At 41.3% G+C, this 57,671-nt stretch carries 50 protein-coding genes and 1 pseudogene (1 of these 51 only partly in view); 24 read left to right on the forward strand and 27 right to left on the reverse strand.

Annotated elements, in window-relative coordinates; translation table 11 throughout:
• From A8F95_RS17455 to A8F95_RS17465, 3 genes are all read left to right on the forward strand, one after another.
• Positions 1-1,338 carry the 3' portion of an ABC-F family ATP-binding cassette domain-containing protein gene (locus tag A8F95_RS17455; protein ID WP_065411697.1) on the forward strand. 219 nt of this gene lie to the left of the window's left edge, so only the last 1,338 of its 1,557 coding nucleotides appear in the window; its start codon lies beyond the left edge, outside the window; the stop codon is at positions 1,336-1,338.
• Positions 1,339-1,613: 275 nt separating this feature from the next.
• A complete protein-coding gene (locus A8F95_RS17460) occupies positions 1,614-2,279 on the forward strand; it encodes a Dph6-related ATP pyrophosphatase (protein WP_065411698.1) in 666 nt (221 codons plus the stop codon).
• Positions 2,280-2,308: 29 nt separating this feature from the next.
• Positions 2,309-4,246, forward strand: coding sequence for a SpoIIE family protein phosphatase (locus A8F95_RS17465; protein WP_065411699.1), 1,938 nt, complete (start codon positions 2,309-2,311; stop codon positions 4,244-4,246).
• A 156-nt stretch (positions 4,247-4,402) separates the two neighbouring features.
• Here A8F95_RS17465 and A8F95_RS17470 read toward each other — a convergent pair whose 3' ends face one another.
• Entirely contained in the window at positions 4,403-5,572 is a 1,170-nt protein-coding gene (locus tag A8F95_RS17470; RefSeq protein WP_065411700.1) for a DEAD/DEAH box helicase, read from the reverse strand.
• 163 nt (positions 5,573-5,735) lie between these two features.
• On the opposite strand from A8F95_RS17470, the gene A8F95_RS17475 reads away from it, so the two are divergent.
• Positions 5,736-7,730: an alkaline phosphatase family protein gene (locus tag A8F95_RS17475; RefSeq protein ID WP_176713740.1), complete on the forward strand. Its 1,995-nt coding sequence runs from the start codon at positions 5,736-5,738 to the stop codon at positions 7,728-7,730.
• A gap of 161 nt (positions 7,731-7,891) precedes the next feature.
• Here A8F95_RS17475 and A8F95_RS17480 read toward each other — a convergent pair whose 3' ends face one another.
• Positions 7,892-8,458: a general stress protein gene (locus tag A8F95_RS17480; RefSeq protein WP_245671419.1), complete on the reverse strand. Its 567-nt coding sequence runs from the start codon at positions 8,456-8,458 to the stop codon at positions 7,892-7,894.
• Positions 8,459-8,596: 138 nt separating this feature from the next.
• Between A8F95_RS17480 and A8F95_RS17485 the strand changes: the two genes are divergently transcribed.
• Positions 8,597-8,809 (forward strand): hypothetical protein, encoded by a 213-nt coding sequence (locus A8F95_RS17485; RefSeq protein WP_065411701.1) that lies wholly within the window; start codon positions 8,597-8,599, stop codon positions 8,807-8,809.
• Between the two features lie 81 nt (positions 8,810-8,890).
• A complete protein-coding gene (locus A8F95_RS17490) occupies positions 8,891-9,808 on the forward strand; it encodes a DMT family transporter (RefSeq protein ID WP_065411702.1) in 918 nt (305 codons plus the stop codon).
• A 25-nt stretch (positions 9,809-9,833) separates the two neighbouring features.
• Here A8F95_RS17490 and A8F95_RS17495 read toward each other — a convergent pair whose 3' ends face one another.
• Entirely contained in the window at positions 9,834-10,430 is a 597-nt protein-coding gene (locus tag A8F95_RS17495) for a DNA-3-methyladenine glycosylase (RefSeq protein WP_065411703.1), read from the reverse strand.
• Positions 10,431-10,708: 278 nt separating this feature from the next.
• Here A8F95_RS17495 and A8F95_RS17500 point away from each other — a divergent pair, with 278 nt between their 5' ends.
• Positions 10,709-11,071, forward strand: a complete 363-nt coding sequence (locus A8F95_RS17500; RefSeq protein WP_065411704.1) for a DUF948 domain-containing protein — start codon at positions 10,709-10,711, stop codon at positions 11,069-11,071.
• 199 nt (positions 11,072-11,270) lie between these two features.
• On the opposite strand, the gene A8F95_RS17505 is transcribed toward A8F95_RS17500, so the two are convergent.
• Positions 11,271-11,900: a homoserine/threonine efflux transporter gene (locus A8F95_RS17505; RefSeq protein ID WP_065411705.1), complete on the reverse strand. Its 630-nt coding sequence runs from the start codon at positions 11,898-11,900 to the stop codon at positions 11,271-11,273.
• Between the two features lie 141 nt (positions 11,901-12,041).
• On the opposite strand from A8F95_RS17505, the gene A8F95_RS17510 reads away from it, so the two are divergent.
• Positions 12,042-12,869 (forward strand): TrmB family transcriptional regulator, encoded by an 828-nt coding sequence (locus A8F95_RS17510; RefSeq protein ID WP_049660275.1) that lies wholly within the window; start codon positions 12,042-12,044, stop codon positions 12,867-12,869.
• Between the two features lie 524 nt (positions 12,870-13,393).
• On the opposite strand, the gene A8F95_RS17515 is transcribed toward A8F95_RS17510, so the two are convergent.
• Positions 13,394-13,771, reverse strand: coding sequence for a DUF2512 family protein (locus tag A8F95_RS17515; protein WP_049660274.1), 378 nt, complete (start codon positions 13,769-13,771; stop codon positions 13,394-13,396).
• 179 nt (positions 13,772-13,950) lie between these two features.
• The gene (recQ, locus tag A8F95_RS17520) at positions 13,951-16,089 is read right to left on the reverse strand and encodes a DNA helicase RecQ (protein ID WP_065411706.1); all 2,139 of its coding nucleotides are present in this window, start codon (positions 16,087-16,089) and stop codon (positions 13,951-13,953) included.
• A 137-nt stretch (positions 16,090-16,226) separates the two neighbouring features.
• On the opposite strand from recQ, the gene A8F95_RS17525 reads away from it, so the two are divergent.
• Positions 16,227-17,876, forward strand: coding sequence for a glutamine--tRNA ligase/YqeY domain fusion protein (locus tag A8F95_RS17525; RefSeq protein WP_065411707.1), 1,650 nt, complete (start codon positions 16,227-16,229; stop codon positions 17,874-17,876).
• Positions 17,877-17,920: 44 nt separating this feature from the next.
• Here A8F95_RS17525 and uvsE read toward each other — a convergent pair whose 3' ends face one another.
• The 4 genes from uvsE to A8F95_RS17545 form a co-directional block, all read right to left on the reverse strand.
• Positions 17,921-18,805 carry a UV DNA damage repair endonuclease UvsE gene (gene uvsE / locus A8F95_RS17530; RefSeq protein WP_065411708.1) on the reverse strand — a complete coding sequence of 295 codons (885 nt, stop codon included), beginning with the start codon at positions 18,803-18,805 and terminating at the stop codon, positions 17,921-17,923.
• An 85-nt stretch (positions 18,806-18,890) separates the two neighbouring features.
• On the reverse strand, positions 18,891-19,637 hold the full coding sequence (gene tatC, locus A8F95_RS17535) for a twin-arginine translocase subunit TatC (protein ID WP_065411830.1): 747 nt from the start codon (positions 19,635-19,637) through the stop codon (positions 18,891-18,893).
• A gap of 87 nt (positions 19,638-19,724) precedes the next feature.
• Positions 19,725-19,919 carry a twin-arginine translocase TatA/TatE family subunit gene (locus tag A8F95_RS17540; RefSeq protein WP_049660265.1) on the reverse strand — a complete coding sequence of 65 codons (195 nt, stop codon included), beginning with the start codon at positions 19,917-19,919 and terminating at the stop codon, positions 19,725-19,727.
• Positions 19,920-19,930: 11 nt separating this feature from the next.
• On the reverse strand, positions 19,931-21,580 hold the full coding sequence (locus A8F95_RS17545) for a PhoX family protein (RefSeq protein ID WP_065411709.1): 1,650 nt from the start codon (positions 21,578-21,580) through the stop codon (positions 19,931-19,933).
• A 386-nt stretch (positions 21,581-21,966) separates the two neighbouring features.
• Here A8F95_RS17545 and A8F95_RS17550 point away from each other — a divergent pair, with 386 nt between their 5' ends.
• From A8F95_RS17550 to A8F95_RS17575, 7 genes are all read left to right on the forward strand, one after another.
• Complete coding sequence (locus A8F95_RS17550) at positions 21,967-22,935, forward strand: proline dehydrogenase family protein (RefSeq protein ID WP_065411831.1); 969 nt, start codon at positions 21,967-21,969, stop codon at positions 22,933-22,935.
• Positions 22,936-23,060: 125 nt separating this feature from the next.
• The gene (gene pruA / locus A8F95_RS17555) at positions 23,061-24,608 is read left to right on the forward strand and encodes an L-glutamate gamma-semialdehyde dehydrogenase (RefSeq protein WP_065411710.1); all 1,548 of its coding nucleotides are present in this window, start codon (positions 23,061-23,063) and stop codon (positions 24,606-24,608) included.
• 194 nt (positions 24,609-24,802) lie between these two features.
• Positions 24,803-26,284 (forward strand): sodium/proline symporter PutP, encoded by a 1,482-nt coding sequence (gene putP, locus A8F95_RS17560; RefSeq protein WP_065411711.1) that lies wholly within the window; start codon positions 24,803-24,805, stop codon positions 26,282-26,284.
• A 123-nt stretch (positions 26,285-26,407) separates the two neighbouring features.
• Positions 26,408-27,652 carry a PucR family transcriptional regulator gene (locus A8F95_RS17565; RefSeq protein ID WP_065411712.1) on the forward strand — a complete coding sequence of 415 codons (1,245 nt, stop codon included), beginning with the start codon at positions 26,408-26,410 and terminating at the stop codon, positions 27,650-27,652.
• Between the two features lie 160 nt (positions 27,653-27,812).
• On the forward strand, positions 27,813-27,974 hold the full coding sequence (locus tag A8F95_RS22665; RefSeq protein WP_176713741.1) for a hypothetical protein: 162 nt from the start codon (positions 27,813-27,815) through the stop codon (positions 27,972-27,974).
• The gene (locus tag A8F95_RS17570) at positions 27,946-28,788 is read left to right on the forward strand and encodes a prohibitin family protein (protein ID WP_425415019.1); all 843 of its coding nucleotides are present in this window, start codon (positions 27,946-27,948) and stop codon (positions 28,786-28,788) included. The genes A8F95_RS22665 and A8F95_RS17570 overlap by 29 nt, the downstream gene beginning before the upstream one ends.
• A gap of 96 nt (positions 28,789-28,884) precedes the next feature.
• The gene (locus tag A8F95_RS17575; protein ID WP_049660246.1) at positions 28,885-29,229 is read left to right on the forward strand and encodes a hypothetical protein; all 345 of its coding nucleotides are present in this window, start codon (positions 28,885-28,887) and stop codon (positions 29,227-29,229) included.
• Positions 29,230-29,439: 210 nt separating this feature from the next.
• On the opposite strand, the gene A8F95_RS17580 is transcribed toward A8F95_RS17575, so the two are convergent.
• From A8F95_RS17580 to A8F95_RS17590, 3 genes are all read right to left on the reverse strand, one after another.
• Positions 29,440-29,820 carry an SET domain-containing protein gene (locus A8F95_RS17580; RefSeq protein ID WP_065411714.1) on the reverse strand — a complete coding sequence of 127 codons (381 nt, stop codon included), beginning with the start codon at positions 29,818-29,820 and terminating at the stop codon, positions 29,440-29,442.
• A gap of 68 nt (positions 29,821-29,888) precedes the next feature.
• Positions 29,889-30,974, reverse strand: a complete 1,086-nt coding sequence (locus A8F95_RS17585) for a CotH kinase family protein (RefSeq protein ID WP_065411715.1) — start codon at positions 30,972-30,974, stop codon at positions 29,889-29,891.
• Positions 30,975-31,070: 96 nt separating this feature from the next.
• The gene (locus A8F95_RS17590; protein ID WP_065411716.1) at positions 31,071-32,003 is read right to left on the reverse strand and encodes a coiled-coil domain-containing protein; all 933 of its coding nucleotides are present in this window, start codon (positions 32,001-32,003) and stop codon (positions 31,071-31,073) included.
• Positions 32,004-32,457: 454 nt separating this feature from the next.
• On the opposite strand from A8F95_RS17590, the gene A8F95_RS17595 reads away from it, so the two are divergent.
• Entirely contained in the window at positions 32,458-33,651 is a 1,194-nt protein-coding gene (locus A8F95_RS17595) for an MFS transporter (protein ID WP_077247421.1), read from the forward strand.
• 162 nt (positions 33,652-33,813) lie between these two features.
• Here the strand turns inward: A8F95_RS17595 and A8F95_RS17600 are convergent, their stop codons facing one another.
• The 4 genes and pseudogenes from A8F95_RS17600 to A8F95_RS17615 all read right to left on the reverse strand — a co-directional run bounded on the left by A8F95_RS17600 (position 33,814) and on the right by A8F95_RS17615 (position 37,479).
• Complete coding sequence (locus tag A8F95_RS17600; RefSeq protein ID WP_141676295.1) at positions 33,814-34,335, reverse strand: zinc-binding metallopeptidase family protein; 522 nt, start codon at positions 34,333-34,335, stop codon at positions 33,814-33,816.
• Between the two features lie 16 nt (positions 34,336-34,351).
• Positions 34,352-35,665 (reverse strand): annotated as a pseudogene (locus tag A8F95_RS17605) (M20/M25/M40 family metallo-hydrolase); the annotation flags it as partial.
• 71 nt (positions 35,666-35,736) lie between these two features.
• Positions 35,737-36,498 carry a dimethylarginine dimethylaminohydrolase family protein gene (locus A8F95_RS17610; RefSeq protein ID WP_065411718.1) on the reverse strand — a complete coding sequence of 254 codons (762 nt, stop codon included), beginning with the start codon at positions 36,496-36,498 and terminating at the stop codon, positions 35,737-35,739.
• Positions 36,499-36,606: 108 nt separating this feature from the next.
• Positions 36,607-37,479 carry a dimethylarginine dimethylaminohydrolase family protein gene (locus A8F95_RS17615; protein WP_065411719.1) on the reverse strand — a complete coding sequence of 291 codons (873 nt, stop codon included), beginning with the start codon at positions 37,477-37,479 and terminating at the stop codon, positions 36,607-36,609.
• Between the two features lie 159 nt (positions 37,480-37,638).
• Here A8F95_RS17615 and A8F95_RS17620 point away from each other — a divergent pair, with 159 nt between their 5' ends.
• Positions 37,639-38,379 carry an IclR family transcriptional regulator gene (locus tag A8F95_RS17620; RefSeq protein WP_065411720.1) on the forward strand — a complete coding sequence of 247 codons (741 nt, stop codon included), beginning with the start codon at positions 37,639-37,641 and terminating at the stop codon, positions 38,377-38,379.
• A gap of 83 nt (positions 38,380-38,462) precedes the next feature.
• On the opposite strand, the gene A8F95_RS17625 is transcribed toward A8F95_RS17620, so the two are convergent.
• From A8F95_RS17625 to A8F95_RS17635, 3 genes are all read right to left on the reverse strand, one after another.
• Positions 38,463-39,878 (reverse strand): amino acid permease, encoded by a 1,416-nt coding sequence (locus A8F95_RS17625; RefSeq protein ID WP_065411721.1) that lies wholly within the window; start codon positions 39,876-39,878, stop codon positions 38,463-38,465.
• Between the two features lie 358 nt (positions 39,879-40,236).
• On the reverse strand, positions 40,237-40,698 hold the full coding sequence (locus A8F95_RS17630; RefSeq protein WP_065411722.1) for a DinB family protein: 462 nt from the start codon (positions 40,696-40,698) through the stop codon (positions 40,237-40,239).
• Between the two features lie 264 nt (positions 40,699-40,962).
• Entirely contained in the window at positions 40,963-42,357 is a 1,395-nt protein-coding gene (locus A8F95_RS17635) for a M28 family peptidase (RefSeq protein ID WP_065411723.1), read from the reverse strand.
• Positions 42,358-42,617: 260 nt separating this feature from the next.
• On the opposite strand from A8F95_RS17635, the gene A8F95_RS17640 reads away from it, so the two are divergent.
• The gene (locus A8F95_RS17640; RefSeq protein WP_065411724.1) at positions 42,618-43,412 is read left to right on the forward strand and encodes an arylamine N-acetyltransferase family protein; all 795 of its coding nucleotides are present in this window, start codon (positions 42,618-42,620) and stop codon (positions 43,410-43,412) included.
• Positions 43,413-43,477: 65 nt separating this feature from the next.
• Here the strand turns inward: A8F95_RS17640 and A8F95_RS17645 are convergent, their stop codons facing one another.
• Both A8F95_RS17645 and A8F95_RS17650 read right to left on the reverse strand, forming a co-directional pair.
• On the reverse strand, positions 43,478-44,473 hold the full coding sequence (locus tag A8F95_RS17645) for a zinc-binding dehydrogenase (protein ID WP_065411725.1): 996 nt from the start codon (positions 44,471-44,473) through the stop codon (positions 43,478-43,480).
• Between the two features lie 143 nt (positions 44,474-44,616).
• Positions 44,617-44,805 (reverse strand): hypothetical protein, encoded by a 189-nt coding sequence (locus tag A8F95_RS17650; RefSeq protein ID WP_065411726.1) that lies wholly within the window; start codon positions 44,803-44,805, stop codon positions 44,617-44,619.
• 148 nt (positions 44,806-44,953) lie between these two features.
• Here A8F95_RS17650 and A8F95_RS17655 point away from each other — a divergent pair, with 148 nt between their 5' ends.
• On the forward strand, positions 44,954-45,799 hold the full coding sequence (locus A8F95_RS17655; RefSeq protein WP_065411727.1) for an STAS domain-containing protein: 846 nt from the start codon (positions 44,954-44,956) through the stop codon (positions 45,797-45,799).
• A 55-nt stretch (positions 45,800-45,854) separates the two neighbouring features.
• Here A8F95_RS17655 and A8F95_RS17660 read toward each other — a convergent pair whose 3' ends face one another.
• Together A8F95_RS17660 and hemG are read right to left on the reverse strand one after the other, a co-directional pair.
• The gene (locus tag A8F95_RS17660; RefSeq protein ID WP_049660218.1) at positions 45,855-46,055 is read right to left on the reverse strand and encodes a cold-shock protein; all 201 of its coding nucleotides are present in this window, start codon (positions 46,053-46,055) and stop codon (positions 45,855-45,857) included.
• A 280-nt stretch (positions 46,056-46,335) separates the two neighbouring features.
• Positions 46,336-47,721 (reverse strand): protoporphyrinogen oxidase, encoded by a 1,386-nt coding sequence (gene hemG / locus A8F95_RS17665; protein ID WP_065411728.1) that lies wholly within the window; start codon positions 47,719-47,721, stop codon positions 46,336-46,338.
• Positions 47,722-48,117: 396 nt separating this feature from the next.
• Here hemG and A8F95_RS17670 point away from each other — a divergent pair, with 396 nt between their 5' ends.
• The 3 genes from A8F95_RS17670 to A8F95_RS17680 all read left to right on the forward strand — a co-directional run bounded on the left by A8F95_RS17670 (position 48,118) and on the right by A8F95_RS17680 (position 53,393).
• Entirely contained in the window at positions 48,118-51,162 is a 3,045-nt protein-coding gene (locus tag A8F95_RS17670) for an efflux RND transporter permease subunit (protein ID WP_065411729.1), read from the forward strand.
• Positions 51,163-51,648: 486 nt separating this feature from the next.
• Positions 51,649-52,848, forward strand: coding sequence for a NupC/NupG family nucleoside CNT transporter (locus A8F95_RS17675; RefSeq protein ID WP_065411730.1), 1,200 nt, complete (start codon positions 51,649-51,651; stop codon positions 52,846-52,848).
• Positions 52,849-52,877: 29 nt separating this feature from the next.
• Complete coding sequence (locus tag A8F95_RS17680; RefSeq protein WP_095407488.1) at positions 52,878-53,393, forward strand: cupin domain-containing protein; 516 nt, start codon at positions 52,878-52,880, stop codon at positions 53,391-53,393.
• 55 nt (positions 53,394-53,448) lie between these two features.
• Here A8F95_RS17680 and A8F95_RS17685 read toward each other — a convergent pair whose 3' ends face one another.
• The gene (locus A8F95_RS17685) at positions 53,449-53,724 is read right to left on the reverse strand and encodes a hypothetical protein (RefSeq protein ID WP_065411731.1); all 276 of its coding nucleotides are present in this window, start codon (positions 53,722-53,724) and stop codon (positions 53,449-53,451) included.
• Positions 53,725-53,935: 211 nt separating this feature from the next.
• On the opposite strand from A8F95_RS17685, the gene A8F95_RS17690 reads away from it, so the two are divergent.
• Positions 53,936-55,198 (forward strand): Nramp family divalent metal transporter, encoded by a 1,263-nt coding sequence (locus tag A8F95_RS17690; protein WP_065411834.1) that lies wholly within the window; start codon positions 53,936-53,938, stop codon positions 55,196-55,198.
• 68 nt (positions 55,199-55,266) lie between these two features.
• Here A8F95_RS17690 and A8F95_RS17695 read toward each other — a convergent pair whose 3' ends face one another.
• A complete protein-coding gene (locus A8F95_RS17695) occupies positions 55,267-55,605 on the reverse strand; it encodes a YusW family protein (RefSeq protein WP_065411732.1) in 339 nt (112 codons plus the stop codon).
• Positions 55,606-55,679: 74 nt separating this feature from the next.
• Complete coding sequence (locus A8F95_RS17700; RefSeq protein ID WP_065411733.1) at positions 55,680-57,623, reverse strand: GTP-binding protein; 1,944 nt, start codon at positions 57,621-57,623, stop codon at positions 55,680-55,682.
• Positions 57,624-57,671: the final 48 nt, after the last annotated feature.

Raw genomic sequence — 57,671 nt, forward strand, 5'->3', positions numbered from 1 at the left:
CATGCCGTCCTTCAAAAGGGAATGTCGATTCGTGATGTTCTAAAAACAGCTTTTCAGTATTTATTTGACTTAGAGACAGAGATGAATAACTTATTCGCCAAAATGGGAGAAGCTTCACCTGAAGAGCTAGAAAAACTCCTAGAAGAAACAGGTACTCTCCAAGACTTGCTAACAAATAACGACTTTTACGTTATTGATGCCAAGGTAGAAGAAATCGCCCGCGGGCTTGGTCTTGATGAAATTGGACTTGACCGTGACGTCCACGATTTAAGCGGCGGTCAGCGGACGAAAATACTGTTAGCTAAGCTTCTGTTAGAGAAACCTGACATTCTCCTGCTCGATGAACCAACAAACTACTTGGATGAACAGCATATTGAATGGTTAAAACGGTACCTGCAGGAATACGAAAATGCCTTTATTCTAATCTCTCATGATATTCCTTTTTTAAACAGTGTTATTAACTTGATCTATCATATGGAAAATCAGGAGTTAAACCGCTATGCCGGCTCTTACGATGATTTCATGAAGGTATACGAAATGAAGAAGCAGCAGCTTGAAGCCGCTTATAAAAAACAGCAGCAGGAAATTGCGGATCTTAAAGACTTTGTAGCGCGTAATAAGGCAAGGGTTTCCACTAGAAATATGGCCATGTCCAGGCAGAAAAAGCTCGACAAAATGGAAGTTATTGAACTTGCACAGGAACGTCCTAAACCTGAATTTCACTTTAAAGAAGGCCGAACATCCGGCAAATTAATTTTCGAAACAAATAACCTGGTGATCGGATATAACGAGCCGTTATCTAAACCATTGAACCTGCGTATGGAACGCGGACAAAAAGTTGCTTTAACCGGCGCAAATGGCATTGGAAAAACAACGTTACTGCGCAGTATACTTGGCGAGATCCAACCATTATCAGGAAAAGTGGAACGCGGCGAATCACTGGAAATTGGCTATTTCGAACAAGAAATCAAATCTGACAACAATCGTACGTGTATTGAAGAAATATGGAGCGAGTTCCCTTCTTTCACTCAATATGAAGTTCGTGCATCTCTTGCTAAATGCGGTTTAACGACAAAGCACATCGAAAGCAAGGTGAGCGTCTTAAGCGGTGGAGAAAAAGCAAAAGTCCGCCTCTGTAAATTGATCAATAAAGATACAAACCTACTCGTTCTCGATGAGCCGACAAACCACTTAGATGTAGATGCAAAAGCTGAACTGCTGCGAGCTCTTCAAGCATATAAAGGCAGTATTTTACTTATCTCCCACGAACCTGAGTTTTACCAGCAGGTCGCAACAGAAGTTTGGAACTGCGAATCGTGGACAACAAAAGTTTTTTAAATGTTGAATATCTAAACGAAAAGATGCATGTCTAAACGCTTATTTTAGTTATTGCAACAAAATTCGACAATATTCATCATCGTGTTTCGATACAATAATGGAAAAATAACCAAAATTAAGAATAAAAAAATCTGATTTCCTTTTTCTTCGGAATGAGCTCTTAAGACGTCCCCTGTTGAGAAGCAGGGCGGCCGCGAAAGTAACAGCTATCGAAGAAAGTGAACATATATCAATCTTTATAAGATGATTAAACAACCTGTATAGAGGTGTACTAAATGGCGAAAAAGATTGCTCTATCTTGGAGCGGCGGCAAAGACAGCTGCATGGCTTTAAAAAAACTAGTAGACGCTAATCATCAAGTGGTTTCTCTTATTACAACGGTTCCTAAAGAGCTGGAGCGAACATTTGCTCATGGCGAAAAAACAGAAATGATTCAAAGACAAAGTAATTCTTTATCTATTCCTTTGCACTTTATTCGCTGTTCATTCGATGATTATACCGAATCGTTTATTCAAGACTTAATTCAATTAAAAAATCAACATCATTTAGATAGTGTCGCTTTTGGGGACATTTATCTTGAGGGTCATCGGGAATGGGGAGAAAATGTGGCCGCCGCGGCTGGATTAGAAGCTCTCTTTCCCCTTTGGTGCCAACAGCAAGACAGCCTTAGCCTGCTTTCCTCCTTTATCCAATCGGGGCACAAAGCAGCCGTTATCCGCATACGGGAAGACTCACTAGATGACTCGTGGCTCGGAAAAGAACTGGATGATGACTTTTTTAACAACATTCAGAAGCAGACTGTTTGCCCACTTGGAGAAAACGGGGAATATCATACATTTGTTTATGACGGACCTCTCTTTCAGTCCCCTGTATCATTTACTCGCGGACAAGTCCTTTCAGAAGGTGCCAGCAAGCGGCTAGAGATCCATCCGCTCGTTTGATGAATCGGTAGGCAAAGGGGGGTTCGGCGATGCCAAAACGTGTACAACAGACAGAAAAAAAAGCGTTTCTTTATATCCTGTTTTCCCTTGCTTTATTTATTTCGCTCATTAGTTTTTTTGACTTCTTTACTTCTATATATGAGCCCTTAAAAGGCAATTTCAGAGTGATTCATTTAGTGTTGGAGCTTATGAGTATCGCCGTCTCAGCCATTATCGCAAGCAATGGCTGGGTGGCCTTTACCCATACTCTCGCTATGAATCGCCTGCTATTTTCAAGCGCCTTCATCGCTGTAGCCTTTTTTAATTTAATGCACATTTTGACGTTCGATGGAACGACAGCCTTTATCGAAATTCATGTTACTTCCTTAACAGTGTGGTTTTTGATACTTGGCCGTCTAGTTGAATCTATTTCCCTTACCTTTATTGTGGTTTATTCTTGTAAAGGGGCCGCCCCGCGTTCACTGCGCTGGCTAACTTATAACGGCTTCCTGTTGTTAGCTATTGTCACTTCTATCATCGTCATCTTGTACGCCGATCATTTGCCGCTTCTCTTAAAAGATGGAAGACCCACACTAGTTAAAACGGCAATCGAGTACTTTTTTATCATCATTCACATTTTAATTTTAATAAAAGCCTTCACCATTTACAGAAAAGAGAAAAAGATAGAGTTTTTACTTATTATCCTTTCCTCCTATTCTTTAATTCTTTCTTCTTGGCTAATGACCATCTATCTTTCTCCTGATGGCTATCGCAGCTTTGCTGGACATGTCTTTAAAGTATTAGGCTATCTTTTTCTTGTGAACATTATTTTTAAAGTCAACATCGAACATCCATTTGAGCAAGTAAAGGAATTTAGCAAAAGAAATCAGCTGCTGCTTGATAGTGTAGGAGAAGGAATCTATGGACTTGACAGTGAAGGACGCACGATATTTATTAATAAATCCGCTCTTCGTATGCTTGGCTATACAGAACAAGAAGTAATGGGCCGAAAACTCCATTATTTGATCCACCATAAAAAAGAGAACGGATTCCCCTCACCGCCTAGGGAATGTCCTATTTTTAGGACGAACTTGGATGGACGTAACCGCAGACAGGAATCTTATTTCTGGCGTAAAGATGGAACAGGCTTTCCTGTTATTTTAGAAGCTCGTGCTCTATTACAAGATGACGATATTATCGGCACGGTCACGACATTTATAGACTTAACAGAAACACGAAAGCTAAAAAAGCTTGAGTTAGAAAAACAGGCCGTTGATGTTGAACTGGAGCTCGCCGCAACTGTTCAGCAGTCTCTTCTTCCGAAATTTGAACATATTCCTCCAGGTGTAGACCTCGGTGGAGTTAGCGTGCCGTATCGAAAATTAAGTGGAGACTTTTATAAGGCCGTGTTTCAAGGAAGCCAGCTCGTGTTCGGAGTAGCGGATATATGCGGCAAAGGGGTTCCCGCCGCTATTGAAATGGCAATGATGACTTATTCCATGGAGCAGTTTAACCATCTGAAAGTAGAGCCGCATCATGTAATGGAAAGCTTAAATCGCTTTGCGGTCAAATATATGAGCGATTCTTCCTTTGTCACGATGTTTTTCGGCAATTATGATATCCGCACCTCTATTTTTTCATATAGCAATGCCGGTCATGAACCAGCTTTATTATTTAGAGAGCGTACTGGCGAGTTTTTTGAATTGTCGACCAACAATCCCATCCTCGGTATCATGGAAAATTCCGTCTATGAAACGAAAGAGATTCATATAGAATCTGGCGACATTCTGCTTCTTTATACGGATGGCTTAACAGAAAATCGAGCTTCTAATTCTCCTGATGATAATAAAAGGCTGCGGCGGCTTTTACTCCATGCCGACCGCACACTTTCTGCGCGAGAGCTTTCGAAAACACTTCTGCGTTTAATGAATCAAGACGGTCATCCTATTACCGACGACCAAACGTTATTAATATTTAAAAAACTATAAAGAATCAATAGTTATATACCATCAGGCTGATTGAAAACGCTTGTCTTTCAGGGCGCGAAACCTGACAGGGAGCAGAGTGACCATCAAGTCATGAGCACGCAGGCAGGCGAGCAACAAAGAAAGCGAGCGCTTGCCAACAGCCTGAAGAGCCGACAATTATTTGTCGGCTCTTCTTTTGTTACTTACTGGTCTTTCTACTGCATCAACAGGCTTTCCTTTAAAAAACTCTTTCTTGACGAGCTGAATGCCTAGTTCTTTCGCTATTTTCTTTAAGTCCCGCTCTTCCCTTTCCGTTATGAGCGTAATAACAGTGCCGGCCTGGCCGGAACGCCCTGTCCGCCCCGCTCTATGTGTGTATTGCGTTGCATCTTTAGGCATATCAAACTGCAGCACATGGCTTAATCCTTTAATATCTAAACCTCTCGCTGCCACGTCTGTCGCAAATAGTAACGTTAGCTTCCCCTCTCGAAATTGCTTTAAGGCATTTGCCCGTTCTTGTTTCCCTAATTCACTGTGAAGAATGCCATTGGTAAATCCCTTGTAAGCAAGCTTTTCTGAAAAAACATTGACTTCGCCAATATCTTTAACAAATGCCAGCATTCTCTCTGGGTCAAAGCCGCGCATAATCCGCTCGACGAATATGTTTTTCTCTCGGCGGTCGCACACAAAATAAAAATGGTCCACTTGAGAAGCAGGCAACTCTTTCTTTTCAACCTTAATCACCTGAGGATTTTTCATCCACTCTTTTGCCAGAACAGCTGTTTTTTCCGGCATCGTCGCTGAAAATAAAACAAGCTGACGATCCTTCATGGTGGACTTAATAATGGCTTCTAGCCCCTTTATATGCTCTGGAACGAGCAATTGATCCCCCTCATCTAGAACTAATAGCTTTACTTCATGCATTTTTAATTTTTTCATTTGAATAAGCTCGTGAATTCGTCCTGGCGTGCCAGCGACGACTTGCGGCTGTTTTTTCAGCTTTTCCAGCTGACGCTTAACATTCGCTCCACCGATAAAAGCAGCACTCGTAATGCCGCCGCCCCACTGGCGAATTTCATCGGAAATCTGCATAACAAGCTCCCTTGAAGAAGCGAGAACAACTGCTTGTACAGCTTTTTTAGCAGGATCCACCTTTTCAAGCAGCGGCAGTAAATAGGCAAGTGTTTTCCCTGTACCGGTCGGCGACTCTGCAATGACATCCGCCCCCTCAAGAATAACAGGCACTGCTTTTTCCTGAATAGGCGTCGGTGCTAGAAAGCCTGCTTTCTCCCAAGCTTCTTGTAAAAATGGTTTCATTGTATTTAAAGCAGAAAATTGTGTAGTCATATAAACTCCTTTTTCTTCACCGCTCTTACTGGTGTCGTTGTTCTTCCATTATGAAAAACTTTTGTGATTTTCGCAATCCCCGGCTAAAAGGTTTTAACTCCTAAAAAAAGTGGAATGAATGTTTAGGCAGTTTTTTAGATTATCAGCTAAAGGAGAAAAAATAATGAACAACAAGAAATCACTTAAAATAACGCACTGTCGCTTTCTCAAAAAAACGCTCACAGCTTTTTTATTGTTCACCTCTACCCTTCTTCCTGTGACTGCGTCGGCGGATTCTGAAAAGGGAACGATGATGATTCTTTCCTTTGATGGAATGCGGCATGACTTTGCGGAGAAATACATAGAGGATGGCAGCATGCCCCACTTAAAAAAGTTAAAAAAAGAAGGCTCTTATGCTGAAAACATAACAACCGTTTTCCCTTCTTTGACGGCTGCTTCTCATGCCTCTATTGCGACGGGGGCTAAGCCGGAAAAAACGGGCTTCGTCAGCAACGAATTTCATTATAAAGGACGTAAATTAACGAATACGAAAGATGCTTTCAACGCAACAATCAAGGTAGCTCCTCTTTGGAGAGAAGCTAAGCGGCAAGGAAAAGTAACAGCCGCGGTCGGATTCCCTGGCTCCAACCCAAAACAGAAAAATGAGGCTGACTATTCCATTTATTATGGGAACGTGCTTGCTGAAAGTGATTATCGTAAGCTCCATTTTAAACCAGTGAAGCACTTGAAAAACGCACCTAAGAGCTTTTCCGAACCTCAAGCTGCAGCGATAAAAATCAAGTTAAAAGGAAAGAAGGATGTTCTTTTACATATTCTAGCCATTGATTCTTCAGATAATAACCAAAAAGATTATGATCGTTTCTATTTATCTGAGAATCTATCTTTTTCGAAACAGGCAGCTTCTGCTAGTCTCAATAAATGGGGGCATATGCCTTTGCACGTTAAAAATGCCGATACAGCTGGATTTATATTTAAGGTAAAAGGCAGCAAGAAAACACTGGACGATATTAAACTTTATCGAACAGCAGTAACGACTGGGCAGATTAAAGGTCCCGACGGCTTTAAAGAAGAAATTGTCAAGCAGTTCGGCTTTTTTCCTGATCAAGATGATCTCCCTTCCTATCAGAAGGGCTGGATTTCACGAAAGGAATATGAAGAAATTAACGAAAACTTCTCTAACTGGATGCTAGAAACCTCGTTATTTATTAAAGAAAAATACAAGCCAGATTTGCTTATGTTTTACGAACCGCATATCGACTTGGAGGAACATACATTCTTGTTAACGGACCCGCGCCAGCCTGGTTACAGTAAAAAAACAGTGGAACAATATGAGTCTCACATTAAATGGGCGTATAAGCAAGCCGATGACGTAATCGGGAAAACGATGGATGCTATGACAAAGGCAGATCAATTATTTATCGTCTCAGACCATGGGATGGAGCCCATTCATTCACGCTTATCACCTAACTATGAGCTGAAGAAGGCTGGTCTTCTACAGGTTGATGAAAAGGGAAACGTCGACCTTTCGAAGTCAAAAGCATACGCTGTAGCCAGTGGATCTATCGCTCATGTGTACATTAATTTAAAAGGTCGAGAAAAAGGCGGGATTGTCGAGCCGAAAGAATACGAGGACGTCCAAAACCGAATCGCACAGGCATTTAAAGAGATTAAAGACGAAAGAAAATTAGCTTCCCGGAAAGAATTATTAAAGAGTCATTATAAAGAGTGGCGTCACGGCGAACATGGATGGGATGAAACAAAGGATACGCTCGTTAGCTTCTTTGACATCTTACGAGATAGGAAAGAAAATCCTTACGAAAAAATTATGGAAACAGACCGAAAAAAGGCTGACAGCTTCAATGATCCAAACGCTGGAGATATCGTGTTAGCAGCAGCCCCTGGTTATTTGATGGGCAAAGATGCTAAAAAAGCTATTGAACCAACAGTCGAGCTTGGCAGTCACGGGGGCAACCCAGAGAGAAAAGAGCTTGAGCCTGTCTTCTATGCTTATGGAAAAGGGCTCAGCCATGGCAAGATAAAGAAGCATATATCTACTATCGATATTGCCCCAACTGTTTATGAATTAATGGATCTCCAACCTCCTGCTTTCATAGACGGAAAACCGATTAAAGCATTAGTAAAAAAACAGACCCATTAATTGGGTCTGTCTTTTTATGTTATCGATAAAGTCTCTTTGGGAACAAGTTGCAAATCCTCGCTAGAAGTGACAATTTTAAGCACCTCAGGTAGGTGAAAGCGAGCGTTTGTCAATAGTCTAAAAAAACAGGCCTGTTCATTAGGCCTGTTTTTTCACATGGATTATAAACCTCTATTGTCGAGGCGATTATCTGAATTCAAGCCGTCGAGATCATGATCTCCGCGCATGACCATCCGATCTGTGCCTGTTCCTAAGTCATGAGTATCTCTGTTGACGACCCCTGCATCACGGTCTACTAATACAAGCATTTTTCCTTCTTTTACATACTCATTGTAGCGGTCTGCATCCTCTTCTGGAATGCCGAGACCGATTAAAGCACCAGTTAACCCTCCAGCTCCGGCTCCAGCGGCTGCACCTGTAAGGCCAGCTACAATTGGACCAGCTGCTATAATCGGACCGATCCCAGGAATAGCAAGTGCTCCAGCACCAGCAGCTACACCCGCCAAACCACCGAGGATGCCTCCAGTAGCCGCTCCTGTTGCTGCTCCTTCTTCAGCTTTTGTATCAGTTGTTTCTTCTACATATTCTACGTCATCACGTTCTTTACTAATAACGGAGATTTCATCTGCACGATAGCCTTGGCGTTTTAAATCCTCAATTGCCTCTACAGCTTCTGTATGATTATCATAAACACCAACAATTTGTTTTTCGTTACCATGATTCATCATATTGCATTCACTCCTTTGTTTTTTCGTTGTACATCCCCTGTTTTCCCCGTTCACTAAAACCTAAACAAAAATATTCAAAGGTTTAACCTTCCTTTAAAAACGGGTATTTATTCATTAAATAATAATGGAGGTGGCCTAATGGCTAAAGAAATTAAAAAAGGATTCGGTAAAAATAATATGAATAATCCGGATCAAATGAAAACCGATAAAGAAAGCCTATACGATAAATTCGAGAGTGAACAAACAGTAGATTCTATTCCGTTAGAAGATTTAAGAATGGAGCAAGAAGAAGAAAAAGACAAGCATGCCACAAAAGATAATTCCTCAAGTGAAGAAAAGTTCCCTGGGTAAATCTGCCGGATATACGGCAGATTTTTCTTTTTTCCTGCTATAATAACTAATAAAGTTTTTATACAAGAAGGGCGGCTTATTGTGAGTGGTTCCAGAGTTTATTTCATTTTAACGGCGATCATGCTAATGTGGGGAATCAACGTATCCATTATTAAAATACTAGTGGAGCACTTTACGCCCGTTACCATTACAGCATGCAGAATTTTTGCAGCGGCGATCACGGTCTTTCTTACGCTCGGGATACTTGGCAAAGTTCGCTGGCCTCGTCACAATGAATGGATTTACATAGTTGGCGGAGCCTTCCTTAGCGTCGTGGGCCATCATTATTTTTTATCAGAGGGCCTATCGAAAACAACAGCGGCTAATGGCGGCTTAATCCTTGGGCTTGGTCCGCTGCTGACAGCTATTCTGTCCATGGCTTTATTAAAACAGCGGCCAACCAAAATCCGCCTTCTCGGTTTTCTCCTCGGTGGTGCCGGGGTCAGCTTTACCGTTCTTGCCGGCAGTGGAGGCGTTACAGCGGCTTCGACAGGAGATTTTAACGTTTTTTTGTCGATTTTATCGCAAGCACTGAGCTTTATCGTCATCAAAAAGGCAGCCGAAACATTGGATCCGCGGCTGTTAACCGGGTACATGCTGCTAATTGGTTCTGTCATTCTCTTTCTAATCAGCTTATGGAAAGAGCCATGGGGACTAGAAAGTCTGACGAATGGATCCCCTGCTGTTTGGACTGCTTTCTTCTTTTCTGCTATTTTGGCGACCGCGCTCGGCCACATGGTCTACAACCGGGCCATTGGACAAATTGGCGCCGCAGAGGCCTCTATCTTTTTAAATCTAAATACCTTTTTCTCTTTAATCGGCGCCTCCCTATTTCTTGGAGAGGCCATTTTGCCAGCTCATTTCATCGGCTTACTGCTTATTGTTCCCGGTGTACTGCTCGGCTCCGGCTCACTAGAGGAATGGATGCTTCGCCAGCGAAGAAAATTGCAGCAACGATAAAAGGCAGCGCATGATGCGCTGCCTTTTACCTTGACACAAATTCATTGCCTGTTACCCAAAACCTCCACGGATAATCCTTTGCCTCTCCCGAATTGTCGATGCCGATGCGCGGACCTGTTGAAATGTCTTTAGGTGTGAACCCTTTTCCGATATAGAGTGGCGGTTCATCAAAGCGGCGGCCGTAATCTTCCATTGTGATTCCTAATGCTTTCGTTAATTTTCCCGGGCCGCTCGTTAAGTTTTTCAGCGAGGTTCCTCCCCTTCTTTCAATCATTAAATCAATTCCTTCATAGGGCTCTACTGCTCGGATGAGCACCGCTTCAGGTATATCTTTTTCTGCAGATACAACGTTCACAAGACAGTGTGTATGCATAACATACGTATATACATGTCCTGCGTCATGAAACATAATTTCTGTTCGCTTCGTTCGGCGATTATTAAAGCTGTGTGCAGCCCGATCCATAGGCCCCTTATAGGCTTCCGTTTCTACGATAAATCCCGCTGCTGTCCCTTCTTCCGTTTCTTTTACTAATAAACAGCCTAGCAGCGACTCAGCTAATTGCAGCGTGGGCTGCTGAAAGAAAGACTTCTCTACTGGAATAAATTCTACTTCCTGTTCCATGTTAACTCCTCTCTTCTCTCTATGTTTCGTTATTCAGCTTTTCCCTTGCCTTGTTATAAAAAAACAAACCTTTCCAGTGTTTAAACTATTCTTTGTTTCTAGTCTATATAGCGTGTTTTATTTTCTTCGTGAATAGGCTGTGCTTTTCGCATCAAAAATAATCTAAAATAATTCGAAAATAGAGTGTTCGAACTTTTTTACCGATATTTTTTCGTTAGATCGTTTACAATAAAGGGTAGAGTTTATAATACATAATGGAATGAAGAGGAGGAACATAGATGGAAATTATCGGATGGATCAGTTTAGCTATTGTAATCGGGGCGCTTATTTACCTCGGCATTTCCGGATTTAGCATTTATAAATCAATGAAGCCAAAAATCGATCACCTGCAAGCGGTATCAGATCGTCTGAAGACGAAGCAAGAGGCGATTCAGGCAGAAGCAGAAAAATTAAAAGCGACACAAGAAAACATTAAGCAAGATATGGAAGAAAAAAAGGAAGCTGTGTTATTTACAGTAGATGCAGCCAAGCGGACACCAGAGTCGCTTAAACAGCTCGGAACAGCCCTTAACATCATGGCGGAAAACGTAAAATTAAAACTGCCAATCCCTAAGCGGAAAAAGCAGACAGAAAGTGTTTAATTTCGATATAGCAACGTCGTTTTTTCTCCATTCTGATTGAAGCATTTATCTTTCAAGGTACGGCAGCAGGATGACTATAAGGGCCTTGCACACCGAAAGAAAGCGAGCATTTCTCAACAGCATAGCACATAAAAGAGCAGTCCAATCAGCAATAGAATTGGGCTGCTTATTTTATTGATATACGTGTTAGCAGTGGAATTTAAATGCCTGTTTTTATACCAAAACCTACTAAAAGCAAGCCCGTTGATTTTTGGAATGCCTTCTGGAATTTAGAGTTGTTCAACCATTTTTTTGCGTAATCAATTAAACTAACAAGAAATAAAAACCACAATACAGCGAGCAACGTTAGAATTAAGGCCAATACAATCAATTGCTGATTTACATTTTCCTTCAAATTAATAAATTGCGGCATGATTGTTATATAAACCAAAACAGTCTTTGGGTTAAGAACATTACTAAGCAGTGCTTGCATAAAGGACTCTTTATTATGCCGATTTGAAAACTCCATAGGGGCATTGGCTTGAGCTTGAATCTCCTTTAAAGAGAAGGCGCTTTTGGCAAAAAAACTTTTGATACCCAAATAAATTAAGTAAGCAGCCCCCAAATATTTAATGGCATTGAAAAGAATCACAGACTTTGCAATGACAACAGATAATCCGAGAATAGCAATTAACGTCCAAAAAGAAAGTCCTGTTGCCATCCCAAGAACGGTATAATGCCCAGCTTTTTTTCCATAGCGAAGCGTATTCTTCACGAGGAGCATAGTATCTGCTCCAGGTATAATAACCATCATTGCAGCAATTGATATGTATGTTAGTAAGCTACCCATACTATTTCTCCCTCCCCTTTTTATAGTGACTACTCAGGTAACTACTTTTTGAAAGTATATCAGATGCTCTTGGAAAAAATCAACAGCTTTTGTTAGAATATCAATTACAAAGTGTGCAACTAAGTTTGTGTTGGAGGGCTTATGAAAGGAAACATTTTAGCAATATTAAAAAATCTAGATTTTACTGAATATGAGGCGAAAGCCTATCTTACTTTGCTGGAAGAATCACCGCTAACCGGCTATGCAGTAGCAAAAAACTCTGGTGTGCCACGTTCAAAAATTTATGAAGTTCTAGACAATCTCGCTATGCGCGGAGATATTCTAGTTAGTCCTGGAAGCACACCACAATATACGCCTGTTCCTGCCAAGGAGCTAATTAAAAGCCGTCGAATAAAAGCAGAAGCAAACCTTCAACTGGCTGAAAAATCATTGGCGGAGTTTGAACGTTCTGCAAACGATCGTGAGAACATCTGGAATATCACGGGACGCAATGAAATACTCGATAAGGTAAAAGCTTGTATAGTATCTGCTCAAAAAAGAATTCTCTTAGAGGTTTGGAAAGAAGAATTTGAAGAGTTGGAATCTGAACTAAGACAGGCATCAGAAAGAGGGGTCGATGTAACCATTATTGCTTATGGAGAAATCGTCTCTGATTTTGCTAACGTCTATCTCCATTATATGGGTCATAAAATTACAGAAGAGTATGGCGGAAGATGGATTGTTATTAGCGGGGATGATTCAGAAGTAGTAGCAGGGATCGTCTCATTAGGCAAGGATAGCCGTGCAGCCTGGACGATGCATGTAGGTTTAGTCATGCCTATTACAGAATTCATGATTCACGATTTATATCTCATGGAAATTATGGAGAAACACAAAGACCTTTTAGAAGAAAGTTTTGGGAAAAACCTCGTCAATTTGCGTCGCAAATTTTCCATCCATCCAGACTTTAAAAAACATTATATCAAATAGATTTGTGCTGTTTTTGCCTGTTCTTCTTGAATTAAATCAGCTAATAGAAGCTAATCAGTTATTCTATTATAAGGCATAAAAAAACGCTCAGAGAAGAAGAGTTCATTCTGAGCGTTTTTTTGTTAATCTTTTGTGATGTTATCTTTCCAATACGATTTTGTGCTCCAAAACCGAATTGCCTAGGTTTCATCAGATTGTTTTTCATTTATTTGTAACTCACAACGCTTCCAATGAAACAAATTTCTTTGTGAAATGAACCGCCGCGGTTATATTCTACATCGTCGTTTATGGTAAACCTAAACGACCTAAGCCCTGCCTTCTCTTAAGTCCTTGCGGCTCCGAAGCCGCTCCAGTGTGAATAAGTATTACATTTAAAACATAGCAGAACGCCAATTATATTTATATAAACGTCATAAGTTACTTTATCCCTGAACAAAAAATTATATCATTCTTTTTAATTTTTGTCAACTGTCATTCAAATAAAAAGACAGCCCATTTTACTTCCCAACGGGCTGTTCTGATCTTTACACATGCTCTGGATCTTTATATCGTGTTTCTAACACTTTCTCTTGCATGTAATTGTGGAAGAACCATTCACCAACTCCTAAAAAGAAGGCAACAGCAAGTGCGTTAACCAAGGCACCAGCACTATTATCCATTACGTTACCCATTATCCATAGAAGTAACGTTGCTAGAACAATATCACCAAGAACAGCTAGTGAATTTCCGGCAGCCGGCAAGACCATCAGATCGCCGAGGATATACGAGACGGCTGTTAATACTACTCCCATAATAAGGATATCTGTTACTGGAGTATCCATAATCACTCCTAAAGCAATATACAGAATAGCCGTGAGAGCTACAAACTTTATGAGGACCGCAGTTAGATGATGTCTGCTCATATTCTCGCCTCCTTTCCCGGGTTAATGCTCCGTTACAATTACACATTTCCCTCATTGGTGACAATTATTCCTATTTTTTCTCGACTTTTATAAAAAGGATACCTAATAATCCATTAAGACCAATAAAAAACTGCTGCCGGAAATGATCCCATCACTTACGGCAGCAGTTTCTTTTGTTTTTATTCTTTCCTTGCCATTGCCCCTTCTGGAGTCCCTATAGCAAGGAACGCTTTAATCATGCCGTATGTTATATGATCGGGCACCTGCTCTTTAATTGGCTTTAATCTCTCTCTCCCTGCTGCCTGTACAGCTTCCTGCAGCAACGGCCAATCTTTTTCAGGGACCATCAGTGACAGGTCAACCTTCATCCCCTCGTCGGCACATTGCAGTAAATGATTTTCAATGGTGCTGACGGTGAGCTGTCTTTGTTCGGCAATTTCTTCTACTGGCAACTTTTGAAGATGCAGTTCGTATGTGTCCAAGTGAGATTGACCGACTGCTTTTTTCTTTGGAGGCGCTACTTCAGCTTCTGTATCCTTTTCTCTTTCAGGATGGTTTTTACAAAAGTCAGAGATCGCCTCCATAAAGAGCTGTCCATAGTTTTCAAGCTTCGTGCTTCCAACTCCACTTACTGTAAGAAATTCAGCTTCTGTCTGTGGCAGCTTTAAACACATATCCTTTAGTGTCCGGTCCGAAAAAATGACAAAGGGCGGAACACCCGCTTCATCGGCGAGCGCTTTTCTTAAAGCTCGCAATTCTTCAAACAACGGATCATCCGCTGTAATTTGTTTTGTCTGTACAGCTTCTTTTCTTTCAACACGCCGCTCACCGAGAAGCACGTCTTTTCCCTTACTCGTTACAAAAATAGTAGGGTACGTACCATGCTCGACACCAAGCAGCTCCTGCGAAATTAAAAACTCAATAAAATTGGTGACTTCTTTAACACTTTTTTCTTTCATAATGCCGTATGTTGACAGCGTATGAAAGCCAAATTCGATAATCTTTTTATTTTTAGATCCTGTTAATACTTGGGCAGTAATTGATTTCCCGTAACGCTGCCCCATCCGGATGACGCACGATAATACCATTTGCACCTCTGTCGTTACATCTACTGCCGTGCGTGAATCCGTGCAGTTACTGCAGCGGCCGCATGGTTCTGCCGCTTCGTCGCCGAAGTATTTTACAATATAACTTTGCAGACAGCTTTCCGTATGGCAATAATCAATCATCGATTGCAGCTTTTCCAGCTCTTGGGGAATGCGGTCTCTTTCAAGAGATTGGTCAATTAAAAAACGCTGTGTCTGCACATCCTGTGATGAATAAAGCAGAATGCACTCACTGTCCAGCCCATCTCTTCCTGCCCTTCCTGCTTCCTGATAATAACTTTCCATATTCTTTGGAAGCTGATAATGAATCACATAACGAATATTCGACTTATCAATCCCCATGCCAAAAGCGTTCGTTGCGACCATAACAGCAGCCTGATCGGTTAAAAACCGATCTTGTTCACTCGCTCGCTCTTCATCACTTATTCCCGCGTGATAGCGGGCAACTGAAATATTATTCTTGCTCAATCTCTCATACAGCTGGTCAACTGTTTTTCTTGTAGCAGCATAAATAATGCCTGCTTCCTTTTCATTTTTCGCCAGGTAGTCTTTTATAAAAGCGAGACGGTCTTGTCCCTGAATAACAGAAAATGATAAATTCTCTCTTTCAAATCCCGTCATGACTGTATTGGCTTCATCAATATTTAGCAGTCGACAAATATCTTGACGTACTCTCGGAGTGGCGGTAGCCGTTAAAGCCAGCACAGCCGGATTTTGCGGCAAGGTCTCCGTAAAGCGCTGAATTTGCCGGTAGCTTGGCCGAAAATCATGTCCCCACTGTGAGATACAGTGAGCCTCGTCCACTGCCACGAGCGGAATCGGCATCTCCTTTAAGTCTTCTATGAACGTATAAGACTCCAACCGTTCGGGAGCAATATATAAAAGCTTGTATTCCCCTTGTCTCGCGGCGATCATCGTATCGCGTACTTCAGCCGCACTAAGGGAACTATTAATATAGGCAGCAGGAACCCCTGCCTCTAGCAAAGCATCTACTTGATCTTTCATTAGTGAAATTAACGGAGAGATTACGACGGTCATCCCAGGGAGAACAAGAGCCGGGATTTGATAGCACATCGATTTGCCTCCCCCCGTTGGCATTACACAAATCGTATTTTTCCCCTCAAGCACTTGGCTAATTGCTTGCTCCTGCCCGCTGCGAAAAGCAGAGTAGCCAAAATAAGATTGTAATAATTGCCGCGCTTGTTGGAGCATACTCACACTTCCTTCGTTCTTTTTCCCAATTATAACATGTTATCTGAGTCTCCCTTCGCTTTTCATGATGGATTTATGTGGTTGATTTCACTATAATGAGAAATAACTATAGGAAAAACAGAAAGGCTGGTAGCAATTTGGAACACAATTCATCAAATTTTATTAAAACGATTATAAAAGAAGACTTAGAATCAGGAAAACGCGACCGCGTCGTTACCCGTTTCCCGCCAGAGCCAAATGGTTACCTTCATATCGGACACGCCAAATCAATCGTTATTAACTTTGGACTAGCAGATGATTTTAACGGCAAAACAAACTTGCGCTTTGATGATACCAATCCATTAAAAGAAGACCAAGAATATGTAGATGCGATCAAAGCAGACGTCCAATGGCTCGGATATGAGTGGGAAGAACTCCGCTTTGCTTCTGACTATTTTGAGGAAATGTATAACCGCGCTATTTTGCTTATTAAAAAAGGCAAAGCGTACGTAGATGATTTAACAGCTGACCAAATTCGTGAATACCGCGGAACTCTTACAGAGCCAGGAAAAGAAAGTCCATATCGCAATCGGACAATTGAAGAAAATCTCGACTTATTTGAACGCATGCGCAAAGGTGAATTTGGAAACGGAGAAAAAGTACTGCGTGCGAAGATTGACATGGCTTCACCAAACATTAACTTGCGTGATCCTGTTATCTACCGTGTATCTCACGCATCACATCATAATACTGGCGATAAGTGGTGCATTTATCCGATGTATGCCTTTGCTCATCCATTGGAAGATGCTATTGAAGGAGTTACTCACTCTCTTTGTACAACAGAATTTGAAGATCAACGCCCTCTTTACAACTGGGTGGTAGAAGAATGTGAGATGGAGCACCAACCGCAGCAAATTGAGTTTGGCCGCCTGAATATTTCTAATACAGTAATGAGCAAACGAAAACTAAAGCAACTCGTTGATGAAGGAATTGTCGATGGCTGGGATGACCCCCGCCTGCCAACTATTTCAGGTCTTCGCCGGAAAGGCTACACTCCTGCTGCTATTCGTGAGTTTGTAAAGGAAACAGGCGTATCTAAAGGCTCTGGTGTCGTTGATGAAGCGATGCTTGAACACTTCGTTAGAGAAGACCTCAAGCTGACGGCACCGCGCACAATGGGCATCTTAAAGCCTTTAAAAGTCGTTATCACGAACTACCCGGAAGATCAAGTGGAATGGCTGGATGCAGAAATTAATCCAGAAAACCCGGAAATGGGAATGCGGAAAATTCCATTCTCCAGAGAGATTTACGTCGAGCAAGAAGACTTTATGGAGAATCCGCCGAAGAAATACTTCCGCCTGTTCCCTGGCAATGAAGTCCGTCTAAAGCATGCTTATTTCATCAAATGCGAAGAAGTCATTAAAGATGAAAACGGAGAAGTGATCGAGCTTCGTTGCACATATGATCCAGAAACGAAGAGCGGCTCTGGCTTTACAGGCCGAAAAGTAAAAGGAACGATCCACTGGGTCGATGCCAAACACGCTTTGCCGGCAGAGTTCAGACTGTATGAACCGCTTATTTCAGACGCTGATGAAGCAGAAGGAAAAACATTCCTTGATTACGTGAACAAAAATTCGTTAGAAGTGGTTCAAGGCTTTATTGAGCCAAATATGGAGAACGTCAAGCCACACGATAAATTCCAGTTCTTCCGACACGGTTATTTTAATGTCGATCCAAAGCATACGACAAAAGAAAAGATTGTCTTTAATCGGATTGTTTCCTTGAAAAGTTCGTTTAAATTAAAATAATAAAACAAAAAGCCACCCATGGAGGGCGGCTTTTTGTTTTATCTTTATTGCCATTCAGGGTATAGCTGCTGTAGCCGCAGCACTGCCTGCTCTTTCATTTTTGCTTCGCACATGATATCCACGTCTCTTCCGCCTAGCATTTGTACGAAAGCTTCAAAATCTTCTTCTAAAATATAGTCATGATGGGCTGGATCAACCGCTGCATTTCTGCCGGAGCTAATGTGCATTTTCGGTGTTTGCCCGCTAGGCCAGGACTGGAACACACGCGTTAAAATCGCTTCCGGATCGCTTTCTTCTTCGTGATTGCAGCGATGATGATGAATATCAAAGCAAACGGGTACCCCTGTCCGTTCGTGAAGCTCTAATACATCTAGTGCCGTATAGGTCTTGTCGTCATTTTCAATCCGCAACACGGCTTTTATTCCTTCAGACAGCTTGTCATAATTTTGTACGAACCTTTCCTTTGCTGTTACTTTATCACCGTAAGCCCCTCCAACATGAAGAATCATATCGGTGCCGCCAATTAAATCCAATATTTTTTGATGATACGCAAGTTCTGCAACAGAATTCATCACAACTTGCTCTTTAGGGGAATTTAAAACTGTATATTGGCCTGGATGGACAGAAAATCTTACATTATGCTGCTCCCCCATATGCTTAATTTCATTTGTTAAAGCAACGATATCCTCATCTTTGTCCCACTCCCACATTACACTAGGATGGCTCGCAAAAGGAATGAGTTCACTGCTTAATCGGAAAAAGAAAATACCATTTTCAATATTCCAGCGCACTACACGAAGGACTTCTGTTAAGTTGTGAATAGAGAGCTCTTTGACTTTTTTGATGCCTTCTATTTCGACTGTTTTTAGCCGGCATGTTTTGAACCTTGAAGGCAGAGTAGTGTTAATGCATGCATATCCAAGTTTCATTTGTCCGCCTCTTTTTGCGATGAATTTTAGATTAACTCTTTCCCTGCTGTCTTTAGATATCAGCTGTTTATTCTCTTATGATCGATTAACTAAGTGCTTTCAATTCAGTTTTTTCGTTTTCTTGCCGGGCCCTTTTTCTTTTGTATACCACTTTTGCGAGACTCACACTCACTTCATAAAGTAAGATAAGTGGAATGATTACTAGAAAATCTGATATAAAATCAGGCGGTGTAATCAATACGGATACAACAATCAATGAAAAGTAGGAATATTTTCTGAAAGCACGCAGCTTATAAGGATTAATTAATCCTAAACTCGTTAAGAACATCATGACAACTGGCATTTCAAACAATATACCAAATGGAAGTGTCATGTGCAGTAAAAATTTAAAATATTTTTCGGTCGTAAAGAAGGTCTGAAACATTTCTCCGGATAGAGACATGAGAAAAGATAAGACAATAGGAAACAAGACAAAATAGCCAAACGAAAGGCCCGCCAAAAATAACAGAAATAAGGCTGGAACATAAGCAAGAGCCGTTCTTCTTTCCACAGGTGTTAAAGCCGGCTTGATAAAAAGCCACAGTTGATGGGCGGCCACAGGAATGGTTCCTGCTCCTGCAACGATCGCAGCGATCATTAAGTAAACGACGATAATGTCTCCTGGTCCGAGCAAAGCGAGCTTGAAGGGCAGATCTTTGACTAGGTACTGATAAATATCTTGAACGAATGTAAAAGACAGACATAAGAACATCAGAAAAACAGCCAGCGTAATGATTAATCTTTTTCTTAGCTCTTCAAAATGTTCTACTGCTTTCATGTCACGATCTTGCATCATCTTTCTCCCTCCCATAAGGAAAAAGCTGCTCCAAAAGGATCTGAAGCGAGCCTTTTGAAGACAGCTTTTTGTTTATTCACTAAATTAAGCCAGATTCTTCTTTTCTTTTTTTTCCGCCTCGTCTTGTTCATCTGATACGAGATCTCGTGTAGATTTTTTAAATTCCTTCAATGTTGTACCGAAGGCCCGTCCAATTTCCGGCAGCTTGGAAGGCCCGAAAATAATTAAAGCGATAACGAGAATTAAGATTAACCCCGGTACTCCTATATTTTGCAGCATGAATTAACCTCCTAGTATTGAAATCCTGTAATCGCCACAACAGCAGGGCGCGGCTGATTATCACCTTTGCGATGCGGCCACATGCTTGTCGGCTTATGAATATCAGTTGTTTCCTCGCCTGGATGCTGTACAGCCAAGAACAAGGTCGTTTCATCATCTGTGAAACAAGGACCTGTCAGCTCTGCTTCAACAGGGGCCGAAGCAAATTGGAAAGCCTCTCCCTCGTTTTTCCCTGTCGTCGGGATCACGAATACCCCGTTGTTTTTAAAGGAGGAGAATACTCCTTTATTAACCGAGCTGGACGAAATGTCTGTCACTGTCCACAAATTCCCTTCACTGTCGAATGTCAAGTTGTCCGGTGCACTAAATCCGCTCTGACGCCCGCCGCATGCGAAGATTTCAAAGTCAAATGTTAATGAACCTAAATCATCATTCGCTTCTAAAAAGCGAGTGATATGCCCATGAATATTTCCGTGTTTTGAGTTATTCGTATGAGCGATAAACACCGATTTATCAAATGGGCTGATTTCTACATCTTCTGGACGATCCGTCGGAGTAGCCCCAAGCAAAATGGCCGCTTCATGCGCATGGACCAATACATCTGCCTGTGTTTGGAATTTATCAAGCAGCGCTTGATTGCCAGCTGCTTTTTTTCGGACAGCCTCGATGGTTAAAGCGATCCATTCACCTTTGGCTAGACTCGCTGCATAAAGTGTCCCCTCTTCCAGCAAATCAGAGTTCGCTTGCTTACGTGATTTTATGTATTTATTTTTACTAATAAACTTGTAGACACAAGCGTCTGTCTTGTCATCTCCCATGTAGACAGCTACACGCCCGTCATTCGTTAATCCCATGGCAGCATTTTCATGATGGAATCTTCCAAGCGCTGTATGCTTTCGCGGTGCAAAACCTGGGTTAAATGGGTCCACCTCAACGATCCAGCCGTAATGAGTTTCATTTAAAGAAGCTGCTTCTGAAGTTGATTCATAATTTTCTTCCGCAGACAGAACCGTATTCCAAAGCGTCTTTCCGCCTGAACAGTTAGCAAAAGTCCCTTGCACAATATCTGTGCTTCCTACAGCTTTAGAACCTCTAGCCGGACCCGTTAATCTAAATGGCGTTAATCCTGTAATGCGGCGGGCGAATTGAGAAGCGGTATCCATCTTCCATGCCCCGTCTTCATCCTTATAGACTTCAATAATTGATCCGCCTTGATTGTACAAGAGCTTTTCTATTTGCGCCTTCGTATAATTCCCGCTTTTATCCTTCGGTCCTGTTACCCACAAATCACTTGTATATTCATGATTCACCCATAATAATCCCCGTTCATTCGACCCCTTGATCGGAAAAAACATGGTAAAGTCATTGTTATAGCCAAACGTTTCCCCTTTTTTATTAATGGTGTCACCATAAGCAGCAATGACATCGTATTTGAAGCCGCGCGGCAAAATGAGGTCATCCTTGTCCGTTGGCTTAATCGGAGTAAAATGAACCCCTGATACTTTTTTATTTCTTCCGAATAAATGAGAGGCAGCCTTCGCACCCTTTGCTTCCACCACTTTTGGCGTAAAAGCTCCGAGTCCTGCGGAAGCGACTGTCAGGGCTGTAACTCCTGTTCCAACATATGTTAAAAACTTTCTGCGATTTAATTCTTCCCCCATTACTCCTTCACCTCTTTATGTTGTTCTGGCACCCTTGCCTCTTCCTATCGTAAAGAGAAATTGTTAAGTCTATTTTCCTTCTTTGTTATACTTTAGTAAATGAATGTAAAGATTATTAACTAGCCATTCATCATTTTGTCACTTACCGACAAAAGAACGGATCGATTATTGTATTATGCGAACATTGTCGAGTTCTGTCACAAAATTGTAAAATTAAGAAGAAATCCATACTTACTTTCGTTAAGGTGTTAGGAAAGCCGAAAGCGATTACAGATTTCTTTTATTTTATTTGGGTAATATGAAAAACAGATGCCGATTGTGAATAACTTAAAAGAAATCGCGGATAATGCGAATATAAACAAAAACAAAGGAGTATAGCTATGTCTATGTTAAAAGATCTTTTTATAGGCTTGTCTCAGAATCAATTCCTCAACAGTGCAGCAAAGAAATACGGTTTGAAACTCGGTGCCCAAAGCGTAGTAGCTGGAACAAACATTGAGGAAACCATCCGAAGCATCAAAGAACTGAACGCTCAAGGGATTTCTTGTACTGTGGATAATTTAGGAGAGTTTGTCTATAAAAGAGAAGAAGCAACAGAAGCAAAGGAGCAAATTCTTGAGGTTATCGAAGCCATTCACGAGAATAAAGCAGACGCTCACATTTCTTTAAAACCAACTCAACTCGGATTAGATATTGATTATAACTTCTGTTTAGAAAACTTACGGGAGATCGTAGGAAGAGCGAGCAAATATGACATGTTCATCAATATTGACATGGAAGATTATTCTCATTTACAGCCATCTTTCGACCTTCTTGATGAGCTTTCAAAGGAATACAGCAACGTAGGAACAGTTATTCAAGCTTATTTCTACCGTGCTGAAGAAGATATTAAGAAATATAAAGATTATCGCCTGCGCATCGTTAAAGGCGCTTATAAAGAGCCTGAAGAATATGCGTACCAAGATAAAAAAGACATTGATACAAATTTCGTCAAGCTCATTGAATGGCATTTGCTAAATGGTAAATTCACCTCTATCGCTACACATGACCATCACGTCATTAACCATGTGAAAGAATTTGTGAAAGCAAACAACATTCCAAATGATAAATTTGAATTCCAAATGCTGTATGGATTCAGAAAAGATATGCAACTCCAATTAGCGAAGGAAGGCTACAACTTCACTACGTATGTGCCATTCGGAAAAGACTGGTACGGCTACTTCATGCGCCGTCTTGCCGAAAGACCACAAAACTTAAATCTTGTGGCGAAACAAGTATTTACGAAAAAGACAAATACGATGCTTGGTCTTGCAGCTGGAGCATTCTTATTAGGAAGATTGACTAAAAGAAAATAATTTCTAAAGGGTAGTTAATCGTTAAGCGCCATCTATCTTTATAACTTGGGATAAGGTGCCGCTTAACGATTTACAATATAAAAGCAAGCTTTTACTACTACATTACGTAAGGAGAACAGGCAGATATGATGATTCCGTATAAACACGAACCATTTACTGACTTTTCAAAACCGGAAAACAAGAAAGCGTTTGAAGAAGCGCTTCAGCTTGTAGATGGTTATCTTGGACAAGATTACCCACTTGTCATCGGCGGAGAAAGAATCACAACAGAAGACAAAATTGTCTCCTACAACCCTGCTGATAAGAAACAAGTGATTGGCCGTGTCTCTAAAGCAAGCCGTGAACATGCTGAACAAGCCATGCAAGCTGCTGTGAAAGCGTTTGAATCTTGGAAAAAAGTTAAGCCAGAAATTCGTGCAGACGTGCTATTCAAAGCTGCAGCGATTGTTCGCCGCCGCAAGCATGAGTTCTCTGCCCTTCTCGTAAAAGAAGCCGGAAAACCTTGGAATGAAGCCGATGCTGATACAGCAGAAGGAATCGACTTCATGGAATATTACGGCCGTCAAATGCTAAGAATCAAAGATGGACTGCCAGTGGAAAGCCGCCCAGGCGAAGACAACCGTTACGGCTACATTCCATTAGGCGTTGGAATCGTTATTTCTCCTTGGAACTTTGCCTTCGCTATTATGGCAGGTACAACTGTGGCTGCACTTGTAAGCGGAAACACAGTTTTATTAAAGCCAGCTTCAGCCACACCCATTGTGGCAGCGAAGTTTGTAGAAGTATTAGAAGAAGCAGGTCTTCCTAAAGGTGTTCTTAACTTCGTACCAGGAAGCGGTGCCGAAGTAGGCGACTACCTCGTTGACCATCCGAAAACACGTTTTATCTCCTTTACAGGTTCCCGTGATGTTGGTTTACGTATTTTCGAACGTGCTTCCAAGTTAAATGACGGGCAGCTTTGGCTAAAGCGCGTGATCTCAGAAATGGGTGGAAAAGACACCATTGTGGTGGACAAAGAAGCAAATCTTGAGCTAGCAGCTCAATCGATCGTCAAATCTGCATTTGGCTTCTCCGGACAAAAATGTTCTGCCTGCTCCCGTGCTGTTATCGTAGAAGACGTATATGATCAAGTATTAAATCGGGCAATCGAATTAACGAAAGAAATCTCAGTGGGCAATCCAGTAGATAACAGCCATTACATGGGACCGGTTATTGATCAAGCATCATTCGATAAAATCATGAGCTACGTGGAAATCGGCAAAGAAGAAGGCCGCATCGTGGCAGGCGGTACAGGCGACAGTGAAACGGGCTACTTCGTTCAACCGACCATTGTAGCAGATGTTGATCCAGAAGCACGCCTGATGCAGGAAGAAATCTTTGGTCCAGTTGTTGCTTTTGCAAAAGCAAGAGATTTTGATCATGCAATTGAAATTGCAAATAACACAGAATACGGCTTAACAGGTGCGGTGATTACAAACAACCGCATGAACATGGAAAAAGCACGTGAAGACTTCCACGTTGGAAACTTGTACTTCAACCGCGGCTGTACAGGCGCGATCGTTGGTTACCAGCCATTTGGCGGCTTCAACATGTCAGGTACAGATTCTAAAGCTGGCGGTCCAGACTATTTGCAGCTTCATATGCAAGCGAAAACAACATCTGAAATGTTTTAAAGAAAGAAATTGAGCTACAAAGGAGGCTGCCCCGCCAGGCCAGGCCCTCCTATCCCTTCGGTAAAGCAATGTGTTTTGTCGAAAGAGATGCCTGGTTCTGCGTATGGGTCAGCCTCTGCATTCAATATTTTGTCTGATGAAAACATGTATTGAATAAATAAATATTATGAAAACAACTTTAAAGGAGTTTTACCATGTCCAATGAAATGTACCAATTAATTGCTATTATTATTTATATGGCTGCCATGGTTTTCATCGGTTGGTATGCATTTAAACGTACATCCAACTTGACTGATTACATGCTTGGCGGGCGCTCACTTGGACCAGCTGTTACGGCTTTAAGTGCCGGGGCTGCGGATATGTCGGGCTGGCTGCTTATGGGGCTGCCGGGTGCCATCTTTTTGAATGGCCTTGTTGAAACTTGGATCGCGGTCGGGTTAACGCTCGGAGCTTATTTGAACTATGTACTGGTTGCCCCTCGCCTTCGTGTCTATACACAAGTATCGAGTGATTCCATTACGATTCCAAGCTATCTTGAAAGTCGTTTAAAAGACAAATCCCGTCTTTTACGTATTGTTTCAGGTATCGTTATTCTTATTTTCTTTACTTTCTATGTATCTTCAGGAATGGTTGCTGGAGGAAAATTTTTCCTCAGCTCATTCGGGCTTGATTATCATGCTGGTTTGCTAATCGTATCTGCTGTCGTTATTTTCTATACGTTATTTGGCGGGTTTTTAGCGGTTAGTTATACAGACGTTGTTCAAGGACTTATTATGTTTCTCTCACTTATACTCGTACCGATATTCGGATTATTCCTTACAGGCGGTTTCTCAGAAACGGCAACAAGTATCCGGGAAGTGGATCCACAATTGTTAAACTTCGTTTCTGGCGCTTCTTTCCTTGGAATTTTATCAGCGGTTGCATGGGGGCTTGGCTATTTCGGCCAGCCGCATATCATCGTACGCTTTATGGCAATCAGCTCTGTTAAAGAAGTGAAAAGTGCACGCCGTATCGGAATTGGCTGGATGTTCCTCAGCCTATTTGGAGCTGTGGCAACGGCACTTGTCGGAATTGCTTATTATCAACAGCATAATGCTACCCTTCATGATGCAGAAACTATATTTATTACTCTTGGACAGATTATCTTCCATCCGTTCATTGCCGGTATTATGCTCGCAGCGGTGCTGGCGGCTGTTATGAGTACGATTTCTTCCCAGCTGATCGTTACATCATCAGCATTAATTGAAGACTTGTATAAAGCTGTCATTAAGACAGATGCACCAGATAAGCAGTATGTATTTTATGGAAGAATAGCGGTTCTCGTCGTCTCTATTATCGCAATGGTGCTTGCTTGGCCAAATAGTGATACAGTCTTAAAAATCGTTTCGTTTGCATGGGCTGGATTCGGTGCATCATTCGGACCAATCATCTTGCTTTCTCTATATTGGCGCAAACTTACAGCTAAAGGGGCCCTTTGGGGAATGATCACCGGTGCGATCACCGTTATGATCTGGGGGAACGTTGAGGCATTGACAAGTAATCTTTATGAAATTGTTCCTGGTTTCATTATTTGTTGGCTTGTCACGTACTTTGTAAGTCTTGCCACATATAAACCAAATGCTGAAATTGACAAAGAATTCACGGAAGCAATTGAACTTCTCGAAAGAGAACGTTAATTATAAAAGGACTGGATGAAAGTAACCTTTCATCCAGTCCTTTTTGCTGCTCTGCTCTATACATCGGCCCTTTTTACCAGTATGATTAATTTGATGAACATATGAATACGGAGGAGGAGCTGAATGAGCCAGCCATTGGAAAAAATTCTTGCATTGACAAATATTAATGATATTACTGAAATGGTCAGTACGTATTTGAAAAAACCTGTCGTTGTGGAAAGTGATCAATTTTCATTGCTGGCCTACAGTTCTTATTATATTGAACAGTTCGACGAGGCAAACCAGCAAACGATTTTCGCGAAACGCTGGACTATTCCCATATTGGAAAAATTCATGGAGCAGGGCGTTGTTGAACAGCTAAAAAGCATTCCCGTCCCTTTTCATGTTCCACCTATTAAAGATATTGGCTTAAACCCGCGTGTGGTTGTCAGCGCCAAATATAAAGATCAAATTTTTGGATATATCTGGGTTCAAGAAATAGACCCTCCATTAACAGATGCACAAATGGAGTTTTTACAAAATGTATCGGTCCACGTAGGAAGAATCCTTTACAAGGAAAATCAATTAAAAGTAATGAAAGACGAAAAGAAAAATGAATTTTATAAAAAGGTGATGAATGAGACTTACCGAACAGAAAATCAAATTAAATGGGAAGCTGCTAATGTCAACGTCGTACTGCCGGCTAACTTTCTCGTTACGGTGTTTACCATTACCCAAATTGATGAGGTTATATTCGAAGAGTTAGGTGAAACGATTCGACTGTTTGTTAATGCACTGGATCGGCCTGCCCACCTATTCACAGATGAGCTAAAAATCATTGTCATCATCGGCAGCAACTCTCCTGCTGCTGAACTGTCTGAAAGTGCTGAGCAGCTAGTCCATACAGTGCTAAGCCAATGCAAGTCGCAAGCGGTATACGCCGGAATTGGCAATGAATATACTTCTATTCTTAAAATGCGTACGAGCTACCTAGAGGCATTGAGAGTCATTCATACAGCTGAGTTCCTTGGTGCCCCTTCCCTCCTAACCTTTAATTATAAAAAGCTGGGGGTGCTTCGCTATCTCGAAGCGGCTGCCCGTTTTAACAGCGAAACACAGTATGTGAACGAGGATCTATTGAAGCTGCAGCGAAAAGATAAGGAAAGCCAATCGAATTTATTGCAGACGCTAGAAGTTTATTTATTGAATAATTGCCGAATTAAACCAGCCGCCGAGCAGCTTTTTATTCATACCAATACACTAAAATACCGCCTTAAACAAATTACTGACTTAACTTCTATCGATTTTGAGGATTTCAATATGAATTGCCAGCTGTTTATCGACCTGCAGCTGATGAAACGAAAAAAACAAACAGCAGAACACGAATAAAGCGTTCTGCTGTTTGTTTTTTGTTTCTATCTACCTAGAAAAAATCAGCTTAACCCCCTCACTCCCTACATAGGTATGTAGAGACTGAATTCTTATAAATATGGGTGATGCGGATGACAAATTTGCCAATCAATGTAAGAATAGAAGAGGGGGCGATACAATGAAAGTATTTATAGGTTCAGTCATCATTATACTTATCATTTGCTTTGGTATTTGGTTAATGCTTTCTCCTTCCTTTAAAAAAGTTGGAGACACGGCTCATCGGCTGAAAGAAAAATTAGGGGAGGATGAAAATGGAAAAAACAAAAAAGAAAACAAATAACCGTAAGATTCTAGGGGGAGCCATTATTGCTGTTGCTTTAGTGATCGGGTTAGCTCTGCTCTCCATGTTCATCGAAAAAATTCCAAATGGCTATGTAGGCGTTGTTTACAGTCCGAATGGCGGTGTCCAAAACGAAACACTTGGCCAAGGCTGGCACCTTGTCGGCTTATTTGACAAAGTAACAAAATATCCAGTTAGAATGCAAACCGTTAATTATAAGGACATTCAAGTAGCTACATCAGACGGCAAAAGTGTTACCGTTGACTTTGCTTATAATTATAGCATTCAACCTGATAAAGTCGTAGCGGTCTTCAATAAATTCGGACCAGTAGAAGTAGAGCAAATCGAAGAGTCCTATTTGCGCACGCGCCTTTGGGCTGCCGGCCGTAAAGCGATTGCGAAATACTCTGTTATCGACACATACGGCGAGAAATCATCCGAAGCAGCTTCAAAGGTTCAAGACCTATTCTCTGATGACGTGGGCCGATTAGGGTTTACAGTTGATAACTTAACACTTGGGGTGCCGAAGCCTGACAAATCTACTCAAGCAGCGATCGATAAGCGTGTAGAAGCGGCACAAGAACTAGAGCGAAAACAAATTGAATTAAAAATTGCCCAAGCGGAAGCTGAAAAGAAAAAAATTGAAGCAGAAGGAATTGCCAAATACAACGAAATCATTAAGAAATCTATTTCCAAAGAAGTCATTCAAAACAAATGGATTGAAAAATGGGATGGAAAAATGCCAAAGGCAATGGGTTCTAACCAGTTAATTGAAATTCCAATCGACGAAACTCCTTCTCAACAAGGTCAATAACTTCAAAAGCTGCCATTTGTCTGGCAGCTTTTCTGTTTTATTTGTCAAATACGAGGGAACTAGAATAACGTGAGACCCATTTGAAGGAGTGATTACATGTATCTAGATAATTTTGTTAACCAAAAAATCCAAATTAGGCTTCGCAATTTCCCAGAAGAGCTTGTTGGTTCGATTACCGGCATTTATCATCCTGATCAATGGTATATGGTTAAGCTGATGCATACCGAAAGCATGGGCATCTGGGTTGAGAATCCTTGCCATAAGAGAACGGAGGTAATCGATGAGACAGGAGAAGAAATTCCTTCTGAACACCAAAAGGAAGAAACCTGTGCTGTTCACCTCTTTATTAGATGGGAATATATCAGCTCTGTTATTACATTCCCAAATAAAGATACTCTTGGACTCGATAAAAAAGCTACGCTTATTGGCTTCCATGCCTAAACAAAGCCCTCTGTTTTGATTCAGAGGGCTTCATTTCATGTTTTCCGTTATGTTAATGGGGGAGCCCGCCTTTATAGCTAAGCTCTGTGCGCTCCCTAGGATTTTAATTAAGGTTAAAAGATTATATATACTAACGAATAACCTCGTTACCTTATTTAATTTTCCTATACATGTCTACACTGCACTCTTCCCCCAAAGCGTATCGTGTAGCTAATCCATTACATCAAACCATAGCGGTGATTGATCCTCAGGCTCTCCATTATAATTTATAGTGATTTCCTCCCCCTCCGCAATATCGGTTATGGCGTAAAAATCTACCGACAGATTATCTAAATTGTTATCGAACGTCGCATTCGGAGTATAAGAGTGATTAAATATAGAGCCGTATCCTAAAACAATTGCTGTGTGCTCATAATCCTTGCCCCAAGAAAAGCAATAATCAAAGAGTACTGTCTTCTCTAAGTATTTCCATTCCTTTTTAGGAGACACCACTACGGGTGATATCTCAATGAGTTCTCCTTTCCTAATATCACGTGCAGCATATACCCCTCTTCCATACCTTCCTGTGTCCTTTATATAGATTGATCCCATAGCAACATCTCCTTCTTACCGCTCTTGATCCGTTGATTAACTGGAAGACCTATAAGACCAGCCTGATCTTAATTTAAATTTTTCAAGCTCTTCTTTAAATAGTCATTGCGATCGCGAATAAATTGAAAAATAAACTCTGGTTCGCCGTCAAACTCTTCAACTGTGCTCTTTTTATAAGGGTCGAGAAGCACATGCGGCCGCAGAGCTTGATATAGTGACATAACCTTACTTTCTAAATGATCTACTGTAAACTTGGTCTCCAAAATTTCCTCTAGTATACTTTGGTAAAGCTTTCGGAATTTCGGTACTTTCAAGAGTAAATAGCAAAGCTTGCTGCTTTTCTTCCCTTTAATCGGTACGAAATCGTATTCCATAACTCCCCCGTCGACTCTTCGTCCCCAGGTCGCATCATAATCCCAAGGAATGATTTCATATAAACCAGTCTCACTGTTGCGGTACAATGCGTAGTTATGAGTGAATCCGTCATTATTCATCGTGCAAACAGCTCCGGCAAGCCAATAGAAGTATTTTTCAATATTAATATACTGGGGAATTTCGTCAGGAAAGTCTGCTAAAGGAGTGGTATTGATTTTTCTTATTAATTTTCGGAGAAAGGCATCATCTGACTCATTTCCAACTATTCGTTCATAACCCGATAGAAGACACTTTTTTTTCTTCCCGTCTCTTGATAATGAAAAATTGGCATCATTATTTACCGCGTAATAAATAGGACCTAGAGGAAGTCCTCTCTTTTCAAGAAATAAGTCATCCACGGACTCTAATTGTAAATAAACCCCTTTTAAAGAGCCGTTTTTTATTAAATTAATATGTTGACTGCCTGGTGATAGAACACCAAGTTCTTGGAAAAAATCAAAAGAAAGTTTATTACGGATAAGGGAGGGATCTCTGTATTCTGCATTGAGATGAATTTGGCGGGCCCCGAGGTATGTTTCTGGATCAATAAAATCAATTTGATAAGATCTCTTACGGAATTCCCGTGTATAAGATCCTCGATAAGCAATATCAATATCACAAAGATCATTTTTTATGACCATATAAGCAGGAACGGGATCATCGTTCCATATATCGCTCTGGAGTTCGTCTAAGTCCTCCTCTTCAAGCATTAAAAAATAGGATGGGATTGGATAGGACATAATATGTTCTCTTTCCTTTCCTTCATTGTATAAGCTTATAAATTCATTACTTCAGCCTGGTCAATCAATGATTGACCAGGCTGAAGCTGCCTTATTTTATTTATTTGTGTTTTCTACGACGATTGCCTTCTGTTGTTGTACACTCATTACGTCTGTGTTTGCGTCTGCCTTCTGTTGTTGTGCACTCATTGCGTCTGTGTTTGCGTCTGCCTTCTGTTGTTGTACACTCATTGCGTCTGTGTTTGCGTCTGCCTTCTGTTGTTGTACACTCATTGCGTCTGTGTTTGCGTCTGCCTTCTGTTGTTGTACACTCATTGCGTCTGTGTTTGCGTCTGCCTTCTGTTGTTGTACACTCATTGCGTCTGTGTTTGCGTCTGCCTTCTGTTGTTGTACACTCATTGCGTCTGTGTTTGCGTCTGCCTTCTGTTGTTGTACACTCATTGCGTCTGTGTTTGCGTCTGCCTTCTGTTGTTGTACACTCATTGCGTCTGTGTTTGCGTCTGCCTTCTGTTGTTGTACACTCATTGCGTCTGTGTTTGCGTCTGCCTTCTGTTGTTGTACACTCATTGCGTCTGTGTTTGCGTCTGCCTTCTGTTGTTGTACACTCATTGCGTCTGTGTTTGCGTCTGCCTTCTGTTGTTGTACACTCATTGCGTCTGTGTTTGCGTCTGCCTTCTGTTGTTGTACACTCATTGCGTCTGTGTTTGCGTCTGCCTTCTGTTGTTGTACACTCATTGCGTCTGTGTTTGCGTCTGCCTTCTGTTGTTGTACACTCATTGCGTTTATTTTTACGTCTGCCTTCTGTTGTTGTACACTCCTCGCGTCTGTGTTTGCATCTGCCTTCTGTTGTTGTACACTCATTGCGTCTGTGTTTGCGTCTGCCTTCTGTTGTTGTACACTCATTGCGTTTATTTTTACGTCTGCCCTCTGTTGTTGTACACTCCTCGCGTCTGTGTTTGCATCTGCCTTCTGTTGTTGTACACTCATTGCGTCTGTGTTTGCGTCTGCCTTCTGTTGTTGTACACTCATTGCGTTTATTTTTGCATCTGCCTTCTGTTGTTGTGCACTCGTTATGTCTGCGATTACATTTACCTTCTGTTGTTGTACACTCCCTCTTTTTACATTTACCTCCTATCGTTGTTTGATTTTCCCCTGTTGTCATCATGGCTTTCTTCTTACCTTTTTTTCCTTTGTGTGGCATGAAGCTCTCTCCTTTAAATATGTTCTGACTACATCGTATGCGGGAACGAATTTAAGTTGAGTGTCAAATAACCCGATAAACAACAAGAAACTCGTTTACTAGCAATTTTGATAAAATCGCCCTCTACGAAACACCTAAGAGAGCTTTAATGTATAAAACTCCATCCCTATCAGAGAGCTTGTTTATTAATTCTTTATATCTAATTGACATTTCCCCCAACTTTATTTATATTAAGTAATCAGCATTTTTGGAAGAAAGCTTATAAAGAAAGAAGGTGTTCTTTTGCTACCTGAACAGCGAAAAAAATTGATTATTTTAATGATTAACATGTTCATAGCTGTTGGCAGCTTTGGCATTATCATCCCTATTTTGCCTGCTTATTTGCTGTCCATCGGCCAAGGAGGCACAGCTGCCGGGCTAGTCATCGCTATTTTTGCTGGCGCCCAGCTCGTCATGTCCCCCATCGCTGGAAAATGGGCCGATCAATATGGCCGCCGAATTATGATTATTGCCGGGCTCAGCGGGCTGGCTCTCTCCATGTTTGTCTTTTACTGGTCAGACACGATTGGCATTTTATACTTTTCGCGTGTCATCGGTGGAGTGGGAGCGGCTTTATTAATTCCCGCTATCTTCGCTTACGTAGCTGATATCACGACGATGGAGCAGCGCGCTAAAGGAAATAGTCTCATCTCTGCCGCCATGTCTCTCGGAATAGTGGTCGGTCCCGGCGTAGGAGGATTTTTAGCTGACTACGGATTAAAGATGCCTCTTCTCGTCTCGGCCATTATTGGCGTTGCGGCTGTTGGGTTTTCTGCTATTTGGTTAGAAGAAAGCAAAGAAGTAAGTGGATCCTCGCTTGACATGGATACAGATCCGCTAGTCAAGAAGCTTGTCCAGTCTGTCCAGAAACCTTACTTCATCCCCCTTGTTATTACACTTGTCATGAGTTTTGGTTTAATGGCCTATGAATCAGTAATTGGACTTTTTATTAACAATAAATTCGGTGCTACTCCGCAGGAGATTGCCATCATGGTGACCGCAACCGGAATCGTCAGTGTAGTCGTACAGTTATTTATCGTTGACCTGATTGTACGCCGGTACGGCGAAGGAGCCATTATGAATGTATTTCTCTCGGTGACAGCGATCGGCTTTCTGGCCTCTCTGTTCGCTTCTAGCTACGCCTTATTTTTTATCGTCACCCTTGTGATTTTTCTTGCCTCATCCATTTTACGCCCGGTGCTGAACACACTTATTTCAAAGCTTGCTGGCAATGAACAGGGCTTTGCAATGGGCATGAATAATGCTTATATGAGCATCGGCAACGTTCTCGGTCCAACGCTCGCCGGACTTCTATACGATGTTCATTTATATTACCCGTTCCTGCTTGGTCTCGTTGTCCTTGTCCTTACGTTGCTCGTCTCCATAACATGGCAAAGGAAACAAAAAGCTGCTGGTCGCAATGCAGCTGTACTATAATAATTCTTCATAAAAAAGGAGGCTGCACTCAAACGCTCGTTTGAGTGCAGCCTCCTTCATTTTAGTTGTTTTATCGGCGTTCTTAGAGACAATCTATTTCAATTACTCGGTTAGTGGATTAGATAAGTTCGTTTAAAATGGTGTAGATGCAATAGACATCACCTATCGCACCTCAACTGTTTTTTTTAGCATGCTCTTTATTAACTGATCAAGCATAGCAGGAGTGTGAACGAAAGCACTCTCAATGTGAAGACGCTCCGTAAGCTGATGGGCATCTTTCCCAAACGGGCCCACATTAAGCACTGGTGCTTGAAGCTGAAGCATATCGGCAAAAGGAATGCTGTAAACCTCTCCCCAAACCGGTGTATTACGCTCAAAAGCTTCCCACCCATTCGCTTCATCTTTATAATGAACATAGCTTAAATCACAAAGACCATTGAAATAATGAATCTGCTCGACTTCTACACCAAAGTTGTTTGCTACTTTCTTTACTAGCTGAACAGATTCCATAACAAGCGGGTCATTGGATGTGTTGACGGCCGGGTAATATGGAGGAGCAAACAATAAGACAATTGCTGGCGCGAGCTCTTGACACTGGATTAACAATTTATCAGCGATTCGCAGTGATTTTTCCCGCTCATCCCACTCTGTGTTACCTTGAACCTCGCTTTTTATTTTCTCCACAAGCTCGCTTNACACCAAAGTTGTTTGCTACTTTCTTTACTAGCTGAACAGATTCCATAACAAGCGGGTCATTGGATGTGTTGACGGCCGGGTAATATGGAGGAGCAAACAATAAGACAATTGCTGGCGCGAGCTCTTGACACTGGATTAACAATTTATCAGCGATTCGCAGTGATTTTTCCCGCTCATCCCACTCTGTGTTACCTTGAACCTCGCTTTTTATTTTCTCCACAAGCTCGCTTCCTAGCTTTTCTGCAGCGTAGGCAAGCAGTTTTTCATAACGCAGCACTCGTACTTCGCCGACTCCATCAATTTGTTCACTTTGACAAAGCACCTTATACGCTTCATTGCACTTTTCTGCTGCTTTTTGTGCAATCTGTTCAAACAATTCCATAATCTCGGAAGCTGTTCTTTTCATTAAAAACACATTATAAAGAGCAGCCGCACGATAAGGTGTCTGTGTTGAATACTGTGTTTTTAAATCCTTTTGTTGCAGCGAGACTGGCAAAGGAGTATTTTCGCCAAGATCACTTTCATGGAAAATAGGATTCCATTCCATCATCTGTGTCAGGAAAGAAGCAATATAGTTAGCAGTCATTCCCTTTAGAGGTTCCCCAACGTGAGTCTCTTTCCCGTAGAAAAGAGCAGCCGGCATAATTTTCCCAAGTGTTCCGGAATAAATATAATGTTTTTCATCACCTGGTTTTTGTGAGAAAGACGGTTCACTATTTAAAAATAGTTTGTAGGAGATCCCGTATTGATCGCGCATTTTTACGAGCTCTGTAACCGCTGCTCTCATACCTGAGGAGTTTACTTCCTCGTCAGGAACCGTTAAGAGCACTAAGTTAATCGGCCACTGTTCAATGCTTGCTTTTTCGATTAGAGCCATATGAAGGGCGAGCCCCATTTTCATATCCATTGTTCCTCGCCCAAATAGGTACTTTCCTGACTCAAGATCAATGCGAGCTCCTTCGGGCAGATTCTTTTTTCGATTAAGCAATTCTTTTGTAAGTTCTTCTGGTCTAAAAGCAAGAGGTTCAAGATCGCCGTATTCTTCTGTCTGAACTGTATCAAAGTGACTAATTAATACAACTGTATCCTCTGCTTCAGGATGTCTGTAAAATGCCGTAACGAAATGTCGGCCAAGATCGGCTGGATGAAGGGATAGATAGTCTGGATGTTTTTTAAAATAGTCAAGCTCGCTTAGTTTTTCTCGAACATTATAAGCAAATTTTCGTTCCCCATCTGTGAAAGTGCGGCTATCCCAGCTAACAAGCTCACATAACAACGCCCGAAGAGTTTCAGGAGTTCCCCATAATAATTGGCTCATTCAAATCACCTTTCCAATTTGTTTTTCCATCAGTAGAGAATCCTCTACTGATGGAAGTGTTGTTGTCATCTTTAGAAGCGTAAGGACAAGCAGCTTAATCCGCCATCTTGCTTTTGAAATTCTGACATTTCTAATTCGATTGTTTTATATCCAGCTTCGTTCATTTTACGTTTTGTTTCCTCGTATCCCTTTGGAATGATGACATAGTCATTTACAAGGATGCAGTTTGCTGAATATTCGTCTTCGGCTGAAACAGTAAGCTGGTCGTATTGGGCAAAGTCTGGATGACCGATAAATTCACCGGCAGCTACGATCAAGTTGTTGCCCAGGTAAGCAATCCCTGTTTTTAAGTGGAAGAATTTTTCTAATGGAACGATCGTTGCTTTATAGCCTTCTGATTCCATAATTTCTTTAAATTGACGAGCTCCCTCTTCGTTTGTGCGTTCAGAAATACCAACGTAGAAATGATCTTCCACTTGAAGGACATCTCCTCCATCTAAGGTGCCTGGAGCTTTAATGTAGTGAAGCTTATCGTAGAATTCTTTCAAAACCGGCTCCATTTCTTTGATTTCTCCGTTTCTTGAATCAGCTCCTGGATTTGAAATAACAGCAAATTCTGGAGTCAAAACAGCCGTGTCTTCAACGAAAGTGGAATCTGGAAATTCTTCGCTTGCTGGCAAGTGTGTAACAGCCACGCCGCATTTTTTCAAGGCTTCTACATATGCATCATGCTGCTCAAGTAATTTATCATAATCTGGCTTTCCTAGGTCAGATGTTGTTAATCCATTTACGTAGCTTTTTCCCGGTGTTTTTACAATAACGTTTTTAAACATAAGTGATTCCTCCAATGATTTTTTATTCAGGCTATTTTCATAAACTTTTTTGCGGTTTGCTTTTTCAAAACTTATTAAAAAACGAGAACTTTTTAAAAAGAAACTTTGTTAGCTGCGCACAACCGGACAAGTTAAGCAAGTTGGTCCGCCAGTGCCTTTATAGCTGATTTCATTTCCTTTGTATTCATATACAGTGGCGCCTGCCTCAAGCAATTTCTGTTTGGTGCAATCGTTTCCAGAAGCGATCACGCATACCCTCGGAGCTAGTGCAAGCACATTGCATCCTAAGTTCATATATTCATCATCCGGTACTTCAATTAACTGAATACCGCGTTCGAGTAGAAGTTGTCTGAAGAAAACAGGCATAAGACGAGAATAAACAACAGCTAAATCACGATCCACCATGCTGATGAAAGACATAAGGTGAAGACATTCTGCCTCTCCTTGATCGTGAGGAAGCTGAACGACGATAAATTCCTCTACAAGGTCAGCTGTCATTTCTTTCAACTGTCGGATCGCTTCATCGTTCGTACGATAACCACGTCCAACAGCCAGAGTCCGATCATCCAGCCAGACGATGTCGCCGCCATCTGCTACTGCGTCACCTGTTAATTCACCAATAATCGGGATGTTCTTTTCTGTAAGAAATTCTTTATATATGCCTGCCTCAGGCTGTCTCAATTCTTTTCCAGATTTTAGAATAATAGCTCCCTTGCTTGTGAACTTCACCGGATCATGTGCATATAAGGAGTCCATTCCAACTTTCGAGGATGCAGGTAAATAATCAATTTGCGGAACGTGTTTTTCCAGTATAGAAATGAAGTCTGCGTACTCAGTTAGGGCTTCATTAAAGTCTGGTGCTTCTACATAATTAAACTTTTGCCATTCTCTATTTATTTGTTCTTGGCTAACAAAAGCTTCTTTTGGATGTTTTACAATTACACGTTCTAATGGTTTATACATAGACGAGCAATATGTCATTTTCTCTCTCCTCCTTTTTCCACTATACGAAAATTGATTCCGTTAGTAGGAAAGTTTCTTAAATTATAAAATTGAATATGATATACTGTCAATAATGTTTTAAATTTTTTCAGAAAATTTTATTTTATGATTTTGTGGTGAAAGATAGGTGATCAGTTTATGCAATCAATCGATCGTGCTATGAATGTTATTCAAGTGTTAGTTTCTGATGAATCGGAAAACTGGCTGTCCATTACGGAACTTTCCCAGAAGTGTGATCTCCCTGTTAGTTCCATGCATCGCTTGTTAAAAGCGATGTCCAAGCATGGCTTAATTCAACAAGACGAGCAATCCAAACAATATGGTTTAGGAAATATTTGGCTGGAATATGGCCTTCGCATGTATGACAAGCTGGATTACATCAGCCAAATCAGACCTGAGTTAGAAAGGCTGATGGACAAAGTAGAAGAAAGCGTCTATCTTAGCCAGCCAGCAGGAACAGAGTCCATGATCATCGAACGGATCGACAGCGAAAAAAATCCGATCCGTGTATTTGACCAGCTTGGCCTGCGAATTCCGATGCGCATAGGAGCTGCTAATAAAATCATGCTTGCCTACATGCCGTACAAACAGGCAAAAAGTATTATCGATACACTTCTGCCAGAGCAAGAAAGACCTGCTTTTTGGGAAGTGCTGAAAGAAACAAAATTGAAGGGCTATGGCATTAGCCACAGTGAAAGAACAGAAGGAACCTCTTCTGTTGCTGCCCCGATTCTGAATCATTTCGGAGAAGTCCACGGAGCGGTGAGTGTTGGCTTTGTCAGCTTTAACCTCACAGATGACAGGCTGGATTTTCTAATTAAAAATGTGATAGAAACCGGTAAACGCATTTCTGCTAAATTAGGATACAACGGCTCTTAATGAACAAAAGCAATGGATGCTCGGCTCTTTAAAGCCAATAGGCACCCATTGCTTTTTTATATTTAATCAATCATCAAAAATAGTTAGATTATATCTTTGCCACCTGCATCTATACTTTCTGATGAACTTACTTTTTTTGCCAATCTAAATTTATAGAACAATACGCAGGCAACTAAAAAGCCTGTGCCGTACAAGACACCGATTCGCTGCGTCGGATCAAAAACAAGGAAGACAAGAATAGCGAAACAGAATGCCACACAGAATAAAGGAACAAATGGGTAAAAAGGAACCTTATATTTCAATTCTTCCGGCTTCCCTCCTGCTTTTATAAACTTTCTCCGGAACATATATTGTGATAAAGCGATTCCCATCCATGAGATCGTAACAGAAATACCTGCTATTGACATGAGCAGCACGAACACCGTATCTGCAGCAATAAAGCTTGTTAACAAGGACAAAAGCGAGAAAGAGATCGTAAAAAGAAGAGCATTAAAAGGAACTTTTCTTTTAGACAGCTTTCCAAACAATTTAGGTGCCATTCCATCGTGAGCCATCGCCCATAATAAACGTGTAGAAGCATATAGACATGAGTTTCCAACAGACAGAATAGCCGTTAAAATGATGAAATTCATAATTCCAGCAGCATATGGAACTCCTGCCAGCTTCATCAAGGTAACAAATGGACTTTCTAACAAACCTAATTCAGAAGAAGGGAATATGGCAGATAAAATAATGATAGAAGCAATATAAAATACAATAATTCTGAAAAGTACATTGCGAATCGCTCTAGGGATGTTCTTTTCAGGCTCTTCACTCTCCCCTGCAGCAATCCCGATTAATTCTGATCCTTGATAAGAGAAAATAACATTCATCATCGTCACAAAGACAATGGCAATCCCGGCTGGGAATAGTCCAGAAGGTGCCAGGTTATCAAAGAAAGGAGCTGGACGATCCGATAAAGGAATAAATCCGAAGATACCAGCTATTCCGATGATAATAAAGGCTATCACCGCCACGACTTTTATCCCGGCAAACCAGTACTCTGCTTCAGCAAAACCTTTCGTTGTTAGCGCATTCAAAGTAAATAACAGAAGAATAAATACAGCACACCAAATCCAAACAGGAGTATGTGGAAACCATTGTTTCATTAAAATTCCTGCTGCGGTAAATTCTACGCCAGCGGTCGCTGCTGACCCTACAAAATACATCCATCCGAGGGCAAAACCAGCGGAAGGCCCGATGTATTTAGCAGCGTATTTTTGGAATGAACCTGTCACTGGCATATGAACAGCAAGTTCACCTAAGCAGACCATGACCATGTATAGGATGACACCACCGACTAAATACCCTATCATGGCTCCCCCTGCGCCAGCCTGATTAATTGTATAACCAGCATTCAGAAAAAGCCCGGTACCAATAACTCCTCCAAGTGAAAGCATAAATAAATGACGTTTTTTCATAGAACGATTTAATTGTTCGTGAGATTGCATCCCTTCCATTAACCGAACCCCCTAACTAAAATATAAAAACTTCTTAAAGAGACCATCGCTACTTATTACTCAGCTGTTTGTGCATTCTTTTAGTTGATTAGCTCCTCTCTTTTCCGTATAACGGAATGTATTTCTGCCAAAAGGAAATGTCTTTTCTAAATTATAAATAACAAACTAGAAACGTGTCAATATTTTTCGAATACTCTAACTTGTAAACGCTATATATTCTCAACATAAAAAACCCACAGTAAGGGTAACTTTCTCACTGTGGACCGATTATTTTGATAGTTGATGGATCATCTATATAACTCATGATGACTAAAAAAGTGGCAGTAAAATGGTATGCTCCTTGACCTATAAAAAGATTTTACTTTCTCTCTCTAAGGAAATAGATGTAATCTGTTGATACACCTTTGACTCCCAGCTGACGGAGAATAGCTGTTATATTTCCCCGATGATACGTTCCATGGTTGATGATATGCGTCACTACTTCACCAATTGTGTTAGTATAGGGCTCTCCTTCAGAAGTTTGGTACTCAATTAGCCGATTGGGATCTGCTTGAGCTAGAAAAGTGGCCATGTCCTCGTGCAGCTGCAACATCTTTTCAGCTGCTTCTTCTACACTAGTAAACTGAACAGGCGAATCCCCTTCATTTTTTACTCCCTTTATGCGCTCAAACCATAAGTGGTCGACCGTTAACATATGGGCTGTTACTTCTGAAATAGAAGGAAACACAGACTGCACTTCTTTAAAAAATAATGGTTTAACCTCTTCGCTCTGTAAATAATCAAACAGTTTTTTACTTGCCCATACATGATACTGAAACATCTAAACCCCTCCTTTTTTATCTAATCTAATGACTTATAAATAGAATATCAGCTGGTCCGCGATAAATAAAAGACATTTAACAATTTCTACGATAACTAAAAGAGCTTCCGCTTGTTCGTCACTCTGACTTATAATCCCTTATAAATTAGATTTATTTCTCTAGGAGGGTTACAGCATAATATTTGGAAGATTTACAAAAAAAACGACTCTCCTTCTTATCGGGAAAGCCGTCTTTTTTTCTATTGAATTAGTAAGGTTTAAAGATTATTTTACTGGCTTTTTGTGATAAAGCGCTTTGTTCTTTTCCTTTTTCACTTTTTTCTCTTTAGGTCCCATGTTATCAAAGCGGGCGCTATCATACACAGCTGTTCCGACAATTTCAGCTACATCTTGCAGCTTTTCTTTGCTAATTTTATCAATGGTATCTTCAGGAGTATGATACCATGGTTCAGTCGGTTCATGGATGAATAGCGCAGCCGGGATACCTGCTTCCCCGAATGGAACATGGTCGCTTCTGCCGCCTTCAGCATAAGGAGTTGGTACACCATTTAATCGTTTGCTGGATGCTTGAGCTAGCTCTGTAACCAGATTCGGCTTCCCGTCTACTGTGTTCATGACTAAATCACCAGCGTCTTTACTGCCTACCATATCAAGGTTGAAGTTGGCAATAATACGATTTAGCTCAGCTTCAGGAAGGTTGTCCACATAATGTTCAGAACCAAGCAATCCTAATTCTTCTGCACCGAATGTGATAAAACGGATTTCCGTATCGGTTGGCACATTTTTCAACACACGGGCAAGCTCAAGCGTCATTGCTGTTCCGGAAGCATCATCATTCGCTCCAGGAGCCAGCTCCACAGAATCATGGTGGGAACCTATCACAATGACATTGTTATTCACTTTGTTTTTGTTAGTCGGTTTTTTCGTTGCAATTACATTGTGAGAAGTTCTTTCTTCTGTTACAGCTCCTTCCACCTTCAAGGAAGCGCTTACAGTGTTATTCTGCACGTGAGCCGCTAAGGCTTCTCCCTCAGCCTTTGTCAAAGCTACAGCTGGAACATACTGATCGCTTGCTTCACCAAGTGTCCCATTGACTGCGCCGTCCGTATTATTATAAATAATCACTCCTACAGCGCCTGCAGCTGCGGCATTTAGTACTTTCTCACCGAAAGGAATTTCCCCACGCTTAATGAGCGCAATCTTACCAGTTAAATCCGTATTATTTAACTCTTCTTTTTTCCCTAACCCGGCAAGAACAATGTTCCCTGTTACATCTCCGCTTGGTGTGTATGTAAAGGCAGAAGGACTTAGTGTTTCAGTGAATCCTTCTACAGATAATGCCATGTTGCTTGGCGGTGTATAGCCAGTAAAAGTAAATTCCTGAATCTTCACATCGTAGCCATACGACTTGAATTCATTTTTAATAAATTGAACAGCATTGTATTCTGCTGGCGTACCTGCTACACGCGGCACCTTCGCCAAATAATCGATATTGTTGTAAATATTATCAACATTAATCTGATTCACAATCTTATGGTCAAACACTTTATAAGGCTGGGATTGCGTCGTATTGGCAGGCTTGGCCAACACAGCTTGAGTGCCAAATGCACTAAAAGTTAATGAAGCTGCAAGCGCAATTTTAACGATCAGTTTCTTCATTCCTTGTTCCCTCCAATGAATTGATTTGTCCCTCTAGAGGTAGAGTATAATATTTCGAATATTATAAATAGAGTAGTAATTACTATATATTTCAATATTTTTCAGTTGAAATCATCGTAATTTAGAAAGAAAGGCTCTTTAACCTAGGACAAATGTCCATGAAATCGTCTTGCTTGTTCCAAAATTTTTCGATTGCTATACTAATAATAGTGCTTCAGTGCATACCGTCACTGAGGGACAGCCCCCATTAGGAGGAAAACATGGAGCGTTTAGTGAGAAAGTTAAAAAAGAGTGGCTATGTTGAGTCGTGGCCGCCAGTGGAGCGGGCAGCATTTATACTGCGGAAGTTTGCGGAGTGGTTTCCATTTGAAAATGTGGATGTTCTTACTGGAAATGAGACAGATGTTACGCCGGAGTTTTTAATGGATAAGATGGTTGAGAAGCAACGTGGAGGGCTTTGTTACGAAATCAATCCTCTCTTGCTGCTTGTGTTGCAGGAGCTTGGCTTTGATGCTGAGCTCGGAGCGGCAACAATTAAAAAGGATGGTCAGTGGGCGCTCGATCGTACGCATGCTTTGGTGCTCTTGTATATGGAGGGGCAACATTATATTGCAGATGGTGGTTTTGGCAATCGGCTGGCACTCTCTCCTTTGCCGCTGGATGGAGAAGCGGTCATTTCTCCTGCAGGCACTTTCAGACTTCGCACTCGCCAGACAGAAAAAGGGACCATTGCGATGGAATGTCTAAACGATCAAGAGGAATGGGCCGTTCAGTATGCCTTTGATTGGAACCCAACGCCATGGGGAAAACTATCTGTTATGAAACATACAATTCATTCTCATCCTCATTCTCCCTTTAATAAACAGTTGTTAATAGCTCAGACCTTTCCAGATGGAACGCAATCCATTAATGAGGAGCGGCAGCACAGAAGATGGGGGGATGGTCGTGAAGAAACGATCATCTTCCAAGATACAGCGTCTTTTCTTGAAGCCGTTCGTCATGATTGTTCTCCTGCCTTAGCATCGGAAATAGAAAAGTATAAGACACAGTCATAATAGAAACAGCAACTCATTAAAAACTTCCAACCATCTACCGCAAACAGATGGTTGGAGGTTTTTTATTATTCAGGAATAGAAAAACAAATCTTCCCTAACTGTTCAGCCTCTTCTAATCGTTTAAAAGCTTGTTCAAATTCACTAAGCGGGTAAACAGTGTCAATGATTGGCTTTAACTCATGCATTTCGACAAACTTGAGCATTTCCTCGTATTCCTCAGCGCTTCCCATCGTCGAACCAAGCAAATTGAATTGGCCATAGAAAAAGGTGCGCAAGTTAATCGTGACTTCATCTCCTGTCGAAGCACCGAACGTAACGATCGTTCCGCCTGGACGTAACTGTTCAAGCGATTTGTTAAAAGTTGCTGCTCCAACACATTCGATCACGAGATCCATCTTTTCGCCATCAAGCGCTTTGTGCCAATCTTCGTTGCTGTCAATTGCTTTATCTGCTCCCAGTTCTAATGCCTTTTTGGCTTTTTCCTCTGAACGGGAAGTTACATAGACAACTGCACCGGCAGCTTTAGCAAATTGAAGAAGGAAAGTCGCTACTCCGCCGCCGATACCCGGAATTAATACCTTCATTCCTTTTTGGATCTTGCCTCTAGTGAATAACGCACGATAAGCCGTCAGTGCAGCTAACGACAGGACACCGGCTTCCTCCCATGTTAAATGGGCTGGCTTTCTTACTGCATTTTCAGCTGGCAGGACAATTTTTTCTGCGAAAGTGCCATGATCAGGAAGACCGACAATCTCAAATCCCACTGGGGGTGCCTCACTATTTTTTTGCCAGCCAAGCCCTGGGTTAATGATCACTTCCTCCCCCGCCTGGATGCCTTCTACTCCTTCCCCTATAGCTTCTACAACTCCGGCTCCATCTGAACCGACAATTAGCGGCGGATCGGTCGGTTTATGACGAGTAAGAACAAACAAATCCCGATGATTTAATCCCGCTGTTTTTAGCCGTATACGCACTTCTCCGGCCTTCGGTTGAATTTCCTCTATTTCCCTGTATGTAAGTCCTTCCATCCCCGATACTTTCTCATGAACAACTGCTTTCACTTTAATCCCTCCTTGAAAATGTCTTCTTTTCTTTGAGAAAATAAAAACCCGTCTTCGCAGCAGACGGGCCACACTGTTTTCTGAGCTATCCCCCTGCCTTATAGGTACAATAGAATGATCGAGGTCCCATCACAAGCCTTTTGTTAGAGAACAATATAAACACCTACCGCTGCTAGGGAAAGTGTTATGACCACAACATAAATCCATGATAAACGAGCAATATTTCCCTTCGTTGCCTTTCTATACTCCTCGTCTCCTTTTGTGCTAATAAAAACAGTCGCGTAAGCTCCAGCTATTAATAACAACACAATAAACACAACAATTACAGCCATTCGCCCCTCCCCCCTTTACTAGTTTTTCTGTATATGAAGCTACTATCCTCTATCTTAAACTATTTCCATAAAAAATGAAGGATTTCTGTTTATTTGTTAAAAATGGATTATAATGAAAACAAGACTAATGTAAGGGTAGGTATCATGAATGAAGGATGAACTACGGTACATAGGGAAGAAAATTGTAGATAACCATCTGACGTTGGCACAGAGAATCGAAGGAACCATTGCAGCTGAAAATAAAAAAACAGGGGTAAAGAATAACGCTACTCTTGCGGAACGCAGAAAATACAGAGCCCAATTAATCGTATGTTTCGGAAAAGCATTGTACGAAGATACGGAACTTATCGCCCAAGAAGTTAAAAAATGGGGGAGAAGAACAGCGGAATTGGCCATCCAATATAATATATCCTTAAATAATCTTCTAAGAGAAGTAGCCACTTATCGTACCGTCATTTGGGATGTCTTCACAGAGGAATTGGAACAGCGAAAGTTTGCAGCGATTACAATGCTTGATGTGTCCAAAATGATCGATCCTTTAATTGACCAAGTGTTCAAAGTTATTGGTGAAGTCTATGAGGCTCATAATGAGCGACTTATGAAAGTTGCCTACACCGCTCTAGAAGAATTGTCCGTCCCGGTCGTTCCGGTCGCAGAAGGAGTTGCAGCGATTCCGCTCGTAGGAGCCATTGATACACACCGAGCCAAATTGGTCATGGAGGTTGCCTTGAATGAGGGCGCCCGTATGAACTTATCTCATATGATCATTGACGTTTCTGGAGTTCCCATCATCGATACGATGGTCGCTGACCAGTTATTTCAAGTCATTCGGGCTTTAAAATTAACAGGTGTAAAAGCTACTTTAACGGGTATTCGGCCCGAAATTGCCCAAACGATTGTGAATCTCGGTATTCACTTTGATGAACTCAACCCTTGCGTTAATCTTCAAGAAGCACTAAAAAATCTAGGCTTTAAAAGAGTAGAAGCCCAGTAAATGAAAAAACAGACTCCACACACTGTTGAGTCTGTTTTTATATGGATTAAATGAATCATACTGGAGTTACATTTGCCGCTTGCAGGCCACGTTGGCCTTCCTCAACGTCAAATGTCACTTCTTGGCCTTCATCTAAAGTCTTGTATCCTTCAGTTTGAATAGCTGAGAAATGAACAAATACATCTTCCCCGTCTTCTCTTTCAATAAATCCAAATCCTTTTTCGCTGTTAAACCATTTTACTTTTCCGTGTTCCATTTTTTGTTGCCTCCTAGCATTTAAATAGCAAATTAATCTTACGTACTTATTGTATCCCATTATTCATTTTTCAAACTCTTATTTAACAAAAAAATATGCATTTGGAAAATGAGGCTGTTCCCAACAAAGGTGATGTAAAAAAGACTCCGTTTACTTGGTTGTTGATTCTCATTGCAGACGAACGTTTTCCGCTTTAATTAGCCGCTAAAAAAAACAGTATTCACCTTGAACAGCGCCTAAAAAAAGCCTGCCAACACAAACGCGTTGGCAGGCTCCTTTCTTATGAGAGACATCTAATAATTTTTCCGGCTGTCGCTTCTCCATTTTCGATACAGTCTGGGATTCCCACGCCATAATAAGAACAGCCGGCAAGCAGCACACCTGGATAAGAAGCCACCAGCTGCTCTTCAAGTGCTTTTACCGTTTGCGGATGGGTAATCAAATAATTTGGCATACTGCCAGACCAGTTCGTTACTTCACTTACAATTGGCTCAAGCTTCATGCCTAGACCTTGGCGAACGTCCTCCATGGCTACTTGAAGCAGCTCTTCTTTATTCATTTTCTGCAAAGCAGCAAATGATGGATGACTGCTTTTATAAAATAAGCGAACGAGTAAATTGCCGCTTTTTGACGTGTGCTCCCACTTCCGGCTCGTCCATGTACAAGCGTTGCATGACAGCTCATCATTATTCGCTGTAATAAAACCTGTTCCGTCTTCCGGGAGAAGACTGTCAGGTACATCAAAGCCGGCATAGACGCTAATCATCGAACTGTTTTTTAAGCCGGCAAACTCTTTGGCTAACTGTTCATCATCAAATAGTTTTTCAGCCGCTGTATTAGGAATACTGAGCACTACGTAATCGGCTTCCAGCGTTTCCCCGTTTGTAAAAGATACGCGATAACGGCTGCTGATCTTTTCAACTTTAGCTGCTTTCGTATTCTTCCAAATCTCTGCTTCTTCCAGCTTGCTCGCAAAGGCTTCAATCAGTCTGTCTAAGCCGCTTTTAAAAGAAAAAAACTTTTTGCCGCTGCTTTGGAATTTTTCTTTATTAGCTTCCAATCCTTTAATAATACTGCCGTACTGTTCTTTATACTCAAGTAAATAAGAAAGCGTAGATGCAATCGTTAAATCACTTAACCTGCCTGAGTATACACCTGAGAGAACAGGAGCAATTTGCTTTTCCACTAATTCCTTTCCAAGAAAGTATTCAAGGAAAGCACCGACAGAATCATTCTTCGTAAAGGTTTCATTTTTTACGTAGAAGTCTTTCAGCGCTTCTACCTTTCCCTCTGCTGATACTAATGTACTCTTTGCCAGTGACTCAATACTTGCAGGAATGCCAAATACAGCATCAGCCGGAATGGGCTTTAATTCCCCATTTGTATAAATGAACGAGCGCCCGGTTGCATTGTAGACCACTTCCTCTTGTAAACCGAGTTCTTCAATAAATGACATACCGCTCGCCTTACGGGTCACGATCGAATCTGCTCCCGCTTCCATAATAAAGCCGTCGTGTTTCACTGTTCGGATCTTACCGCCAAGCTCTGCGGTCTCTTCTGCCAGTACCAGCCTTACATCCGATTGGTTTTTTCGCTTCCATTTATGCAACTCGTACATAGCGGATAGGCCTGTAACGCCACCGCCGATGACTAAGACTGTTTTCACTTATGCACACCTCTATTATGATCCGTTTTCACTCTCTTTTAGTGTACCACACTGAGCTTTCATTGAATCATTTGTTGCTAGTACGCGGCGTTATTTTCTTTTATTTGTGAATAAAAAAGAAACACTTATGCTGCCTTTAATCTGTTTTTCTTTACGAAGCTCTCAGTCTAAAGTCTTAGAAAAAGATCTGTCTCCAGTTCATTATGAAGATCCCATAACAGGGATAAGATGGAAACATGAATTACACCCTATTCCATTACATACTGCTAAGTCTTATTACTTTTCATAGAAACAGCTTTCGATGGATTACAGCACTGGAGTAATCCTTCTCGTTCTTGTGCATATCATTAAAACTTGGGGTGTTCATTATAAAATCAAAATCAAAGGAGAATGATTGTGGATCTCATAAAATTTATCGTTCAAAGAAAAATTTTAATCGGATTATTAACAGTTTTAATCGCTATCATCGGAGGATATTCGGTTCTTAAATTAGACAAAGAATTGCTGCCCTCCATTGGGATGGATGGCGCCTATGTGGAAATTACTGCGGGAGAACTGTCTGCCATTGAGGTTGAACGGACCATTACGAATCCTTTAGAACAAAAGCTCGAAGCCATTGACGGCATCGAAAAGACTCAGTCAACGACAAATATCGGCCGCAGTTCTGTTCAAATCACCTTCGAACGGGGACGCGGAAAAGAATTATATAAAGAAGTTGAGTCCGTCGCCAATTCCTTAAAATCAGACGTTCCCGGTATTACGGATATCTCATCAGGACAATACGGAACGAGCCAGAATTATGAGTTTTTCATGGATGTGTCCGGCGGAAATATGAAAGAAATGTCTGCTTTTGCTAAAGATGTGTTAGAACCCCGCTTAGAAGCATTGCCTGAAGTAAGAGATGTTTCCCTTTCAGGCATGCTGGAGCAAGAAGCGGTTATTGAATTTAACCGTGAAAGGCTAACAAAGAACGGACTCAATATCCAGCAGGTGATCGAAGCCATTCAGCTGGCAAACAACGAAGCGACTTTAGGTGCATTAAATGGCGACAAGGACTCCCCTTCTCTGCGTTGGAATACAACCTTAACAAGCCTGGAGGATCTCAAAAATATAAGCCTTCCCGCTCCAGCTGGCTTTATTAAATTGAAAGAAGTGGCAAACGTTTCCTTGCAGCCTTTAGAAAACTCTTCTTTCGTCTGGAAGAACGGCACAAAAGATTTTATTTTTGTCCAAATCGGCCGTGTATCGGACGTTACGCAAATTGAAATGGCGGAAGCGGTACGGGCAGAGATTAAACGGATTCAAGATGAACACCTCGTTAAAGGCTTTCAATTAAATGAAATCGTCGCACAGGCTGACTATGTAAAAGAATCTCTTGATGGCGTAACAGATAATATTCTCATTGGCGGCGTCATCGCAATTGCTGGGCTTTTAATTTTCTTACGCAATTTGCGGGCTACCTTTATTATTGGCCTATCGATCCCAACTTCTGTTTTACTTACCTTTGCGGCTATGTGGATGTTTGATTACAGCTTCAATATTTTAACGTTAATCGGACTTGGGCTCGGAATCGGAATGATGGTGGACTCGTCTATCGTTATTCTTGAGTCAATTTACCGAAAGAAAGAACTAGGGTTAGCCAATCTTGAAGCCGTGTTAACAGGAACGAAAGAAGTGGCGGCAGCGGTCATTGCCTCTATGTTAACGACTATTGTAGTGTTTTTGCCGATAGGATTGATCGGCGGCGAAATGGGGCAGTTCATGATTATATTATCTGCAGTCGTCGCTATTACACTGATCAGCTCTGTTATCGTAGCATTTACCCTTATTCCGGCTCTCTCGGAAAAATTAATGACACTCCGCAGTCCGAAGAAGACGCTTAAAGAAGGACCTTTCATGCGCAGTTACAGCCGAATGGTCGCTTGGACGATCGAGAAAAAGCGCCGCAGCCTTGCCGTCATCATTATCTTTTTCATCCTATTTGCCAGTTCATTAACTCTGGCAACAAAGATTCCGATGACAATCATGCCTGATATGTATAATCGTTATACTGAACTGATGGTGAACCTGGAAACGGGGCTTTCAATTGAAGAAAAAGAAAAAGTTGCAGAACAAATAAATGAAAAACTGCATTCAGTAGAAGATGTTGACTCTAATTACGTAATGGATAATGGCGGAATGTTCTATACGATTATCAACATGACAAAGGGCGATGACATCACAAAAGAACAAAAAGAAATAAATGAGGACATTTTAAAATCACTGCGAAGCCTCCAGAAAACGGAGCCGATTGAAAGTGTTCAAAGCGCTATGGGCGGCGGCAGCGGCTCACCTGTTCAAATCGATATTAAAGGAGAAGACTTCAACGAGCTGCAAACTGTTGCAAATGACTTTATGAAAGAACTTTATTCAATTGATGGAATCGTTGGGACCACAAACTCGATGGAGCGCACCTCTCAAGAGAAAGTAGTTGTCCTCAACAAGCAGGAGATTGAAGAAGCCGGCTTATCAGAGCAGCAAATCAAACAGTTAATTGAGCAAGCTCTCTTACAAATGCCTGTCGGCGAAATGAAAATCGAGGACCAGAATGTGCCTTTGATTATGAAGTGGGCGAAAAAGACTGATACGCAAGCTTCCCTGTTAGATGTAAAAGTACCTGGCAAAAATGGAGAACAAACATTATCTGATTTTGTAGAACTAAAGAATGTAGAAACACCTAATGAAATTTCTCATGCTAACGGTGAACGCTTCATTTCTATCTCAGCCGGTACAGAAGGAAAAGATCTTGGAACGGTTAATCGCGATGTTCAAAAACTCATTAAAGACTTTAAAGCACCAGCGGGATATACAGTCTCTGTCGCAGGTGATCTCGAACAGCAGCAAGAATTGATGATGGATATGACTCTCGTACTCGCGATTGCCCTTTTCCTCGTCTATGTAGTAATGGCCGTTCAATTTAACCATTTAGGCCACCCGCTCATTGTTATGTCTGTTATTCCAATGACAATTACCGGGGTTCTTCTAGGACTGTTTATTACCCAAAGAGAACTAAATCTCATGTCAGGAATCGGCGTCATTATGCTAATTGGGATTGTATTAAATAACGCGATCCTTCTTATTGATCGTACGAACCAGCTTCGCAAAGAAGGCTTCCCTGTCGAAACAGCTCTTATAGAAGCAGGAAAAAATCGAATTCGACCTATTTTCATGACTACGTTAACGACAGTTGGCGGCATGCTTCCTTTAGCTCTCGCATCCGGCACTTCCGGCAACTATCAAGCTCCGATGGCAACAGTCATTATATGCGGACTGATGTTTGCGACCTTTATTACATTGCTGCTCATACCAGCTGTATACCGCTTATTTACTAGCAGACGCCGCAAAATAAAAGATGAAAAAGAGAAGGAAGACGATCCTTCCCTTTCTAAATATGTAATCTAATCACTAAAGCCCCTTACCCAATTAAAACGGTACAGGGGCTTTTATCTATTTTAAAACAGATTCAGTTATACAACTCCCCTACCTTTATAACCCTTGTTGGTTTCCATCCACAAGTAAAAAACTTTAAATTCTCTATCGGTTTAAAAGGATAAGGAAAGTTTTATAACTGGGAAGAGTTTGTTATTCCAAAAAACCTCACCAAATGGAAATTGAATATAGTTTGCTATTTAGATAAATTGAACACCCTAATAAAGAGTACTAAATAACATACCGATATCTCCATTTTATAGAAGTATAAAAATTAACCTACATACTAAGAAGGCAACGAAATGAATCCACCTCCTTGCTTGTACTAAATTTCCTATTCGCCACTAACACACTCCTATGATTTATCGCTCTAAAGTAGCACAGAAGTTTCTAAAAGAATACGTTATACTTTTTAGGCATCAAAGAATAAATACAGTTATTAATAAAAGGAGTAAAAAAATGTATTTTATTATTAATGTAGTTGGAATTTTGGTGGTATTAGCCCTTGCTTATCTCTTTTCCCTTAATCGGGCAAAGATAAATGTTAAGCCTATTATCATACTGTTCATTCTACAGTTGGCCGTTACTTGGTTCATGCTGTCGACTACTATCGGCGGAAAGAGCATTACATTAATTTCTGATTTTTTTCTGTGGCTCATCAATAGCTCTATGGTCGGAGTCAATTTTGTGTTTGGAAACTTGGCGCCTATTGACAGTTCAGCCTTCACTTTTTTCATGAATGTCTTAATGCCCATCATTTTTGTTGTCACATTTTTTGATATTTTAACTTACTTCGGGATTTTACCGTTCATCATTAATGGAATCGGCTGGTTCTTCTCTAAATTTACTAGAACCCCCCGCTTTGAAAGCTTTTATTCAATTCAGGTCATGTTTTTAGGAAACAACGAAGCCTTGGCCGTTACCCGTGAACAAATAAATAAAATGAATAACACTAGATTATTAACGATCTCGATGATAAGCATGTCTTGTGTGAGTGCAGCCATGCTTGGCGGTTACTTGCAGCTTTTGGATGCGAAGTATGTTTTAACAGCTATCCCGTTAAATGCGATTGGGGCTTTAATGATTACCTCACTGCTAAATCCTTATACAGTCTCAAAAGAAGAGGACATTGTCTATGCTCCCTCTAAAACAGAAAAAGGAAATTTCTTTGATGTCATTTCAAATAGTATGTTAACAGGAGGAAAGCTGGCTCTGATTATTGCGGTGATGCTTATCGGTTTCGTCTCATTGATTACTGCTGCCAACAGTGCACTAGGACTCATCCATAGCCAGCTCTCACTTGAAAATATTTTTGCTGTAGTTTTTTCTCCGTTAAGCTTCTTAATGGGAGTTGAGTGGTCCCATGTCTTTAAAGTGGCTCAATTTATGGGGGAAAAATTAGCAGCGAATGAGTTTATTGCGATGACTCATTTAAAACCTGTACTTGCAACGTTAAATGCTCATACAGAAGCTGTTATTTCAGCCTTTCTTATTTCTTTTTGTAACTTCCCGACTATTGGGATCATCCTCGGCAGTATCCGTGCGCTCTTCGGGGAAGAAAGAACGGCTTTTATCGCCAATAATACATGGCGATTATTATTTAGTGGTATTCTAGTCTCTAGCTTAACTGCGATGATCATAGGATTATTTGTTTGGTAATGAGACAACAACAGGAGGTTCATTATATTATGACGGAATGGCAATCATTTATTTCAAAGCTGGGACTTGCTCCTCACCCAGAAGGAGGCTATTACAGAAGTACCTTTGCATCCGGGGAGCAAATTTCCGATAAGGAGTTAAGCGTTCGTTTCGAAGGGCAGAGAAAGCTTTATACGAGCATTTATTTTCTCCTGACATCCAATGATGTTTCCCACTTTCATCGTTTAAAGTCTGATGAATTATGGTATTTTCATGCTGGAAGTTCTTTAACCATTCATATCATTCATGAAAATGGAGAATATGAAGAAATTAAATTAGGCATTCATTTAGAAAAAGGGGAAGTTCCGCAGGCGCTCGTGCCGAAAAACGCTATTTTCGGTTCATCCGTGATAGAAGAAGATACGTATTCTTTAGTCGGCTGTATGGTTTCACCAGGGTTCGACTTTACAGACTTTGAATTATTTACTCAAGACGAACTTTTGCACCAATATCCTGAGCACAAGGATATTATTGTGAAACTAGCATACGAAAAAATTCCAGAATAACAATGAAAGGACGGTTTCTCCTTTATGGAGAAACCGTCCTTTCATTGTTGTCTGCCTAAGATAGATGGTTTGGCTTCAGCTGATCAAACTGCTGCTTGTTTCGGTTCAATTGCTCTTGAAGCCGGTGAATCGGTTCAACTTGTTCGCTTTTTTCAAGAGCGTTCGCTAAAGCATTCTCTGCTTGATTTATCGTATTTTGTGCTTGCTGGATCGCCTGTTCTGTAGGATTTGATTGCGCCTGGCCCATGGCGGCTATGACATTGTCTACCGAATTGCGCAATTGTGAAATCACATTTTCATTTTTCCAGCTTGCTTTTGTATGATCTATCACGAAAACTCCTCCTCTGTCGAATAACCGTATGACTCTACTATGGCAAAACGGAAGCGGTTTTATTCAACTAATCATTTTTGAAATAAAATAATTTACATTTCTCAATTTATTGCATAAAATAATCATAAGATTTTTACCTTAGGAAACTTTATTGGCATGTACTTACAATTAGGCAGGGAGGAAAGAAAAGTTGACTTACAGAGACAATAAGATGAAAGTAAATAAAACAACCCAATCTGCCGAAGCTGTGTTACGGGGTGAAGCGAAAGGCATTCGAAAAATACTCCCCTTCCTCGGTCCGGCTTTTATTGCCGCTGTTGCTTATATCGATCCGGGAAACTTTGCGACGAACATTACAGCTGGTTCCAAATACGGCTATCTGCTTTTATGGGTTATTGCTGTTTCCAATTTAATGGCTGTTCTCATTCAGTCATTATCGGCTAAGCTGGGCATTGCTACCGGAAAGAACTTGCCCGAAGTCGCGCGCGATCGCTTTCCAAAAGGAGTATCGATTTTCTTATGGATCCAAAGTGAACTTGTCATCATTGCCACCGATCTTGCTGAATTTATCGGTGCCGCGTTAGGCTTGTATTTGCTTTTTGATATTCCAATGGTGCCAGCAGCACTGATTACAGCAGCAGGGTCCTTTGCTATATTGGAATTACAGCGCCGGGGATACCGGCCGCTTGAGACGGGAATTGCCGTGATGGTGATGATGGTTGTGCTCGCCTTTGCTTTTCAAACGTTTTTGGCTAAGCCGGATATAAGCGAAGTATTAGGCGGCATGCTCGTACCTAAGTTTGAAGACGTAAATTCGATTGTACTCGCTGCCGGTATTCTTGGTGCTACTGTTATGCCACATGCTATTTATCTTCACTCTTCACTGACACAAAGTCGGGTCGTCGGCAGAAATGAAGAAGAAAAACGGAAAATATTTAAATTTGAGTTCATTGATATTGTAATTGCAATGATCATTGCCGGAGCGATTAACATGTGTATGTTGATCGTCGCTGCCGCCTTATTTTCTAAAAAAGGAATGATTGTAGAAGATTTAGATGTGGCATTCCATGGCTTTCATGATTATATCGGTCCAGCCGCTGCTATCTCTTTCGGACTCGGATTATTAATCGCCGGTTTGTCGAGCTCGGCAGTTGGTACACTAACTGGAGATGTCGTCATGCAGGGGTTTATTCGCAGGCACATTAATCTTTACCTGCGAAGATTCATTACGGTCATTCCCCCGCTTGCCATCATTATATCGGGTGTAAACCCTACAGGGGCTCTCGTGATGAGCCAGGTCATTCTTTCATTCGGGATTGCCTTTGCGCTCATTCCGCTCATTATGTTTACAAGTAACCGAACCATCATGGGCGGACTTGTTAACCGTAAAGCTACTACTGTTGCTGCCTGGGGAATCGCTGTACTCGTTATCATGCTGAACCTCTTCTTATTAGTTGAAACATTAGGCGGTTAAAACCAATACTAAAAAGCCCTTTCAATGACGAAAGGGGCTTTTCCCTATCTGTAGATCAGACAAACCTTTTACTTCTTATCCTCAAATTCAAGTTTTGAGCCATCTTTAAACATAATTTCAATTTCGATTTTTTTATAATTGGCAGGCAAATGGAATGCTTGAAGGGCTTTTCTAATCGCTTGTCGTTTAGGAGTTTTACGCTTAATAGCCATCTCTTTCAATCGCGGGTATAGAAGTTTAAAGGCTTCTTTCCCCTCAATCTCCACTCCATTTAATTCGTCTTCAATTTTTACCTCAATGGCACCTTTTTCATTCCTTTCAATCTCCGCCTCGTACTCTTTGCCGCCTTCATAGGATATTTCCAATTCAAACTCCCTATAGCCTAAGTCCGCCATTTTCCCTTTCATATCGTCACTCCCGCTGTTATTGTTCTTTTTCCTTACCTACTCTTTCCTTTTTGTTCTTTTTTAAACCGCCGTGATCAGAGACCATGCATTTTAGCTTCTGCTTCATCCCAGGCCACTGTATAACCGTGTCCCTTCGAACAAAAGATAGAGGAGGAACTGTATTCGGGGTCTGCATCCTTATTGTAGCCAATTCTTTCGACCACTTCTTGTTCATTGTGACAACGGTCGTACCCTCCAAACACCAGATTGATCATTCCTTTTCCTTGAGTGAAAGCAGCAAGCTCCGTGCTGTAATTCATAAAGGTGGCCACTGGTACTTTACCGGTTATAATCGCTTTATCTCCTTCTGTTTTTGGCGGATCAAAATGGCCGTATGCCGTTTGAATATCGGCCAATACTTTTCCCATCTGGTCTAGTTCTACTTTAATTTTGAACTGATAATACGGCTCGAGTAACATGTTCTCCGCTTTTTCCAGCCCTTGTCTTAACGCCCGGTAGGCTGCTTCTCTAAAGTCACCGCCGGAGGTATGCTTGTTATGGGCACGGCCCGTCAAAAGTGTGATGTTGACATCTGTTAATGCAGAACCCGTCAGCAAGCCGTTATGTTCTTTCTCAAAGAGATGATGGCGGACTAAATTTTGGTTCCCTATCGTCAGATCATTCACATGACAGCCACTTTCAAATGAAATGCCGCTATTTCTTTCCGCAGGCTCTAATTTTAAATGCACCTCAGCATAATGACCTAACGGCTCAAAATGTCCGTAGCCGGTAACCGTCTTCTGAATCGTTTCCTTATAAATGATTTCCGGGTCGCCGAAAGAAACATCAAAGTGAAAACGCTCCTGGACGACTTGTTTTAATATTTCTAATTGAATAGCCCCCATTACATGAATGTGGATTTCCTGCAGACTTTCTTCCCAGATGACATTCAAAGAAGGATCTTCTATATCCAGCATATGAAAGCATCGTAAAACCTCTTTTATATGAACAGAAGAATCGGCCATAACTTTCGACTTTAATGTTGGTACCATTTCGTATGCGGTCTTCTGTTTTAATAGGCCTACACCATCGACGGCACATGCTTTCGACAATCCAGTTACCGCAAATAGCTCACCTGCCTCAGCCTGGTCAGTTGTCTTGAACTTACTTCCATTGTAGTGTCGTATTTGTGTGACCTTTTCTGTCAGATCATCGCCATATTTGATTTCTTCACGGACACGCAATGTACCGCTGATTGCCTTGATGAAAGCAATCCTCGTTCCATTTTGATCGTGCTGTACTTTATAAATGCGTCCAGAAAAAGGCTCGTCTTTGGAGTAATCAGTCACTGTCAATTGATCCAGCTTATCAAGAAAAGCCTGTATACCAATGTCCTGAAGTGCTGAACCGCTGGCACACGGGAATATTTTTCTTTCCACAATTAATTGAATCATCGTATCCAGCCAAAGCTCTTTTTCATAGCCCCTTTCTAAATATTGTTCTAATAGGGCCTCCTCCCGCTCAGCTACAAATTCAACTAAATCTTCGCTCATTTCTCCCTCGTTAAAAGCTTCCGTTATATCAAAGGCATCCTCTGCTAAATCTGTCCGAATCTCTTCCAATACTCGTTCCACATCTGCGCCGGCACGATCTATTTTATTAATAAAAAAGAATACGGGAATATGATGCTTGCTTAGCAGCTGCCAAACGGTCTCTGTATGGCCTTCCACTCCTTCGACGGCACTGATGATAATAATGGCGTAGTCTAATACTTGAATAGAACGTTCCATCTCTGAAGAAAAATCGACGTGACCTGGATTGTCGATTAAATAATAAATGGAATCGCCATAAGACATCCTTCCCTGATCAGCAAATACAGTAATGCCTCTTTGCCTCTCGATCTCATGGCTGTCGAGAAAAGCATCTTGATGATCCACTCTTCCTCTTTGCTTAATGCTGTTTGTATGATAGAGAAGCTGTTCAGAGAAGGTTGTCTTACCAGCATCTACGTGTGCAAATATACCAATTGTTTTCTTCATTAGAGCACCTCTGTTACGTTTCTTCGAAATATACAAAGCATTATATCA

It is taken from the genome of Pseudobacillus wudalianchiensis (assembly GCF_001685015.1).
Taxonomy (GTDB): Bacteria; Bacillota; Bacilli; order Bacillales; family Domibacillaceae; genus Pseudobacillus; species Pseudobacillus wudalianchiensis.

Bases quoted from the DNA above. Each gene is read 5' to 3' on its own strand.
- tatC (WP_065411830.1), bottom strand. From the start codon at position 19,637: ATGCAAGATCGTGACATGAAAGCAGTAGAACATTTTGAAGAGCTAAGA.
- A8F95_RS17515 (WP_049660274.1), bottom strand. From the start codon at position 13,771: ATGAGCAGACATCATCTAACTGCGGTCCTCATAAAGTTTGTAGCTCTC.
- A8F95_RS17650 (WP_065411726.1), bottom strand. From the start codon at position 44,805: ATGGCTGTAATTGTTGTGTTTATTGTGTTGTTATTAATAGCTGGAGCT.
- A8F95_RS17505 (WP_065411705.1), bottom strand. From the start codon at position 11,900: ATGGGTAGCTTACTAACATACATATCAATTGCTGCAATGATGGTTATT.
- A8F95_RS17500 (WP_065411704.1), top strand. From the start codon at position 10,709: ATGGAAATTATCGGATGGATCAGTTTAGCTATTGTAATCGGGGCGCTT.
- A8F95_RS17660 (WP_049660218.1), bottom strand. From the start codon at position 46,055: ATGGAACACGGAAAAGTAAAATGGTTTAACAGCGAAAAAGGATTTGGA.
- A8F95_RS17550 (WP_065411831.1), top strand. From the start codon at position 21,967: ATGTTAAAAGATCTTTTTATAGGCTTGTCTCAGAATCAATTCCTCAAC.
- A8F95_RS17615 (WP_065411719.1), bottom strand. From the start codon at position 37,479: ATGACATATTGCTCGTCTATGTATAAACCATTAGAACGTGTAATTGTA.
- A8F95_RS17470 (WP_065411700.1), bottom strand. From the start codon at position 5,572: ATGACTACACAATTTTCTGCTTTAAATACAATGAAACCATTTTTACAA.
- A8F95_RS17695 (WP_065411732.1), bottom strand. From the start codon at position 55,605: ATGAAAGGGAAAATGGCGGACTTAGGCTATAGGGAGTTTGAATTGGAA.
- A8F95_RS17570 (WP_425415019.1), top strand. From the start codon at position 27,946: ATGGAAAAAACAAAAAAGAAAACAAATAACCGTAAGATTCTAGGGGGA.
- A8F95_RS17625 (WP_065411721.1), bottom strand. From the start codon at position 39,878: ATGGAAGGGATGCAATCTCACGAACAATTAAATCGTTCTATGAAAAAA.
- A8F95_RS22665 (WP_176713741.1), top strand. From the start codon at position 27,813: ATGAAAGTATTTATAGGTTCAGTCATCATTATACTTATCATTTGCTTT.
- A8F95_RS17590 (WP_065411716.1), bottom strand. From the start codon at position 32,003: ATGAGTGTACAACAACAGAAGGCAGACGCAAACACAGACGCAATGAGT.
- A8F95_RS17700 (WP_065411733.1), bottom strand. From the start codon at position 57,623: ATGAAGAAAACAATTGGTATATTTGCACACGTAGATGCTGGTAAGACA.
- A8F95_RS17675 (WP_065411730.1), top strand. From the start codon at position 51,649: ATGTATTTTATTATTAATGTAGTTGGAATTTTGGTGGTATTAGCCCTT.
- A8F95_RS17610 (WP_065411718.1), bottom strand. From the start codon at position 36,498: ATGTTTAAAAACGTTATTGTAAAAACACCGGGAAAAAGCTACGTAAAT.
- uvsE (WP_065411708.1), bottom strand. From the start codon at position 18,805: ATGAAACTTGGATATGCATGCATTAACACTACTCTGCCTTCAAGGTTC.
- A8F95_RS17575 (WP_049660246.1), top strand. From the start codon at position 28,885: ATGTATCTAGATAATTTTGTTAACCAAAAAATCCAAATTAGGCTTCGC.
- A8F95_RS17510 (WP_049660275.1), top strand. From the start codon at position 12,042: ATGAAAGGAAACATTTTAGCAATATTAAAAAATCTAGATTTTACTGAA.
- recQ (WP_065411706.1), bottom strand. From the start codon at position 16,089: ATGCTCCAACAAGCGCGGCAATTATTACAATCTTATTTTGGCTACTCT.
- A8F95_RS17635 (WP_065411723.1), bottom strand. From the start codon at position 42,357: ATGAAGAAACTGATCGTTAAAATTGCGCTTGCAGCTTCATTAACTTTT.
- putP (WP_065411711.1), top strand. From the start codon at position 24,803: ATGTCCAATGAAATGTACCAATTAATTGCTATTATTATTTATATGGCT.
- A8F95_RS17690 (WP_065411834.1), top strand. From the start codon at position 53,936: ATGAAAGTAAATAAAACAACCCAATCTGCCGAAGCTGTGTTACGGGGT.
- A8F95_RS17580 (WP_065411714.1), bottom strand. From the start codon at position 29,820: ATGGGATCAATCTATATAAAGGACACAGGAAGGTATGGAAGAGGGGTA.
- A8F95_RS17630 (WP_065411722.1), bottom strand. From the start codon at position 40,698: ATGTTTCAGTATCATGTATGGGCAAGTAAAAAACTGTTTGATTATTTA.
- A8F95_RS17540 (WP_049660265.1), bottom strand. From the start codon at position 19,919: ATGCTGCAAAATATAGGAGTACCGGGGTTAATCTTAATTCTCGTTATC.
- A8F95_RS17465 (WP_065411699.1), top strand. From the start codon at position 2,309: ATGCCAAAACGTGTACAACAGACAGAAAAAAAAGCGTTTCTTTATATC.
- A8F95_RS17620 (WP_065411720.1), top strand. From the start codon at position 37,639: ATGCAATCAATCGATCGTGCTATGAATGTTATTCAAGTGTTAGTTTCT.
- A8F95_RS17640 (WP_065411724.1), top strand. From the start codon at position 42,618: ATGGAGCGTTTAGTGAGAAAGTTAAAAAAGAGTGGCTATGTTGAGTCG.
- A8F95_RS17475 (WP_176713740.1), top strand. From the start codon at position 5,736: ATGAACAACAAGAAATCACTTAAAATAACGCACTGTCGCTTTCTCAAA.
- pruA (WP_065411710.1), top strand. From the start codon at position 23,061: ATGATGATTCCGTATAAACACGAACCATTTACTGACTTTTCAAAACCG.
- A8F95_RS17545 (WP_065411709.1), bottom strand. From the start codon at position 21,580: ATGGGGGAAGAATTAAATCGCAGAAAGTTTTTAACATATGTTGGAACA.
- A8F95_RS17460 (WP_065411698.1), top strand. From the start codon at position 1,614: ATGGCGAAAAAGATTGCTCTATCTTGGAGCGGCGGCAAAGACAGCTGC.
- A8F95_RS17485 (WP_065411701.1), top strand. From the start codon at position 8,597: ATGGCTAAAGAAATTAAAAAAGGATTCGGTAAAAATAATATGAATAAT.
- A8F95_RS17565 (WP_065411712.1), top strand. From the start codon at position 26,408: ATGAGCCAGCCATTGGAAAAAATTCTTGCATTGACAAATATTAATGAT.
- A8F95_RS17480 (WP_245671419.1), bottom strand. From the start codon at position 8,458: ATGATGAATCATGGTAACGAAAAACAAATTGTTGGTGTTTATGATAAT.
- A8F95_RS17585 (WP_065411715.1), bottom strand. From the start codon at position 30,974: ATGTCCTATCCAATCCCATCCTATTTTTTAATGCTTGAAGAGGAGGAC.
- A8F95_RS17680 (WP_095407488.1), top strand. From the start codon at position 52,878: ATGACGGAATGGCAATCATTTATTTCAAAGCTGGGACTTGCTCCTCAC.
- A8F95_RS17495 (WP_065411703.1), bottom strand. From the start codon at position 10,430: ATGGAACAGGAAGTAGAATTTATTCCAGTAGAGAAGTCTTTCTTTCAG.
- A8F95_RS17655 (WP_065411727.1), top strand. From the start codon at position 44,954: ATGAAGGATGAACTACGGTACATAGGGAAGAAAATTGTAGATAACCAT.